Annotated in this window: 45 protein-coding genes (1 of these 45 running past the window's edge); 32 read left to right on the top strand and 13 right to left on the bottom strand. The window is 65.5% G+C overall.

Annotation, left to right across the window (positions count from 1 at the left end; translation table 11 throughout):
- From AB4Y98_RS12175 to tkt, 7 genes are all read left to right on the top strand, one after another.
- Positions 1-40 carry the 3' end of a DUF58 domain-containing protein gene (locus tag AB4Y98_RS12175; RefSeq protein WP_442244433.1) on the top strand. It extends 890 nt beyond the left edge of the window, so only the last 40 of its 930 coding nucleotides appear in the window; the start codon falls outside the window, past its left edge; the stop codon is at positions 38-40.
- A complete protein-coding gene (locus AB4Y98_RS12170; protein ID WP_132824319.1) occupies positions 37-486 on the top strand; it encodes a DUF4381 domain-containing protein in 450 nt (149 codons plus the stop codon). The genes AB4Y98_RS12175 and AB4Y98_RS12170 overlap by 4 nt, the downstream gene beginning before the upstream one ends.
- On the top strand, positions 483-1,487 hold the full coding sequence (locus tag AB4Y98_RS12165; protein WP_312787755.1) for a vWA domain-containing protein: 1,005 nt from the start codon (positions 483-485) through the stop codon (positions 1,485-1,487). Before AB4Y98_RS12170 ends, AB4Y98_RS12165 begins: the two co-directional genes overlap by 4 nt.
- On the top strand, positions 1,484-3,424 hold the full coding sequence (locus AB4Y98_RS12160) for a tetratricopeptide repeat protein (protein WP_442244432.1): 1,941 nt from the start codon (positions 1,484-1,486) through the stop codon (positions 3,422-3,424). The genes AB4Y98_RS12165 and AB4Y98_RS12160 overlap by 4 nt, the downstream gene beginning before the upstream one ends.
- Positions 3,421-5,121: a BatD family protein gene (locus tag AB4Y98_RS12155; RefSeq protein ID WP_442244431.1), complete on the top strand. Its 1,701-nt coding sequence runs from the start codon at positions 3,421-3,423 to the stop codon at positions 5,119-5,121. The genes AB4Y98_RS12160 and AB4Y98_RS12155 overlap by 4 nt, the downstream gene beginning before the upstream one ends.
- 57 nt (positions 5,122-5,178) lie before the next feature.
- Positions 5,179-6,513 carry a dicarboxylate/amino acid:cation symporter gene (locus AB4Y98_RS12150; RefSeq protein ID WP_033831880.1) on the top strand — a complete coding sequence of 445 codons (1,335 nt, stop codon included), beginning with the start codon at positions 5,179-5,181 and terminating at the stop codon, positions 6,511-6,513.
- A gap of 202 nt (positions 6,514-6,715) precedes the next feature.
- Positions 6,716-8,713, top strand: a complete 1,998-nt coding sequence (tkt, locus tag AB4Y98_RS12145; RefSeq protein WP_032977193.1) for a transketolase — start codon at positions 6,716-6,718, stop codon at positions 8,711-8,713.
- 109 nt (positions 8,714-8,822) lie between these two features.
- Here tkt and AB4Y98_RS12140 read toward each other — a convergent pair whose 3' ends face one another.
- Genes AB4Y98_RS12140 through AB4Y98_RS12130 form a run of 3 tightly spaced genes read right to left on the bottom strand, consistent with a single transcriptional unit; the run spans position 8,823 to position 12,013 of the window.
- A complete protein-coding gene (locus AB4Y98_RS12140; protein ID WP_442244430.1) occupies positions 8,823-9,446 on the bottom strand; it encodes an NADAR family protein in 624 nt (207 codons plus the stop codon).
- 24 nt (positions 9,447-9,470) lie between these two features.
- Positions 9,471-11,423: an acetyl-CoA hydrolase/transferase C-terminal domain-containing protein gene (locus AB4Y98_RS12135; RefSeq protein WP_312786987.1), complete on the bottom strand. Its 1,953-nt coding sequence runs from the start codon at positions 11,421-11,423 to the stop codon at positions 9,471-9,473.
- Between the two features lie 32 nt (positions 11,424-11,455).
- Complete coding sequence (locus AB4Y98_RS12130) at positions 11,456-12,013, bottom strand: flavin reductase family protein (RefSeq protein WP_442244429.1); 558 nt, start codon at positions 12,011-12,013, stop codon at positions 11,456-11,458.
- A gap of 117 nt (positions 12,014-12,130) precedes the next feature.
- Between AB4Y98_RS12130 and AB4Y98_RS12125 the strand changes: the two genes are divergently transcribed.
- The 6 genes from AB4Y98_RS12125 to AB4Y98_RS12100 all read left to right on the top strand — a co-directional run bounded on the left by AB4Y98_RS12125 (position 12,131) and on the right by AB4Y98_RS12100 (position 20,893).
- Positions 12,131-12,496 carry a BlaI/MecI/CopY family transcriptional regulator gene (locus AB4Y98_RS12125; protein ID WP_363731880.1) on the top strand — a complete coding sequence of 122 codons (366 nt, stop codon included), beginning with the start codon at positions 12,131-12,133 and terminating at the stop codon, positions 12,494-12,496.
- Positions 12,489-13,703: a M56 family metallopeptidase gene (locus tag AB4Y98_RS12120; RefSeq protein ID WP_442244428.1), complete on the top strand. Its 1,215-nt coding sequence runs from the start codon at positions 12,489-12,491 to the stop codon at positions 13,701-13,703. Before AB4Y98_RS12125 ends, AB4Y98_RS12120 begins: the two co-directional genes overlap by 8 nt.
- The gene (locus tag AB4Y98_RS12115; protein WP_312786501.1) at positions 13,703-14,263 is read left to right on the top strand and encodes a hypothetical protein; all 561 of its coding nucleotides are present in this window, start codon (positions 13,703-13,705) and stop codon (positions 14,261-14,263) included. Before AB4Y98_RS12120 ends, AB4Y98_RS12115 begins: the two co-directional genes overlap by 1 nt.
- A 269-nt stretch (positions 14,264-14,532) precedes the next feature.
- Positions 14,533-16,581 (top strand): DUF6531 domain-containing protein, encoded by a 2,049-nt coding sequence (locus AB4Y98_RS12110; RefSeq protein ID WP_222388454.1) that lies wholly within the window; start codon positions 14,533-14,535, stop codon positions 16,579-16,581.
- Positions 16,578-20,441: an RHS repeat domain-containing protein gene (locus AB4Y98_RS12105; protein ID WP_442244427.1), complete on the top strand. Its 3,864-nt coding sequence runs from the start codon at positions 16,578-16,580 to the stop codon at positions 20,439-20,441. The genes AB4Y98_RS12110 and AB4Y98_RS12105 overlap by 4 nt, the downstream gene beginning before the upstream one ends.
- Positions 20,438-20,893 carry a hypothetical protein gene (locus AB4Y98_RS12100; RefSeq protein ID WP_222388456.1) on the top strand — a complete coding sequence of 152 codons (456 nt, stop codon included), beginning with the start codon at positions 20,438-20,440 and terminating at the stop codon, positions 20,891-20,893. Before AB4Y98_RS12105 ends, AB4Y98_RS12100 begins: the two co-directional genes overlap by 4 nt.
- Before the next feature lie 61 nt (positions 20,894-20,954).
- Here AB4Y98_RS12100 and AB4Y98_RS12095 read toward each other — a convergent pair whose 3' ends face one another.
- The 4 genes from AB4Y98_RS12095 to AB4Y98_RS12080 form a co-directional block, all read right to left on the bottom strand.
- On the bottom strand, positions 20,955-21,755 hold the full coding sequence (locus tag AB4Y98_RS12095; protein ID WP_312107362.1) for an MBL fold metallo-hydrolase: 801 nt from the start codon (positions 21,753-21,755) through the stop codon (positions 20,955-20,957).
- A 10-nt stretch (positions 21,756-21,765) separates the two neighbouring features.
- Positions 21,766-22,584 carry a S1/P1 nuclease gene (locus tag AB4Y98_RS12090; protein WP_394197489.1) on the bottom strand — a complete coding sequence of 273 codons (819 nt, stop codon included), beginning with the start codon at positions 22,582-22,584 and terminating at the stop codon, positions 21,766-21,768.
- Positions 22,585-22,760: 176 nt separating this feature from the next.
- Positions 22,761-24,170 carry a hypothetical protein gene (locus AB4Y98_RS12085; RefSeq protein WP_394197491.1) on the bottom strand — a complete coding sequence of 470 codons (1,410 nt, stop codon included), beginning with the start codon at positions 24,168-24,170 and terminating at the stop codon, positions 22,761-22,763.
- Between the two features lie 198 nt (positions 24,171-24,368).
- A complete protein-coding gene (locus AB4Y98_RS12080) occupies positions 24,369-24,998 on the bottom strand; it encodes an OmpW/AlkL family protein (protein WP_279208871.1) in 630 nt (209 codons plus the stop codon).
- Between the two features lie 193 nt (positions 24,999-25,191).
- Here AB4Y98_RS12080 and gap point away from each other — a divergent pair, with 193 nt between their 5' ends.
- From gap to AB4Y98_RS12040, 8 genes are all read left to right on the top strand, one after another.
- On the top strand, positions 25,192-26,196 hold the full coding sequence (gene gap, locus AB4Y98_RS12075; RefSeq protein WP_025874252.1) for a type I glyceraldehyde-3-phosphate dehydrogenase: 1,005 nt from the start codon (positions 25,192-25,194) through the stop codon (positions 26,194-26,196).
- 127 nt (positions 26,197-26,323) lie between these two features.
- A complete protein-coding gene (locus AB4Y98_RS12070) occupies positions 26,324-29,008 on the top strand; it encodes a DUF2339 domain-containing protein (protein WP_442244426.1) in 2,685 nt (894 codons plus the stop codon).
- Positions 29,005-30,381: a DUF3999 domain-containing protein gene (locus tag AB4Y98_RS12065; RefSeq protein ID WP_442244425.1), complete on the top strand. Its 1,377-nt coding sequence runs from the start codon at positions 29,005-29,007 to the stop codon at positions 30,379-30,381. Before AB4Y98_RS12070 ends, AB4Y98_RS12065 begins: the two co-directional genes overlap by 4 nt.
- Positions 30,382-31,011: 630 nt before the next feature.
- Positions 31,012-32,187: a phosphoglycerate kinase gene (locus AB4Y98_RS12060; protein ID WP_025874255.1), complete on the top strand. Its 1,176-nt coding sequence runs from the start codon at positions 31,012-31,014 to the stop codon at positions 32,185-32,187.
- Positions 32,184-32,852 (top strand): HAD hydrolase-like protein, encoded by a 669-nt coding sequence (locus AB4Y98_RS12055; RefSeq protein WP_442244424.1) that lies wholly within the window; start codon positions 32,184-32,186, stop codon positions 32,850-32,852. The genes AB4Y98_RS12060 and AB4Y98_RS12055 overlap by 4 nt, the downstream gene beginning before the upstream one ends.
- Positions 32,853-33,033: 181 nt before the next feature.
- Positions 33,034-34,500: a pyruvate kinase gene (pyk, locus tag AB4Y98_RS12050; protein WP_025874257.1), complete on the top strand. Its 1,467-nt coding sequence runs from the start codon at positions 33,034-33,036 to the stop codon at positions 34,498-34,500.
- 195 nt (positions 34,501-34,695) lie between these two features.
- Positions 34,696-35,700: a class I fructose-bisphosphate aldolase gene (locus AB4Y98_RS12045; RefSeq protein ID WP_099785228.1), complete on the top strand. Its 1,005-nt coding sequence runs from the start codon at positions 34,696-34,698 to the stop codon at positions 35,698-35,700.
- Positions 35,701-35,835: 135 nt separating this feature from the next.
- Positions 35,836-36,948 (top strand): ABC transporter substrate-binding protein, encoded by a 1,113-nt coding sequence (locus AB4Y98_RS12040; protein ID WP_442244423.1) that lies wholly within the window; start codon positions 35,836-35,838, stop codon positions 36,946-36,948.
- Between the two features lie 71 nt (positions 36,949-37,019).
- Here the strand turns inward: AB4Y98_RS12040 and AB4Y98_RS12035 are convergent, their stop codons facing one another.
- Together AB4Y98_RS12035 and cysK are read right to left on the bottom strand one after the other, a co-directional pair.
- Positions 37,020-37,616: an O-acetyl-ADP-ribose deacetylase gene (locus AB4Y98_RS12035; protein WP_025874259.1), complete on the bottom strand. Its 597-nt coding sequence runs from the start codon at positions 37,614-37,616 to the stop codon at positions 37,020-37,022.
- A 394-nt stretch (positions 37,617-38,010) separates the two neighbouring features.
- A complete protein-coding gene (gene cysK, locus AB4Y98_RS12030; protein WP_032975199.1) occupies positions 38,011-38,970 on the bottom strand; it encodes a cysteine synthase A in 960 nt (319 codons plus the stop codon).
- Positions 38,971-39,178: 208 nt separating this feature from the next.
- Here cysK and AB4Y98_RS12025 point away from each other — a divergent pair, with 208 nt between their 5' ends.
- The 10 genes from AB4Y98_RS12025 (at position 39,179) to AB4Y98_RS11980 (ending at position 53,639) form a co-directional block, all read left to right on the top strand.
- Entirely contained in the window at positions 39,179-40,162 is a 984-nt protein-coding gene (locus AB4Y98_RS12025; protein WP_089236625.1) for a LysR family transcriptional regulator, read from the top strand.
- Positions 40,163-40,773: 611 nt separating this feature from the next.
- A complete protein-coding gene (locus tag AB4Y98_RS12020; RefSeq protein WP_430766934.1) occupies positions 40,774-41,226 on the top strand; it encodes a DUF2946 family protein in 453 nt (150 codons plus the stop codon).
- Between the two features lie 72 nt (positions 41,227-41,298).
- A complete protein-coding gene (locus AB4Y98_RS12015) occupies positions 41,299-43,362 on the top strand; it encodes a TonB-dependent copper receptor (protein WP_442244422.1) in 2,064 nt (687 codons plus the stop codon).
- Between the two features lie 317 nt (positions 43,363-43,679).
- Complete coding sequence (locus tag AB4Y98_RS12010) at positions 43,680-44,786, top strand: efflux RND transporter periplasmic adaptor subunit (protein ID WP_025874264.1); 1,107 nt, start codon at positions 43,680-43,682, stop codon at positions 44,784-44,786.
- Positions 44,783-47,908 (top strand): efflux RND transporter permease subunit, encoded by a 3,126-nt coding sequence (locus tag AB4Y98_RS12005; protein WP_025874265.1) that lies wholly within the window; start codon positions 44,783-44,785, stop codon positions 47,906-47,908. The genes AB4Y98_RS12010 and AB4Y98_RS12005 overlap by 4 nt, the downstream gene beginning before the upstream one ends.
- Positions 47,901-48,440, top strand: a complete 540-nt coding sequence (locus AB4Y98_RS12000) for a GNAT family N-acetyltransferase (RefSeq protein ID WP_442244421.1) — start codon at positions 47,901-47,903, stop codon at positions 48,438-48,440. The genes AB4Y98_RS12005 and AB4Y98_RS12000 overlap by 8 nt, the downstream gene beginning before the upstream one ends.
- Positions 48,441-48,628: 188 nt before the next feature.
- Positions 48,629-50,146 carry an alanine/glycine:cation symporter family protein gene (locus AB4Y98_RS11995; protein WP_223496347.1) on the top strand — a complete coding sequence of 506 codons (1,518 nt, stop codon included), beginning with the start codon at positions 48,629-48,631 and terminating at the stop codon, positions 50,144-50,146.
- The gene (locus AB4Y98_RS11990) at positions 50,139-50,972 is read left to right on the top strand and encodes a TrmH family RNA methyltransferase (RefSeq protein WP_025874268.1); all 834 of its coding nucleotides are present in this window, start codon (positions 50,139-50,141) and stop codon (positions 50,970-50,972) included. Before AB4Y98_RS11995 ends, AB4Y98_RS11990 begins: the two co-directional genes overlap by 8 nt.
- Before the next feature lie 209 nt (positions 50,973-51,181).
- A complete protein-coding gene (locus AB4Y98_RS11985) occupies positions 51,182-52,174 on the top strand; it encodes a hypothetical protein (RefSeq protein WP_253079497.1) in 993 nt (330 codons plus the stop codon).
- A 13-nt stretch (positions 52,175-52,187) separates the two neighbouring features.
- On the top strand, positions 52,188-53,639 hold the full coding sequence (locus AB4Y98_RS11980; protein WP_312111521.1) for an alanine/glycine:cation symporter family protein: 1,452 nt from the start codon (positions 52,188-52,190) through the stop codon (positions 53,637-53,639).
- A gap of 78 nt (positions 53,640-53,717) precedes the next feature.
- Here AB4Y98_RS11980 and AB4Y98_RS11975 read toward each other — a convergent pair whose 3' ends face one another.
- The 4 genes from AB4Y98_RS11975 to AB4Y98_RS11960 all read right to left on the bottom strand — a co-directional run bounded on the left by AB4Y98_RS11975 (position 53,718) and on the right by AB4Y98_RS11960 (position 56,893).
- Positions 53,718-55,139 carry a M28 family peptidase gene (locus tag AB4Y98_RS11975; RefSeq protein WP_442244420.1) on the bottom strand — a complete coding sequence of 474 codons (1,422 nt, stop codon included), beginning with the start codon at positions 55,137-55,139 and terminating at the stop codon, positions 53,718-53,720.
- A gap of 224 nt (positions 55,140-55,363) precedes the next feature.
- The gene (mscL, locus tag AB4Y98_RS11970; RefSeq protein ID WP_033831860.1) at positions 55,364-55,768 is read right to left on the bottom strand and encodes a large-conductance mechanosensitive channel protein MscL; all 405 of its coding nucleotides are present in this window, start codon (positions 55,766-55,768) and stop codon (positions 55,364-55,366) included.
- A 56-nt stretch (positions 55,769-55,824) separates the two neighbouring features.
- Positions 55,825-56,541 (bottom strand): fumarylacetoacetate hydrolase family protein, encoded by a 717-nt coding sequence (locus tag AB4Y98_RS11965; RefSeq protein ID WP_132824343.1) that lies wholly within the window; start codon positions 56,539-56,541, stop codon positions 55,825-55,827.
- A 70-nt stretch (positions 56,542-56,611) separates the two neighbouring features.
- Positions 56,612-56,893 (bottom strand): hypothetical protein, encoded by a 282-nt coding sequence (locus AB4Y98_RS11960; RefSeq protein ID WP_025874274.1) that lies wholly within the window; start codon positions 56,891-56,893, stop codon positions 56,612-56,614.
- A gap of 178 nt (positions 56,894-57,071) precedes the next feature.
- Between AB4Y98_RS11960 and AB4Y98_RS11955 the strand changes: the two genes are divergently transcribed.
- The gene (locus AB4Y98_RS11955; protein WP_049469607.1) at positions 57,072-57,407 is read left to right on the top strand and encodes a Rieske (2Fe-2S) protein; all 336 of its coding nucleotides are present in this window, start codon (positions 57,072-57,074) and stop codon (positions 57,405-57,407) included.
- Positions 57,408-57,671: the final 264 nt, after the last annotated feature.

The following is a 57,671-nucleotide window of genomic DNA, read 5'->3' as shown; positions in this document are numbered from 1 at the left end:
TGCCTGGCTGGCACCGGCACCGACGGAGGTGCCGGCATGAGTCCCTCCCTGCCGCTGCGTGATGTGCAGTTGCCGGCCTCGCCAACGTGGTGGCCGCCGGCACCTGGCTGGCTGATGCTGATCGCACTGGTTCTGTTGTTGCTGGCAATCGTTGCTGCGGTGGCATGGCGTCGGCGTCGACGCCGACGACAGTGGTTGCATGCGTTCGACCAGGAGATTGCAGCAGTGACCGGCGCGCCGTCGGAACTGGCGGTCATCGCCAGCCTGCTGCGGCGTGCGGCGCGTCAGGCACGCCCCGGCAGCGAAGCCCTGCGCGATGACGCGTGGTGGCAGTACGTCGATCCCAAGGACACCCTGTCGCTCGCGCAGCGCAACCTGCTGGCCGAGGGGGCGTATCGCCCAAGCGTGGATGCCGCTGCCGTGGCCGACGTGCGCGCGTGGGCGCGGGCACGCTACCTGGCGTTGCTGCAGGAGCGCCGCCGATGAGCGCGCTGGCAGCTTACTGGCCCTGGCCGGATCTGCAGCTGGCGTGGCCGCTCGCACTGCTGGCTCTGCCGTTGCCGATCCTGATGTTTGCGTGGAAACGGCGCGCCGACCCGGGCGCCGCGCTGCGCGTGCCCTACGCCGCTGCCGAACTGGAAGCACTGGCCGGTGGCGGTCGTGTCGGCGTTTCCTGGCTGCGCAGTGGACTGCTTTGGCTGGGCTGGCTGGCGCTGTGCCTGGCGATGGCGCGACCACAGCAACTGGGTGAGGCGATCACTCCGCCACAGGAAGGCCGGCAGATGATGCTGGCGATGGACGTGTCCGGCAGCATGAGCGAGCCGGACATGGTGCTTGGCGCACAGGCGGTGGAGCGACTGACCGCTGCCAAGGCGGTATTGGCCGATTTCCTGGACCGTCGTGCCGGCGATCGCGTCGGCCTGCTGGTGTTCGGTGACCGTGCCTACACTCTCACACCGCTGACCGCCGATCTGTCCAGCGTGCGCGATCAACTGCGCGACAGCGTGGTTGGCCTGGCCGGGCGCGAGACGGCCATTGGTGACGCCATCGCGCTGGCGGTCAAACGCCTGCGCAGCCAGCCCGAAGGGCAGCGTGTACTCATCCTGTTGACCGACGGTGTCAGCAACGCCGGCGTGCTGGAACCCCTGCGCGCGGCCGAGCTGGCACGTGCCGAAGGCGTGCGCGTGCACACCGTGGCCTTTGGCAGCGACGGTAGTGCGCGGTTCTTCGGCATTCCCGTAGCCGCTGATCGCGACCCGGTGGATGAGGCAACGTTACGCAGGATCGCCGAGATGACCGGCGGCCGATTCTTCCGTGCGCGTGATACCGACCAGTTGGTTGGCATCTATGCCGAACTGGACAGGCTGGAGCCGATCGCCGCGAAGGGACCGACACTGCGTCCGCGCAACGAGCGTTATGCGTGGCCGCTGGCTGTCGCGTTGCTGCTGGGTGCGTTGGCGTGGGTATGGCCGGAGCGTCGCCGATGAGCGCCACTTTTCTGAAGATGCCCGACTGGAGCGCGTTCGAGTGGAGCACGTTCGATTGGAGCGCGCTGCATTTCCTGCGCCCGGATTGGTTGTGGATGCTGGCGGCACTGCCGCTGATCGTGGCGGTGGCCATCTACCGGCAAAGGCGCAGCGATGCGTGGCGGCAGGCGGTCGATGCCCACCTGTTGTCGCACTTGCTGGCTGGCGAGGGAAAGCGGCGCGTGCGCCTGCCCTGGGCGTTGCTGCTGGGCTGGGCCCTGGCCGCACTGGCGATGGCGGGCCCCAGCTGGCGCCAGCAGGCGCAGCCGGTCTATCAGGCCAGCGCGCCGCTGGTGGTCGTGATGGATCTCTCCAGCCGCATCACCGCGACCGACCTGCCACCCTCGCGCCTGCTGCAGGCACGGGCAAAGATCGGTGCTTTGCTGCGCGCCCGCCAAGGCGGGCAGGTGGGTCTGGTGGTGTATGCCGAAGACGCGTATACCGTGGCGCCGTTGACTGACGACGCTGCCAACGTAGCGCTGTACCTGGACGCGCTGTCGCCGGAGGTGATGCCACGTGATGGCCAGCGCGCCGACCGTGCCATCGACTGGGCGGTGCGGTTGCTGCGGCAGACCGGTGCCCTTCGAGGCCGGATTCTCCTGATCAGCGACCAGGCCGACAGCGAAGCGGTGCTTGCGGCGACGCAGGCGCGCGGCCTCGGCCTGCAGGTGTCGGTGCTGGGCCTGGGCACGCCATCCGGCGCCGCTTATCGCGATGGTCAAGGCCAGATCGCACAGGCCGCGCTGGATGAAACCAGCCTGCGTGCCGTCGCCACCGCAGGCGGCGGGCGTTACCAGCGCATCGCCAGCGATGATCGCGATCTGGAGGCACTGGACGTGCTGGATGCCAGCGAAGGTGGCGCACTGGAGCGGCCCGGGCAGGCCCGGCAATGGCAGGACGAAGGCTATTGGTTGTTGCCGCCGGTGATGCTGTTGGCACTGCTGGCGTTCCGCCGTCGCGCGGTGCTTGCGGCGTTGCTGGCCGTGGGTCTGCTGCCCTTGAGCGGGCAGTTGCAGGCGCAGCCGCGCGCGCCCACAGCTGCGCCGGCCGCGGGCACGTTGTGGGAACGAGCCGACCAGCGTGAGCATGCACGCCTGGCTGAGGGCGTGCAGGCGTACCGTCAAGGTGATTTCGCCACGGCCCGCAAGCAGTTCGAAGGCATCGACAGCGATGCGGGCTGGTACAACCTCGGCAATGTGCTTGCCCGCCAGGGCGACTATGACGGTGCCATCGCCGCCTACGACAAGGCCTTGGCGCGCCACCCGCAGATGGCCGACGCCGTCGCCAACCGTGCGGTGGTCGACGCCGCGCGCAAGCGCAAGTCGTCGTCGAACAACAGCCAGGGGCAGGGCAAGGGGCAGCAGAAGCCGCAGCAGGGACAGCAGCAGAACCAGCAGGGCCAGCAAGGTCAGCAGAATCAGCAGCAGGGCCAGCAAGGTCAGCAGAATCAGCCGCAGCAGGGCCAGCAAGGCCAACAAGGCCAACAAGGCCAACAAGGCCAACAAGGCCAACAAGGCCAACAAGGCCAACAAGGCCAACAAGGCCAGCAAGGCCAGCAAGGCCAGCAGCAATCGCAGGACCGGAAGGGTCAGCAGAATCCCGCGTCTACAGGTTCCGGCCAGCAGGGGGCGAAGCAGGAGCCGCCGCAGGCAGCCGACGCGCAGGCCCAGGCGCAGGCCGATGCCCAGCAACGTCAGCGGATGCAGCAGGCCCTGCAGCAGGCGCGCGCCGCTGAAGCCGGCAAGACGGCAGTGCGCGGCGACGGCAGTACGCCGCAACAGCGCGAGGAACAGCAGGCCGTAGAGGCGTGGATGCGGCGCGTGCCGGATGATCCGGGGGCACTGCTGCGGGCCAAGTTCCAGTTGGAAAACGAACGTAGAATGAGGGAAGGGCGATGACAGGCATGGCGAGCAGGCAATTCCGGTGGCCTCTGCCTGTGCTGGCGATGCTGCTGCTGTGGCTGCCGATGGCGGCCATGGCGCAGACGCGCGCCTGGCTGGAACAGGACAGCATTGCCGCCGGTGATGCGGTCACCCTGCACATCGAGACCGATCAGGGCGCTCCGGACTATGCACCGTTGAATGCCGATTTCGTGCTCAGCGCGCAGAGCAGCAACCGCCAGGTGCAGTGGAGCAATGGCGGCGTCCAGCAGCGCAACCTCTACACGGTTGCGTTGACGCCGCGCCGCACCGGTACGCTGCAGGTGCCTTCATTACAGGTAGGCGCAGCACGCACGGTGCCCTTGGTGCTGCAGGTAAGTGATGCCGTGGTGGCCACCCCGCAGAGCAATGCCACCGCCTTCATCGAAACCGAGGTGGATGACCCGACGCCCTACGTGCAGCAGAGCGTGGGCGTGGTGGTCAGGCTGTACTTCGCCTCGCAGCTGGCGTCGGGCGAACTGGTGCTCGACACACCCAGTGGCGCTTCGCTGCAGCGGGTGGGGGAGGATCGCAGCGACGTGCGCCAGGTCAACGGCCGGCGCTACAACGTGGTCGAACGTCGCTTCCTGCTGATCCCCGAGCGCAGCGGGGCGTTGCGCCTGCCTGGCGCGCGCTTCACCGGCCGCAGTGCAGGTGGCTTCTTCGATGACTTCTTCGGGAGCGGTGGCGATGGCCGCATGAATGCCGTCGGTGCCGAACGCACGCTGCAGGTGCAGGCGCAACCGGCGCAGGCCGTGCAGCCGTGGCTGCCCCTGCACAGCCTGCAATTGCGCTACACCGCCGCACCCAGCAGTGCGCGCACGGGCGAAGCGGCCACCGTGATGGTAGAAGCAATCGCCAACGGCGCTACCCGGGCACAATTCACCGATCTGCCCGTGCCCGACCTCGGCGACGCCGCACAGGTGTTCGCCGAACCTGCCCAGTACGAGGAGACCTTCAACGGCAGCACGCCACGCCTGAAGATCACCCGTCGCTATTCGATCGTGCCGCGGCAGGTTGGATCGCTGCGTGTGCCGGGGCCGCGCGTGGCCTGGTGGAACGTGGACAGTGGCAGTGCCCAGCAGGCCAGCCTGCCGGATCTGGAACTGGCCGTGGCCGCAGGCCGGGCCGGCGCGCCGGTGGTCCAAGCGATCGATACCGATGCCGCGTTGCCGGAAGACGCCGCACCCGCCGCTGCATCCTCTCTTGCACCCACCGCAGCAGGTCCCCGGCCGTGGCCGTGGATGGCTGCCGCCGCAGGCCTGGCGCTGCTATGGCTGTTGACCCTGGCATGGGGATGGCGACGTGGCCGCCGTGCCGTCGTCCACACCCGTCCGGTTCCCCGGCCAGGAGCCAGTGCCCCTGCAACGTCCTCGCGTGCCAGCGTGGCCGAGCTGCGCCGGGCCATCGATGGCGAGGGCTTCGACCAGGTAGAGGCGCTGCTGTGTTCGATGGCCGGCGTGGAACGCCTGGAGCAGGTGATCGAGCGGCTCGCCGATCCGGCCCAGCGGCAGACCCTGCAGGCGTTGCAGCAGGGGCGCTGGGGCGGGATGGGTGATGTCAGCGCGCTGCGGGCCCGCCTGCGCGAAAGCTTCCGTGACGGACCGCACTGGTCGGCCGCCACCGGCGGCGTCGACACTGGGCTGCCGCCGCTGTATCCGCCGCGGCAACCCTGAACCGGCGCGGCTTGCGCGCTTTGTTAGAGTAGATTCATTTTTCGAGGAATCCCGCGCATGACAGCAGCTGCTGCCGACAAGAAGAAGTTGCCCCTGCATTGGAAGATGGGCATCGGCTTTGCGATCGGCCTGGTCCTGGGACTGATCGTGCATGCCCTGGGCGGCAGCGTCGACGGCCTGCAGACCGGTGCCAAGTGGGTAATGGACTACGTCACCACCCCGGCGTCGGGCCTGTTCCTCAACCTGATCTTCATGCTGATCGTGCCGCTGATCTTCTCGGCGCTGATCATGGGTGTGTCGGAGATGGGCGACATCCGCGCCCTTGGCCGCATCGGCTGGAAGACGCTGGCCTACACCGTGCTGCTGTCCGGCATCGCGGTGGGTATCGGCCTGGTGCTGGTCAACCTGCTCAAGCCCGGTGCCGGCGTCGACCCGCAGGTGGCCGCGCTGATGCTGTCGGAGAACGCTGAGCGCAGCAAGGAAATCGTTGCTGGCATCCATGGCACGCCGAAGGGCATGGACATGCTGCTGTCGATCGTGCCGAGCAACGTGCTGCAGGCCGCGTCCGACAATGGCGCGATCCTGTCGCTGATGTTCTTCGCGCTGATGTTCGGCATCGGCATGGTGCTGACCGACGAGGCCAAGGTCGCCCCGCTGCGTCGCGCCATCGAAGGCGTGTTTGAGATCTCGATGACCCTGATCAACCTGGTCATCCGCCTGGCGCCGTATGCAGTGGCCTGCTTCATGTTCAACCTGGCCGCGCTGTTCGGTTTCGATCTGATCATCCGCCTGGGTGCCTACGTGGGCGTGGTGGTGCTGGCGTTGGGGCTGCACATGGTGGTGACCTACGGCACCGCGGTGTGGCTGTCGGGCCGTTCACCGCTGGCGTTCTTCCGCCAGACCCAGGAGGCCACGGTGATGGCCTTCTCCACCGCCTCCAGCAACGCCACCCTGCCGACCGCGCTGCGCGTGGCTGACCAGATGGGCCTGCCGCAGCGCGTGTCGCGCTTCGTGCTGACCGTGGGCGCCACCGCCAACCAGAACGGCACGGCGCTGTTCGAGGGCGTGACGGTGATCTTCCTGGCCCAGTTCTTCGGTGTCGACCTGAGCATCGGCCAGCAGGTCATGGTGATGGCGGTCTGCATCCTTGGTGGTATCGGTACGGCCGGTGTGCCGTCCGGCTCGCTGCCGGTGGTGGCGATGATCTGTGCGATGGTTGGCGTCAATCCGCTGGGCATCGGCCTGATCCTGGGCGTGAACCACTTCCTGGACATGTGCCGCACCGCGCTGAACGTGACCGGTGACCTGGCCCTGACCACCCTGGTGGCCAAGGGCGAAGCGCCGGACACTCCGGCCGAGGCCGCGGCCGCCGCGGCCCGTCTGGACAACTGACCCAGGCAATACCTGATCGGGGTCGGATTCCTTTCCGCAGGAAGGGGCTCCGACCCCTCTTCATATGCGGAATCCAGCGCAGATCTCGACGTTGCCGGCCAACGGCCGGCACTACCGCCCTGGTCGACCTGACCCTGCCGGGCGTCTGTGGGACAATAGGCCGCCCGCAGTTCCGCGGCCGCCTCCCGATTCCGACAGAACCATGACGCAGCCTACCCGTCGCCAGTTGGCCAACGCCATCCGCTTCCTCGCCGCCGATGCGGTTGAAACCGCAAAGTCCGGCCATCCCGGCATGCCCATGGGCATGGCCGACATCGCCGAAGTCCTCTGGAACGACTACCACCGTCACAACCCGAACAACCCGCAGTGGTTCAACCGCGACCGCTTCGTGCTGTCCAACGGCCACGGCTCGATGCTGCAGTACGCGCTGCTGCACCTGAGCGGGTATGACCTGCCGATCGAGCAGCTGAAGGCGTTCCGCCAGCTGGGCAGCCACACCGCTGGCCATCCGGAGCGTCACGAGACCCCGGGCGTGGAGACCACCACCGGTCCGCTGGGCCAGGGTTTCGCCAACGCCGTCGGTTTTGCCTTGGCCGAGAAGCTGCTGGCACAGCGCTTCAACCGCCCGGAGCTGGAAATCGTCGATCACCGCACCTGGGTGTTCATGGGCGATGGCTGCCTGATGGAAGGCATTTCCCACGAAGCCGCCTCGCTGGCCGGCACCTGGGGCCTGCACAAGCTGGTCTGCTTCTGGGATGACAACCACATCTCCATCGACGGCAACACCGAAGGCTGGTTCACCGACAACACCCCGGAGCGTTTCGAGGCCTATGGCTGGAACGTGGTCCGTGGCGTCGATGGCCACGATCCGGAGAGCATCAAGGCCGGTATCGAAGCGGCCCTGTCGCAGGACGGCAAGCCGACCCTGATCTGCTGCCGCACCACCATTGGTTTCGGCTCGCCGAACAAGTCCGGCAAGGAATCCAGCCACGGCGCACCGCTGGGCAAGGACGAACTGGAAGCCACCCGCAAGGCGCTGGACTGGAACTACGGCCCGTTCGAGATTCCCGAAGAGATCTACGCCGGCTGGCGTGCAGGCGGTACCGGCACCCTGCGTCAGGCCGAGTGGGAGCAGCAGTTCGACAAGTACGCTGCGCAGTACCCGGCCGAAGCCGCTGAACTGACCCGTCGCTCGCATGGTGATCTGCCGGCCGACTTCATCGCCAAGGCCGACGCCTACATCGCCCAGGTTGCCGCCGAAGGCCAGACCATTGCCTCGCGCAAGGCGTCGCAGCTGGCCATCGAGGCGTTCGCGCCGCTGCTGCCGGAAATCGTTGGCGGTTCGGCTGACCTGGCGCACTCCAACCTGACCCTGTGGAAAGGCAGCAAGTCCGTCGCCACCGACGATGCCAATGCCAACTACGTGTACTACGGTGTGCGCGAGTTCGGCATGACCGCGATCGCCAATGGCCTGGCCCTGCACGGTGGTTTCATCCCGTTCGACGCCACCTTCCTGGTGTTCAGCGATTACGCCCGCAATGCCGTGCGCATGAGCGCGCTGATCCCGGCCCACGCCATCCACGTCTACACCCACGACTCGATCGGCCTGGGCGAAGACGGCCCGACCCACCAGCCGGTGGAGCATCTGGCCTCGCTGCGCTACATCCCGAACAATGACGTGTGGCGCCCGTGCGATGCCGTCGAGTCGGCCGTGAGCTGGAAGGCTGCGATCACCCGTCAGGACGGCCCGAGCTGCCTGGTGTTCAGCCGCCAGAACTTGCCGCACCAGCCGCGCGACGCTGAGCAGATCGCACAGATCGAGCGCGGTGGTTACGTGCTGGCCGATGCTGCCGGCACTCCGGACGTGATCCTGATCGCTACCGGTTCGGAAGTCTCGCTGGCGACCGAAGCGAAGGCGCAGCTGGATGCGGCCGGCCTGAAGACCCGCGTGGTCTCGATGCCGTCCACCGATGTGTTCCTGCGCCAGGATGCGGCCTACCGCGAATCGGTGCTGCCGAACGCCGTGCGCAAGCGCGTGGCCATCGAAGCTGGCGTCACCGGCTTCTGGCGCCAGTTCGTCGGCCTGGACGGTGCAGTGATCGGTATCGACACCTTCGGTGCCTCGGCCCCGGCCGACAAGCTGTACCAGCACTTCGGCATCACCACCGCGCACGTGGTGGAAGCAGCCAAGGCGCTGTAAGTCCCGCTGCAATGGATAGGGAAAAGGCCGGCGAAAGCCGGCCTTTTCTTTGTCGGTCGATCCGTTTCGCCCGCCGTGCCCGTAGATCCACGCCACGCGTGGATGCGCGTTACATCGTGTCCCGCACTTCCATCAGCGCAAACCCCAGCAGATTCAATCCGCGCCACCGCGCAGGGTTGTGCGCATCGGCGTGATCCTTGGCCAGGCCGATTCCCCAGATAAAATCCACCGGACTGGCTTCCACCAGAACCTGGTCTGCCGTGGCGCGCAGAAAATCACCCAGCGCCGCATTCTGCGAGAACTTGGCCCGATTGCCTTCGACCACCAGGGCGTAGCGCGCCTGCGCCCATTTGGCATCGTCGAAGCCTTCGATCCTGCGGCCTAGTGCCTTGGCGCTCTCCGGCGTCGCACTGGCCAGTATCTGGTCGAGAATCTTCGTGTCGCCGAACAGGCGCGCTTTGCCGGCCATCATGTAGTGTTCTGCGGTGCGGTAGTGCACGCCATCGATGTTGAAACCTGCGTCGTACCACTGGCTGAAACACGACGCCGCCACGCCCCTGCGCGGCGGCTGGTGGCCCCAGAAGCAGAGATAACGCAGGTGTTCGCCGTCGGCTTGGCGGCGTTGCAGGTCATGCAGGAAACGGGAATCGTCGTTCATCGGTACAGGATAGCGCGCTGCGCTACTGCGGTAGGTGCCAACCTTGGTTGGCACTGGTCGTTGTCCGCCGGGCATGGCCCGGCGCTACCCTCCGCGCGATCACGCGGTACGCGCCAGGGCCAGCCTCAACAACCGTGCATTGAGCCGTTCGCCGAAGTCCTTGGGCGACTGCAGTTCCATCCGCTGCAGATACACCGCGTCACCATCACCTGCAGGCTGCCACAGCGCGTCCCACACGGTACGCAGCTTGCTGCCGCGCGTCTGTGTATTGGCCTTCAACCAGCCCAGTGCCTTCACCAGCACCTGTTCGATCTCGGTGAAGTCGCTGCCCAACGGGTAATCGGGCAGGGTGCCATCGTTGCGGAACGGCGCCAGCGCCGCCGCCAGCGCCTGGGGTGTGTTGCGCTGCTGCCGCTGCGCATCAGGTTGCGCCGTGGCGGCCAGCTTGCGCGCGGCGAAGGCCTGCTGCAGCAGCGCGCCCTGGAACGGCGCTTCGGTGATGGCCGCCATGGCGTGCACACAGTCGTCGTCGGTCAGGCCACGCACGTCGGCGATGCCGTACTCGTTGAGATAGATGTCACGCAGGTGGCGCGGAATGGTCGTGTGCCCGTAGTTCCAGCGCACATTGGATTCGCGCTGGCCGCGATCATCACGGGCGGCGCGGAACATCAGCACACTGCGGGCTTCCGGCAGGGCGTGCGCCATCGCCACGAAGTTGTACTGGCCGCCCACGCCCGAGACCACACGGCCATCCTCCAGTGCATCGGATACCGCCGCGCCAAGCGCGGTGGCCATCATGCAGGAGTTGAAGAAGCGGGCGTGACGGCGTTGCAGGCGCTCCAGCGTTTCGTTGCCACCGTACAGCTGGTTGATCTCGCTGATGCGGCGCATGCCGATCGCCCGGCATTCGTCCTCGGGCAGGGTGCGCAGCCACTCATAGAATTCGGATGAGCCCAGGTAGAACGCGCCGTGCAGGTATTCGCCCTCGGCCTCCAGCGTGGCATGGTCGATGGACAGCGTGCTGCCGTTTTCGATGCGCTGCATCAGTGCCAGATCGTCATGCACCTTGCGCTTGATCACACCGGTCTGCACCAGCCGGCGGAAGCCCTCGTTGAGCATTTCGCTGCAGCCGTACAGGCCGATCTCGAACGGGTCCAGTCCGCCGATCTCCTGTACCAGCGGATGGCTGGCCAGTTGCGGATCCAGCGCGTTCAACACGCGGCGGTAGCGTGCGTTGTCGGTGTGGCGCAGTACCAATGCGTGGCTGAGTGCATCGGCCAGGGTGCCGATGCCGATCTGCAGGGTGCCCCCGTCGCGCACCAGGGTGCTGGCATACAGGCCGATGGCGTAGTCGGCGTCGGCCACCGGTTGCCGTGGCAGGCCGAACAACGCCGGATACGGCGCTGGCGGGGTGATGACCAGATCGAAGAAGGACACGTCGACCGTGGCGGTGCCGCCCAGATACGGCAGCTGCGGATCGATCTCGGCGACCAGCAGCGGGCGTGGCAGGCCGCGTGCGGTCATCGCGTCCAGTGTGTCCTGGGTGATGTCGTTGTTGCACGACAGCGAAAGGCGCCGGTCGTCCGGGCGCATCGCCACTTTCTGCACGATCACCTGCGGCGCGCGCTGCGCTACCGCGTCGGCAGCGTGGGTGTAGTTGAGGCTGGTGTAGCTGGATTGCGCCTGCCGCGAACCGAGCAGGGCACCGGACTGCATGTAGAACTCTTCCACCTGCACGTGTGCCGGCAGTGCGTCGCGGGCGATTGCATCGGCGTAGGCCAGGCGCGGGAAGTCTTCACCGAAGTGGCGGGCCGCGAACGGTGCCAGAAAGCGCGCTTCCAGGCCGTTGCCCTTTGCCTGCGGCGGGTTCAGTGACAGCGCGGTATACAGCTGCAGCGGCCGCGACGGGTCCTGTTCGACGCGCGCATACAGGGCGTTGAGCAGGCGGTGTGGTTTGCCCAGCGCCAGCGGCGCACCGATCCGCAGCGGCCCATCCACGCGCGCAAACAGCCAGTCAACGGCGGCGTCGAGGTCGGTGAGGTGTTCGGTCATCCGGGGCGGTCCTGCTTGGGGGAGTGCTGGCATTACAGCATGTCGGGCTTGAACCGCCGTCGACGCGAGACTTCGGCACCGGACACCATGAACTGCCCATCGCCCCGGTAATGCACCGTGCGTGGCAGCTTTGGGCGAGGCGCAACATGGGCGCGCACGATTTCCCAGATGAACAGGTTGCTCGATTCGACCTGGCTGTCGTCATGCAGGCGGCACTCGAAGCTGGAATGGCACTGGCCCACCAGCGGTGCCCCCACCTCCCGCGCTGGCATCGCATCCAGGCCGAACCGTTCGAACTTGTCCACGTCACGGCCGCTGCAGTTGCCGATATCGACCACCGTGTCCAGCAGCTCCACGCCCGGGATGTTGATCACGCATTCGCCGCTGCTGCGGGCCAGGCTGAAGCTATGGTTCTCGTTCCAGAGGTAGGTGGCCACCAGCGAGGGCGAGAAGCCCATCACCATGTGCCAGCCCATCGTCATCAGGTTGCGCTGGCCTTGCCAGGCGGTGCTGACCAGCACGATGGGGCCGGGCTCGAGGAAGCGCCGGGCCTGCTCGACCGGGAAATCACGTTTGCGCAAGGGCATCATGCCGGTACCTGCGGTGGATGCCCCCATGCTGGCGCAGGCGCGATGAATTACCGGTCGAGGGGTTGACAGTCGATTCGATTACGCGCGTAATCGAGTCGTCGATTACGGATGTAAACCATGACCCCGATCAGCGAAGCCGAAGCCGTTGTGATGGAGGTGCTGTGGCAGCAGGCACCGCGTAGCGCCGACGAGGTGGTGGCCGCATTGGCCCACCGCGACTGGGCTGAGCCGACCATCAAGACCCTGCTCAACCGCCTGCTGACCAAGGGCGCGATCGCCGCCGAGCGCGATGGCCGGCGCTATCTGTACCGGCCGCTGCTGCAGCGCCAGGCCTGGGTGGAAGCGCAGAGCCAGGACTTCCTCGGGCGTGTCTTCGAGGGCCGGGTGGCGCCGCTGGTGGCGCACTTCAGCGAACGCGGCCAGCTCAGCGCGCAGGACATCGCCGAACTGAAGAAGCTGATCCAGGAGCTGGATGATGAATGAGCTGCTCGACGGACTGTGGCGTGCCAGTCTGTGGCTGGCGCTGGGCGTAATCCTGCTGGCGGTGACGCGGCCGTTGCTGGTGCGATTGGGCGGCGCCGGGCTGGCTTACCGCAGCTGGTGGCTGCTGCCTCTGTTGTTGGTCACGCTGCTGATTCCCCTGCCACATGTCGCGTTGTTGCAGCATGTGCCGACCTTGCCGCTGAAGGTCGTGCCGGAAGCCGTGGACAGCCTGCCAACGGCGTCGCTGCAATGGCCTTTGGTGCTGTTGCTGGTGTGGACGCTGGGCACAGGCGCCTGCCTGCTGCGCGACCTGCGTGCACAGCGTCGCTTCGAGCGGAACCTGGGCGCGCTGCGGCCACGCTCCGATGGCAGCTGGCAGGCCAGTGGCGATCCCGGGCTGCCGGCGCTGGTGGGCCTGTGGCGGCCGCGCATCGTGGTCGGCCCCGATTTCGACCAGCAGTTCACTGCACAGGAGCAGGCACTGATCCTGCAGCACGAGCACAGCCATCGTCGCAATGGCGATCACTGGGCCAACGGCGTACTGCTGCTGATGCGCGCGGTGTTCTGGTTCCATCCGCTGCTGCCATGGGCCGCACGCCGTTTCCTGCGTGACCAGGAACTGGCCTGCGACGCCCGCACCATTGCCCCGCAGCCTGCGCTGCGCGGCCTCTACGCCAGCACGCTGCTGAAGGCGCAGCTGGTCCATCCGGTTGCGCCGGCGGTATGCCACTGGCGCAGCCAACCCGTGTTGAAGGAGCGTATCGCCATGTTGAAGCAGTCCAAGCGGAAGGCATTGCCGTGGGTGTCGGGGCAGGTGCTGGTGGTCGGGTTGTGCCTGGGCGTGGGGGCGGTGGCGTGGGCCAGCCAGGGTGGAGCAATGGCGGCCGGCCCAACCGTGGCCGTCATGGATCGGGAGATCCGGGTCGACAAGATGCCACCACCGAGCTACCCGAAGAGCGCGTTCGAGCAGAGCCAGACAGGCGTGGTGGTGCTCCGCGTCGACGTTGATGCGCAGGGTGCTGTCAGCGATGTGCGTGTAGTGAGCGCCACCAATCCGGGCGTGTTCGAAGCGGTATCGATTGCAGCAGCGCGAAGCTGGACCTATCGCCCGGCGCTGAAGAACGGCAAGCCGGTGGCGGGCGCAGTACGCATTCCGATCACCTTCGCCATGGATGAGAGCGACGAGGTGACGGAGACCGCCAGGTGATGCGCTTCGCACTGCTGTTGGCAGCGGGGATGCTGGCAGGCTGCGCCACCCAGGAACGGTTGACCACCGTCGATACCCGCAATGAGAGTGTCGGCCATCAGCGCCTGCATGCGGAAGGGAAAGGCGGCAGCGGCCAGGTGCAGGCGTACACGCTGGGAGCGACCGAAGGCTATCGGATGCCGCAGCTGTATGCGGCGCCGGATCCGCAGATTGGTGATCGTGACCCGCGCACCGAAATGGCGGCGACCACGATCTGCCTGCAGGTGGTGATCGATGCCGAAGGTGCTGTCGAGCGCAGCCTGGCGCTGGTCGACCGCAGCGAATGCGCTGCAGGCGCGGCGAGCGAGAATGCGCCGCTGTTGCAGGCTGCGCAGGAGGCGGTGGCGATGTGGAAGTATTCGCCCGCCGCGGTCTGCCACTTCGCCCCCGGCAAGGTGCCGAGCGACCGTGGCGACTGCCAAGGCGCCGAGCGAGTCGAACCGGTGCCGGTGAGCCTGCTGTACGCCTTCACCTTCGAGATCGTAAAGGGCCAGCATGTGGTGCGGAGGGAGGGGCGGTAGCGGCAGGCCATGCTGTCGGATACGGTGATGTAACGGTTGTTGACAATGGCCGGTTTCGGGCGTATCTAGGCGGCTGGGGCTTGGGGGCGCAACGCCCTACCCAGGGGAGCCGCCAGTGCTTGGCGGATCAATCGCAGTATCAACGTGTTGACGACGTCATGGATGGCGCGTGCGCGAATCCATGCGAGGGAATACGTATGGATTCGGCATTCCGCTTGATGTCCTGCCTCCTGCCCACTCGACGCACCCAGGGAGCCGCTACGTGGCGGATGTGTCGCGAACTCTATCCTTTTTCCGCTGCACTGTTGAGCGTCATTGTCTGCTTGGCATCTGCTGAGGCTGACGGGCGCATCATCCAGAATCAGCCGGGAGCGGGTGGTGCCGGCTCGGGCGCAGGACAGGGCATCACCAACCTTCCCCGTGTGGATGCTGTCCCCGACGGTGTAGTGCCTGGGCGACTGGATGGGTTCATGGCGCTCTGGGGCGTTCCTTCAAATCTTTTCCCTAGGCCAAATCAATGGGATGACTTCGTCGAACCCAGTAAGGGAGAGCCGGACCAGTCGGGGAAGGATGCCGCCGACGAGTGCCCCAAGAGTGGCAACCCGGTGGTTCTTCGCACCGGTACGAAGGTGGAAACCGAACTGGATTTCACCGGCGGTGGTGAGATGCCATTGACGCTCGAGCGCACCTTCAACTCGGCTGTGATGGATCGCTTCAACATCTTCGACACGTGGTACAGCAACCTTGATCGGCAGTTGGTCGTCTACACAGACTCGAACGAGGCGCGCATGCGCCGCCCCGACGGTCGCTATCTGGTATTCAAGCGAGGGGGAGACGGCATTTACCGGGAGGATGGTGCTCAGCAGAGTGGGCAATTGAAGTCAGTTGCGGGCGGAAAGTGGATCTACCTGAGCCCCGACCTGACTACGGAGACCTACGAAGGCACCAGAATGGTGGAGATCCGAAACGCCAATGGAGTGCGCTGGACCTTGAGTTACGGTGGTCCTGAAGGTGCCCAGCTGCAGCGTGTCACCCATAGCAATGGCCGCTATATGGAGTTCACGTGGATCCAGAAAAATGCGCAGACTGGCGTTGATCCGCGTGTGATCAAGGTGCGGGACCCGCAGGGAAACACCATTGATTACGGCTACACCCAGGACGTGTACGGGTTCCTGGAGTCGGTTACCTACAACGGCACTCCTGCCACCACGGTCAAGTATCACTACCTGTACAAGGAGTTGGGGCAGACCTACGGACTACCGCTGCTCACGGGGAAGTCGATCAATGGTCGCCGCTACTCAATGTTCACGTACGACGAGAAGAACCGAGCGACTTCGACGGCGCATACGGGGGGCGTCGAGCGGTTTGGTTTCGCGTATGAACCGGGAGCCAATGGAGAGAGCGTTACCGTGGAGACCAACCCGCTGGGAAAGGTCGCCCGCTATCGTTTCAAGGACAGGAGACTGGTCGCCATCGAAGGACTTCCGTCGGCCAATTGTGCCGCAGGGGTTGGCGAGACACATTACGACGACAATGGGAATAAATCGCTCACGTCCGATTTCGAAGGGAACCTGACCCGCTACCAATATGACGCCCATGGGCACCTTCTTCGTCGCGAGGAGGCGAGTGGAACTCCCGTGGCGCGTGTAGCGATCTACGAGTGGGACGAGCAGAGCAATCGGATCTCCTCCGAGACTCTGCAGGGCGTGCTGGAGACCAGTTACGCCTATGACGGCAATAATCGATTGACCTCCAGGTCTGAGAAGAACCTGGTACCCGGCAATGCACAGGGGGAGGTTCAGACAACTACCTTCAGCTATCAGCTGCATCCCAATGGCCTGGTAAGCAGGATGGTCGAGGATGGGCCGGGCCCAGGGGCAGGTGATGCGGTGATATCGACCTATTCGAGCATGGGCGATCTGGTGCGGATCGAGAACAGCCTTGGGCACGCCGTCGTCATGGGCGACTACACGGGCTACGGATATCCCGGCTATTCGATTGACGAGAATGGCGTGCGTACGAATTTCACCTATGACTCACGAGGACGACCTGCCGAGGTGCGGCTTGAACTGGCCGCTGGAACGCGGACTACCCGGTACGAGTACGATGCCTTTGGCAAGCTTGCCTCAGTAACTGGCCCGGATGGTGTCCGCATTTCCAATCTCTACGACGTGGCCGGGCGCCTGCTCTCTACGTCAATGCCGGAGCCAGGCGGGAGTTTTGCGGAGACCCGGTACACGTATAACGCACTGTCACTTCCTGTCAGCGAAACCATACAGCGGGTGTTCGCCGATCCGGGCCGAGGGACTCAGCCATGACCGCGCTTTTCCGCATTGTTCTCGGAGCCCTGCTGTTGATTGCAGCGGTTGGAAGTGCCTCCGCCGAGGGATGGATCAGGCTGGACGGCCCTCCAACCAACAGCTACCAGGCCCCCGCAGTTTTCGAGTTGAAGGTGAATTGGGGAGTCACCACCACAGGTCCCAAGGCGGAGTACATCGATGGGCTGAGGCTGTTGCGCAATGGCATTGTGGTGACCATCCAGGCGGGTGGTGTATATCGCGAGGCAGGTCTCAGTCCGGGGACCTATTACTACGAACTGCGTGCCGATGCGGTGCGCAATCTTCCCGATGGCGATCAGACTCGACGGTCGTTGGTATCGGCGGTCGGTCCAATTACGGTCAATGCACCTCCGGCACCTTTCGACGGCGCCGAGTTCGTCGGTTCGACAATCCCTGGTCCCCTGCAGCATCGCACGCCCTATACGTTCACCGCGACGGTGCGCAACAGCGGAAATACCACTTGGCCGGCAGGCAATGAATATCAGCTGGGAGGAGCGCATGACAGCTACGCCAGCACGTGGTCATTCTCCAATGTTCCTGTGCCGCAGCCGGTCGCTCCAGGGCAGACGGTCACTTTCAATATCAATGTGACCACTCCCCCACCTGGCGAATATGGATTCCAGTTGCAGATGATGCGGAACGGCGTCGGGCGCTTCGGTGCTTCGTCAGGTCTGGCGACACTGTGGGTGAATGGTCCGATCAACAAGGCGCATTTTATTGATCAGAACGTGCCTTCGCAGATGGAAGCAGGGAAGACATACAACGTCTCCCTGCGCATGAACAATGCCGGAAACACTACGTGGAGTCCGGCCGCGGGCTACGCGCTGGGCGCGCTGAACAATAGCACCGTATGGGGCAGTCATCGCCTTGCGTTACCTGGTGACATTGGTCCAGGCGCCACGGCGGTAATCAATGCCCAGCTGCGTGCCCCAACCACGCCAGGCGTGTACAACTTCCAGTGGCAGATGGTGCAAGACGGGGTGGAGTGGTTCGGTGTCTACACCACCAACGTGGCTGTCACAGTGACAGCGCCTCCTTCGGTCGTCACCGGCAACATTGATGGACTCTCAAGTGATGGAACGTCATTGCGTGGCTGGGCTTGCAGCACAAGCCGCAATGATCCCATCGACGTTCATCTGTATGTCCGTGGTGCGGCAGGGCAGGGAGGAGTATTTCTCGCCAGTGCCCGCGCCGATCAGGTCAGTGAACCCGCCGTAGCCACGGCATGCAAGGCGTCCGGCACAAATTACCGCTTCACCATTCCGCTGAACTATGCCCAGCGTCGTGAGCAGGTTGGGCAACCGCTGTATGTCCACGGTATCTCGCCTGTTGGAGGAGCGAACAGCCTGATCGGTTCGTCTGGCACGTATCGCGTCCAGCCGGCACCGGTAGGCAGCATCTCTGCGAGCCCGAGTCCGTGCACGATTCCATGGGGACAGTCGACCTGCTCCACGACGGTCCAGTGGCTCGTCTCCGAAGGCGATGCGCAGCTTTGGGGGGCTGTTGGCAATGGAGCGGGCACTCAGTTGGCGTCTGGGCCGAGCGGCAGTGTCGCTCTGACCAATGTAACTACCGCCGGCATGCGCCTGTGGCTGATGAGTCGGGGTGAGAATATCGCGGAGACGGCCGTGTCGACGGTGGCCGGTGTCCAGCCAGGGGAGGTGCTCTCGCGGATCACCTACAGTTACGACGAGCTCGGCCGGATGATTGCGCGTGTTGAAGGTGATGGAACAATTTACCGTCAACGATTTGATGGCAACGGTAACGTTGTTGAGCGGATCAACGGGAAGGGTGAAAGCGAGGTCTACACTTACGATGCACTCGGGCGGCGCGCGAGCTCGAGGAACGGTGCCGGAGCAATCATTCGCTACCAGTACAATGCGTTGGACAGCATCACCGCACTCACCGATGCCAAGGGCCTGATCACGCATTACGTCCGCGATGGATTCGATCGTCTCTGGCGGCAGGAGAGTCCAGATACTGGGGTAACCACCCTTTCATACACTCCGCCGTCGAGAGTCATGAGTACCACGCGGGCTGATGGAGTGATCGTCAGTGCAATCTATGATGCGCTCGGCCGTGTTCGTTCAATCTCGTCTGGTTCTGATGAACGAATACTGGACTACGATGCATGCCCGAATGGCGTGGGCAGGCTATGCACTGCCACCGTTGCCGACTCTACATTGAAAATTGGATACGCTCAGGATGGACAGATGGCCTATCGCGAAGAGCAGCCTGCGGTTCCTGGTTTGGCAGTTGCGCGAACGGCTTTCTCCTACGATGCTGCGGGAAGGTTGTCTGAGATGGTTTACCCGGACGGCATGGTTGTAACGTATGGATACAACGGCGCATGGCTCAGATCACTCTCAGCGCGTGGTGCTGGCTGGAACAAGGAGTTCATCACCGATGCGACTTATGCGGCGAACGGTGGTTTGACTGGATGGATCATGGGTAACGGGGTGGCACATCGACGACATTATGATTCGGCAGGAAGGTTGGATGGGCGTAGGGTGCTTTCCGCGAACCAAACGACTGTGCTTGATGACATCTCCTATACTTACGACGGCGCGGGAAGGATAAGTTCCATCATTGACAACATCGATGGCGCAATGAGCCAGTCAATCGCCTACGATGCAGCCGGACGAATTGGCACCCTTCAGCGCAACGGCGTTTCCCATTCCATGACCTATGATGGAAACGGAAATTGGTTGAGTCATTCCGACGCGGGATCATTGCGAACTTACCAGTTCGCAGAAACAAGCAATCAACTGGTGGGCTATGTAACCAGCCGTCTAGGGGATGTCGATCGCCACTATATCTACGACTCAGTGGGGAACCGGGTTGGAGAAAGCGCTGCCGGGGATCAGCGAGTCTTCTACTATGATGGATTCAATCGCCTGCAGCGCGTTGAAGTCAATGGCGTGGAGACGCGCTACACAATAAACGGAACAGGGCAGCGTATCGGAAAGTCGCGTTCCGGGGGGATGGCCACCTATGCTTACGGTGGGCAGAATCAGATTGTTGCGGAGAAGGACGGCACTGGAGCGTGGAAGAACTATATCTGGTTCGGCCAGGTGGTGGTCGGTGTCACGCAGGGAGACCAAGCCTATCAGGTCCATGCTGATCATCTTGGCCGTCCCGCATTGGCAACGGGTGCGTCTGGTCAAGTTGTGTGGCGCGCCTTCAACTATGCCTATGGAAGAACGGTCACCTTGGATCAGATGGGAGGACTCAACCTTGGATTCCCGGGACAGTACTATGATGCCGAAACGGGGTTCTGGTACAACGGCTTCCGTGACTACGACCCTGGCATAGGACGCTATCTCCAGAGTGATCCCATAGGGTTGGGGGGCGGTGTCAACCCCTATACCTATGTTCGCGGGGATCCCATCAATCTGGTTGATCCATTGGGTCTGGCTGATCGCTATGTATTCGACGGAGAGAGTTTGGTCGGTTACAACCGCTATGCGCCTCCGTCGCTCGATTCATCGCTGAAGGGTTCTGGATTGCCGGAGTGGAGGCAGGAGATACGCGTACCTGCCGTCTCCGGGCCTTGGGGCAAGGGAAAGCTGCCTGAAGGAAAGTACGGTGGTCGAAATTTGAGGAACCGTTCCGGTACAAAAGCAATGACCTGTCCAGATGGCAATGGTTGGAGTTTGGATCTGGATGACAAGGACGGGAGGAAGTTATTGCGAATTCATCCGGACGGAAATGTTCCGGGAACCGAAGGTTGTGTAGGTGTTGTATGCGGATACCATAATCAAGTTCATGACTCATTGATGAATGGTCTCCTTAGGAATGGGGGGCAAATCGAACTGGAAGTGGAGTACAAGCCATGATAATGGGTGAGAAATTGCTGCTGTTTGGGCTTGTTGCAACTCTCGCGTGTCCTGCTCTAGCGCAGCCACGTGATGCGGGTGCCGACCTGGTGGTCATCGGGACTAGATTGATTGCCGAATACAACAGGAAGGACCATCGTTCGGATGAATCGAGCGGTGAGTTCATTGAGGATGTGGTGATTCCTGCTGTCCACAGCGTTGTTGATCGGGGCGCGGGCAAGCTCTCCGGTGCTCAATTGGATGCGTTGGCTGAATTTTTCTGGGTGGCCGACGGTCTGGCGAGTGAGGAGGTGAGCGAGATCGCAGCGGAGGTCTATTCGGTGCAGAAGGCAGGCATATGCCTGTCGCTTGCGAAGCTTGCGAAGGCGAAGCGCGCGATTGTCATCGAGCGTATCGTCAGCGGAGTGAATGCCTCTGGCGCCAAAGCAACACCAGGAACTGTGTGTCGGTAGTCGCGTGTGATCGCTCAGGAGGCAAGCAGAGCTCGCCTCCTGAGCGTCTTGTTGGCATTCCTCACGCCCCGCCCTGGATGTTCGCCTTCACCGCCGGCTGCATCAGCGCCGGTTCGGCCAGCGTCGCGTCACGGGCCTGGCGCACGCTGACGAATTCGGCTTCGGCCACGCCGTCATGCACGTGGATGTTGTGCGCGCGCTGCTCACCAATGGTGGTTTCGTTGGCGAACGCGCGACCACCGGGACCATAGTCGTGGCAGACAAACACGCGAGTCGCATCGGGCAGGGACAACAGCTTCTGGATCGAGCGGTACAACTGCGCGGCATCGCCGCCGGGGAAATCGCAGCGTGCGGTGCCGCCATCGGGCATGAACAACGAATCGCCGGTGAACAGCGCATCGTCGATCAGGTAGGCGATGCTGTCGCTGGTGTGGCCGGGTACGGCGATGATGCGCCCCTGCAGTTCACCCAGTGCGAACGTCTCGCCATCAGCGAACAGGTGATCGAAGACGGCATGTTCCTCGGGCAGCTGCAGGCCATAGCGCGGTGCAAACGTGGCCTGCACCGCACGGATGCCTTCGCCGATGGCCAGCGTCGCCTGCGGGAACCGTTGCTTCAGTCGACGCCCCGCCGACACGTGGTCGGCATGGGCGTGGGTTTCCAGCAGCCAGCGCACGTGCAGCTGCTGTTGCGCGATGGCATCGAGCATCGCGCGCACCGGCGATTCGCTGCTGGCGTCGGTATCCGGGTCGTAATCCAGTACCGGGTCGATCAGCGCGGCCTCGCTGCTGGCCGGGTCGCTGACCAGGTAGCTGAAGGTGTTGCTGTCACGGTGGAAGAACGATTGCACCTGGACCGACATCGGGCACTCCTCAGCGTGTGGCGAGCACGCGGTTCAGCAACTGCGCCAGGTTTTCACCGGCCAGTCGCAGCTGCGCTTCGGCCACCGGCCGGTAGCGCGTGGTGTAGTCGTCGCCGATCTTACGCGAGGCAGGGTAAACGCCAGGTTGCACCGAAATGCGGCAGCTGGCTTCAGCCCAGCTGACCGGATCGCGCTGCGGGTTGGACTGGCGTGCCAGCTTCGGCGCCGGCAGTGCGCGCAGCACCGGCAGGTAACCGGCATCGTCGACCTTGCGGGTGTTGAGCATGCCGCTGTCCCACAGCGAGTGCAGGTTGGTACCGCGGTTGCCGAACTGCAGCTGGAAATCGTTGCCGCCCTTGTCGTGGCCGTAGCCGGCGTGCATCGGCTGGTGGATGTCACCGACCAGATGCACGACGAATTTCAGCGCCTGCAGGCGCTCGCCATCGGTCAGGCTGCGGTCGCCGAGGATCGCGCTTTGCGCCTTCAGCGCTTCGACGATGCAGTTGCCGCTCTTGCAGTGCTTCGGCGCCTCGTAGTGGCAGCCATCTTCGGCGATGTTGACGTAGTGCCAACCGGCCGAGCGACGGCCCAGGCCCGGGTCCTTGGCGCGCAGCTGGTCGGCCCAGGGCGCGATGCTGGCAAGGGTGGCGCCGGGTTCGGTGGCCAGCAGGCGGTCGACTTCGGCGCGCGTGGCCGGGTTGAGGCGGCTGTCGGCGACTTCGGCGACCAGGCGGTGGCCTTGCGCGCCCCAGGCATGGGCGGGTGCGGACAGGGTCAGCAGGGCCGGCGCGAGGGCGGCGGCGAGGAACAGGGAGTGCAGTGCTTTCATCCGCTCATTCTAGCGGGGTGCGGAGAAGACGGGGCTGGCATGACCACCCATGGATAGACAGTGGGGACCTCGTCGGCTTTTCTGGTTGAATGAGAGCCGGGCACTGCAATCACAAAAGCAGCCGGGAGAGTGCCCCGCGTGGTGGAGTTGACCAAGCGAAGAGCATCGTTGTGGTTTCAGGGATTTAGCCGATAGAGCTCGAGAGGTATCGTGGTTATTTCGACGTCGACTCTATTGGTTCCGCTGCCAACGCGCCGCCATTTGCCGGTTTCGAAGTCGAGCTTCTCCACTGCACGCCACCATTTGTTGAGGCCAATGGCCCCGGATGCCGCCTGTCGGGGTGCGCGAGCAGCAACGACGAGATAGACGGGGGAAAGATCATCGTCGCCATACTCGCCGACAAGGAACGATGAGTTCGACAGCCAGCCTGAGATCTGGGCGGATGGAACGCCGAGACTATTGTCGACGAAGCCCAGGTAGTTGACGTTCTTCAGAGCGGATTGAACCTGTCTGGTCACACCAAAAGTGCTTTGCTGATCCGAAGCAAGGTTGCGCGGGTTGTTGTGTTTGTCGAGCAGCCCAAACATGTCATTCCCATTCGAGACACTGGCGACATTGCTGACGTCGTGGGTGATGAAGTTCGAGAAGCCAGTGACGCCGAATGCGAAAGACCAGCCGGCGAACCAGCGCAGGTCATGAAAGTTGGCGTACTCGAAAGGGTCTTGGGCCAGTGACGGATGTGCGGACTGCACATTCTGAAGGTAAGCAATAGGCGTTTGCCCCCTGGACCTGGCGAGATTCGAGATGATCGACATGTTCTCGGACAAGAGGAGATCCCTCGCTGCCGGACACTTCCTGAATGAAGGAGTGAAGGGGTAGATGTCAAAGGAAAGGTAGTCTGGACGAACTTCGTCAGATATTCGGCGCGCGAACGTGGAGTAGTGAGCCACCATCTGCGCGGTCCTGTCTGGATGCTGGATGTTTCCTGCTGTGCAATCTAATCCATAGTCCGTGGGCTGCATGGCGCCGGCATGTTCAGAGCCTGCATAGCTGCCAGCGTTGGCGTGCAGTGGGAACAGATTGATGAACACCTTCATGCCGGTGAGACGAGGGTCGGCTTTGACGCACCGGTTCATGTCTGCGAGCGGGGAAATGTCTGCTTCTGGCGGCTCGTCTTTAAAATGAAGGCCCACGAAGCTCTTGCCAAACTCTGCTCTGAGCTTGACTAAAACCGGGTCAACCCGCTCTTGGATGAACTTCTGGCAGTTGAATTTTCCGGCCTGGGTTGCAGACTCGAACGTCCAACGCTCATACGTATAGAACTCAAGCCCTCGTGCACTGATCGGGGTAGCAATGGTGCGCAACTGGCTTAAGGTTGCCGACGGCACGAGAAAGCGCGTGACACCCATTTCGGCGAGCTGATCGACTACTTTTTCTGCCATCGCAGGATTGTCGAGGTAGCAGTCTGGGGCAAGGTCATCACAGGATCCTCCGGACATCATGGCGAACGTGCCATCTGCGACGGTGGTAGCGTGTGCCGCTGGTGTTCCTAGGAGAAATGCGATAGCGATCCAATTCACCTTCATTACTGAGATCCTTTTCTTTCCGGTGGGTGGGTCTGCAACTTCTCGACGCCTGGCGCATTCATGCGTTTCTAACAGGGCATTACCATCGCAGGGAACTTTAGATAAAAAAAGCCCCGGCACACACATACCGGGGCAACATGCTGCGAGGGTTTTGCCTGTAGCGGGGGAGCGGGGGCGAAGCCCCCGCCAAACAACCCCTTAGAACTTGAAGACGTAGGACGCGCCGTAGACCAGCGGATCGATGTTGACCGTGCCGATCTTCTCGCCGTCCAGCTTCACCTTGCTGTCGATGTCGATCCAGCGCATGTCCACGCGCAGTGCGCCCTTCTCGCCAATCGCGAAGTCGATGCCCGCATGCGCGGCCAGGCCCCAAGAATCCTGCAGCTTCAGCTTGCTGTTGGCCAGCGCACCGGTGGTGTCTTCGCTGAAGAACGTCGTGTAGTTCAGGCCGGCGCCCACGAACGGCGACACCTTGCCCTTGCTGTTGAAGTGGTACTGCAGGGTGACCACCGGCGGCAGCTGCTTGGTGCTGCCCACGCGGCCGAGGCCGTTGATGTTGATGTCGTGCTTGAACGGCAGCGCCGCCAGCACTTCGATGCCCAGGTTGTCGGCGATGAAGTACTCACCGGTGATGGTCGGCTTGACGTCGTTGTCGACGTCGACCTTCAGGGTGCCACCGGCCAGCCAGCCGTTGTTCGACTTCGGCGCGACCTGGTGCACGCCAGCGGAAAGGGTCCAGTCGCCCTTGGACTGGGCCATGGCCGGGGCAGCGGCCAACGACAGGGCGGCGGCCAGGCTGGCCACGATCAGGGGGGAGGTCTTGCGCATGGGGGTGATCTCGTTGCTGGGTGGATGTGGCCAGTCTCGGCCTCACGCCGCGCTAACGCTTTGATCCGGATCAAATCCTGTCCGGCCCCCGTCCCGGCGGCGGGCTTGGCCGGCGGTGGTCAAGGCCGGCCTGCTAGACTTGTGGGCCCTATCCACCCCGCCGCACCTGTCGCGGCTGCAGGAGCTTGAGAACATGGCAATCAAGGTTGGTATCAACGGTTTCGGTCGCATCGGGCGTAACGTCCTGCGCTCGGCGGTGCTGAACTTCGGCGACGACATCGAAATCGTGGCCATCAACGATCTGCTGGAGCCGGATTACCTGGCCTACATGCTCAAGTACGACTCCGTGCACGGCCGTTTCAAGGCCGACGTAGCCGTCGATGGCAAGGATCTGCTGGTCAACGGCAAGAAGATCCGCCTGACCCAGGAACGCGATCCGTCCAACCTGAAGTGGGACGAAGTCGGCGTCGACGTCGTGCTCGAAGCCACCGGCCTGTTCCTGGACAAGGTCAGCGCGCAGAAGCACATCGATGCCGGCGCCAAGAAGGTCATCCTGTCGGCACCGTCGAAGGACGACACGCCGATGTTCGTGTTCGGCGTGAACGACAAGACCTACGCTGGCCAGGCGATCATCTCCAACGCCTCGTGCACCACCAACTGCCTGGCGCCGCTGGCCAAGGTCATCAATGACAAGTGGGGCATCAAGCGCGGCCTGATGACCACCGTGCATGCGGCCACCGCCACGCAGAAGACCGTCGATGGCCCGTCCAACAAGGACTGGCGCGGCGGCCGCGGCATCCTGGAGAACATCATTCCGTCCTCCACCGGTGCCGCCAAGGCCGTCGGCGTGGTCATCCCGGAACTGAACAAGAAGCTGACCGGCATGAGCTTCCGCGTGCCGACCTCGGACGTGTCGGTGGTCGACCTGACCGTCGAGCTGGAAAAGGAAGCCACCTACGCCGAGATCTGCGCCGAAGTGAAGGCACAGAGCGAAGGCGCGCTGAAGGGCATCCTCGGTTACACCGAAGACAAGGTCGTGGCCACCGATTTCCGCGGTGAAACCCACACCTCGGTGTTCGACGCCGACGCCGGCATCGCCCTGGACGGCACCTTCGTCAAGCTCGTGTCGTGGTACGACAACGAGTGGGGCTATTCCAACAAGTGCCTGGAAATGGCCAAGGTCGTCGCAGCCAAGTAAGGCCTGCGAAGATCGTCGCGCGAACCCCGGCCTGGCCGGGGTTCGTCGTTTAAGGGGCCCGGCCTGACGTAGCATGGGCCCGTCGACCGCCGCCATCGTGGCGCGGGATCGCATTGGAAGGCGAGGAATGGAAGCACTCTTGGTCCTGGCAGTACTGGTCCTGCTGGCGATACCGCTGCTGCTGGTGGTGGCGCTGGTGATGATTGCCGGCCTGCGCCGGCGGGTCGCCGCGCTGGAGGCCGCACAGAGCGTGCAGGCCGCGCCCACTTCGGCAGAGACGCTTGKCCGTGCGCCCACGGCAGTGGCCGCGCCGCCGCGCGCGCCTGCGGCATCGCGCGAACCCGGCAGCGAGCCCTCGTTCCTGCGGCCCACGGCGGCCACGGCCCCGCCTCCGGTTGCCGCCCGCGAGGAGCTGCCGCCACCGGTCCAACCCGCGCGTCCGTCGCCGCCACCGCCGTTGCCACCTGAGCCCACATTGCCGCCCTTGCCAGCGGAACCGGCCCTGCCGAACCTGGTCGAGCGCGCGATCGGTGCGGTCAAACACTGGTTCACCCAGGGCAATGTGCCGGTGAAGATCGGCATGCTGGTGCTGTTGGCCGGCGTTGCTGCGCTGCTCAAGTACGTCAGCGACCAAGGCTGGCTGGTGGTGCCGGTCGAGCTGCGGCTGGCGGGCATCACCGTCGGTGCGCTGGGCCTGCTGGCCTTCGGCTGGCACCAGCGCGAGCGCCGGCGGATGTTCGCGCTGGCCCTGCAGGGGGGCGCCATCGGCGTACTGCTGCTGACCATCTTCGCTGCCTTCAAGCGTTTCGATCTGCTCGCGCCCGGCTTCGCTTTTGCCAGCTCGATCGCGCTGGTGGCGGGGCTGTGCGTGCTGGCGGTCGTGCAGAACTCGCGCACGTTGGCAGTGCTGGGCATCCTGGCCGGCTTCATGGCGCCGCTGTGGCTGTCCACCGGCAGTGGCAACCACGTCGGGCTGTTCAGCTACTACGCCGTGCTCAACGCGGGCATTTTCGCCATTGCCTGGTATCGCCCGTGGCGTGTGCTGAACCTGATGGGTTTCGCGTTCACCTTCGGCATCGGCACCTTCTGGGGCGTGCTGCAGTACGACGCGGCCAAGTTCGCCAGTACCGAACCGTTCCTGCTGCTGTTCTTCGTCTTCTATCTGCTGATTCCGTTGTTGTATGCGCGCCGGCAGCCGGCCGGGCGTCGCGATCTGGTCGACGGCAGCCTGGTGTTCGGCACGCCGCTGATTGCCTTCTCGCTGCAGGCCGGCATGCTGCACGAACAGCCGATGACGCTGGCCCTGTGTGCGCTGGGCCTGGCAGCGATCTATGCGCTGCTGGCACGGGCCCTGATCGCGCGCGCGTCGTACACGGTGCTGGCGCAGTCGCATGCGGTACTGGCGGTGGGCTTTGCGACGCTGGCGGTGCCGTTGGCATTCTCGGCGCGGGCCACCGGTGCGGTATTCGCGCTGGAAGGCGCCGGCCTGGCGTGGCTGGGGTTGCGCCAGAAGCGCTGGTTGCCGCAGGTGACCGGTGCGCTGCTGCAGCTCGCCGCCGCATTCGCATTCGTGGTGGGCGCCGACCATTGGCACCAGGACCAGCGTTTCCTGCTCAACCCGACCGCGATCGGCGCACTGCTGCTGGCCGTGGCGGGTTTCGCGGCGGCGTGGAGCTATCAGCGAAGGCAGCGCCATGACATCGCCCTGGCGTACTACCTGTGGGGCCTGCTGTGGTGGTTGGGTGGTGTCGCCCATGAGATCGGCCGCTTCTTCCAGCATTCGGCGCAGGCCGATGCTGTGTTGGTGCTGGCCGCCGTCACCGCCTGGCTGGCCTCGGAGGTGCAGCGCCGCATGCCGGCGCGTGCGCTGGGCGTGACCGCGCTGGTGATGCTGGCAGCGGGCTTCCCGTTGGCGCTGCTGCAGAGCGATGCACACCAGCAGCCGTTTGCCGGCTATGGCGCATTGGCATGGGCAGTGTTCGCCGTGCTCGGCGTGCGCAGCCTGCTGTGCCTGCGCCAGGGCAATGGTGGCGTGGCCCGTATCGCGCAGTTCCTGTGGTGGCTGCTGTGGCCGTCGCTGCTTTCGCTGCTGGCCCTGTGGGGCGGCGGCGACGCGCGCCTGGCGCAGGGCTGGACCGCGTTGCTGGTCACCCTGCCGTGGTTGCTGCTGGCAGCGCTGTCGCTGTGGCGCTGGAACGTGCTGCGCTGGCCGCTGGGTGCTGCGTTTGATCCGGTGCGCCTGCCGCTGCAGTGCGTGATTTTCGCGGTGCTGGCGCTGGCCTGGTTGTTCGGCCTGACCCTCGCGGGCGACGCCACGCCGTTGCCGTGGTTGCCGCTGCTCAATCCTGCCGAACTGGCACAGTGGGTCAGCCTGCTGCTGATCGCGCGCTGGCTGTATGACGTGCAGGGACCGGCGCCGCTGCAGCGGTTGCGTGTGCCGGTGCTGGCCGTGGCCGGTTTCATCGCGTTGACCAGCACGGTGCTGCATGGCGTGCATCATTGGGGTGGGGTCGCCTGGGATCCGACGATGGCCCGCTTCAGCCTGGCCCAGACCAGCCTGACCGTGTTGTGGAGCGTACTCGGCGTGATCGCCTGGGTGTGGGGCTCGCGTCGCGGCCAGCGTGTGCTGTGGATGGTCGGTGCCGTGTTGATGGCCGTGGTGCTGGCCAAGCTGGTGCTGATCGACCGCCAGCATCTGGGCAACCTGCTGGGGATCGCATCGTTCATTGCCTACGGCCTGCTGTGCACCGTCGTGGGCTACCTGGCGCCCGCGCCGCCGAGCGCGCCGCCAACCGTGGAGGAAAACCAATGAGTAAGTGGAGCCGAGCGTTGCTGCCGGTCTTGTTCGGCGTGGCCGGTGCGGTTGCCGCGCAGGCCACGGACTACCGCGCGCAGTACGCCGAACAGTGGCCACTGAGCCTGTCCAGCGCGCAGTCCGGTGCCTATCGGGTGGTGCTGGAGCCGGCGATCTACCGCCGCGCAGGCGCCGCTGATCTGGGCGATCTGCAGGTGTTCAACGCTGCCGGCCAGGCATTGCCATCGGCGCTGCTGGCGCCGGACCAGCCGTTGGCGCAGCCGCCGGTGCAGCGCGAGCTGCCGTGGTTCGCGCTGCCACCGCTGGCCGAGGCCCAGCGCAACGACCTGCAGCTGCTGACCGAGCGCGATACCGACGGCCGTGTGCGCCGGGTCGAGGCCAGGCTTGGTGGTGGCGCGGTGGCGAACGGGCAGGGCGGCTGGTTGATCGATGCTAGCGTGCTCGGCCAGCAGCCGCTGGCAGCGCTGGTGCTGGACTGGGCGGAAAGTGGCCAGCCGCTGCAGGCGCAGGTACAGCTTGATGCCAGCGATGATCTGCAGCGCTGGCAGTCGATCGCCCGTGATGTGCCCCTGGTGGACCTGCAGCGTGCGGGCAAGCGCTTGCTGCAGCGACGTCTGCAGGTCGACAGCAATGTGCGCTACCTGCGGATCCTGCCGCAGGGCGAGGCGCGCCTGCCGGAGCTGCGCGGTGTATTGGCCGAGCTGCCGCCGGCACCGGCAACGGTGCCTTGGGAGTGGCTGTCGCTGACACCGACCGCGCAGGGCAAGGGTGAATTCACCTTTGAACTGGACGGGCGATTCCCGGTGACCCGGGCCGATGTGGCCAGCACCGACAACAGCTTGGTGCAGTGGACCCTGTTCAGCCGCGACGACGAAAGCGCCGAATGGCAGCGCCGCAGCGCGCCCTGGATCGCCTATCAGCTGCAGCAGGGTGCCCCGGGCCAGCGCCAGCAATCGGCGGCACAGCCGTTGGGCGGCATGTACCGCGACCGCTACTGGAAGCTGGTCGCGAGCCCGGTGGAGACCACCAGCGCCCCGACCCTGCGCCTGGGCTATCAACCGGAAGTGATGGTGTTCCTCAGCCAGGGCGCAGCGCCCTACGCGCTGGCCGTGGGCAGTACGACCGCGCGCCGCGCGGAGGCGCCGATCACGGTGCTGATCGAGGAACTGCGGCAGCGCAATGATCCGTCGTGGCAGCCGACGCTGGCACGCTTGGAGGGCAGTCCGGAGGCGCTCGCCGGTGACGCAGCGCTGAAGCCGCAGCACGACTGGAAGGCGTGGTTGCTGTGGGCGTTGCTGGGGCTGGGCGTGCTGGTTGTTGGTGGACTGGCGTTGAGTCTGCTGAAGCAGAAACCGTCGCCTTCGGCGTAGTTTGCAGCGAACGGCGCAGCCCCTCGTGGGTGGGCAGTCGTTGAGAGCAGAAGCCGTGGTCTGGCCGGGCGGGTGGACTGTGCAGGGGACGCCGCAAGTACGTCCTTGTAGGCTTGGCAGCCGCATCCATGCGGCTGACACCCCTGCCCAGCCCACCCGCCCGGCCTCCGACAATTTCCGTGTGCGTCCACCCACGGAAGAGAAAAAAAGAAGAGCAGGAGCCAAAGCGGGTCGCTTCGCTACACGGCCATCGAGGTCGGAGCCTTTTTCCGCAGGAAAAACGGATCCGACCCCTTCTTTTCTTTCTTAATCCGACACCAGAAACTGCTTTTGCTTCCGCCGTCCGCTCCGCCTCATGAACCTGTCGGGGCCGGGGCGGTATGGGTTGGCAGGGGTGTCCGCGGCATGGATGCCGCGGCCAAGCCCCCAGGGATGGGTTTACGGCGTCCCCTGCCAACCCATACCACCCCGGCCCACCCACAGCACCACGAAGCGCCAGCGCTCTGGCCGTTGCCGTTGCCGTTGCTGTTGCACCTGCTGCTGGCCTCTGCCTGCCGCAGGCATCGCCACCCGATACAATGACCGTCTGCCGCACGCCGGCATCCCATCTCCAGAGCCAAAGAGTTGCCCATGTCCATCGTCCGCATGACCGACCTCGACCTCTCCGGCAAGCGCGTGCTGATCCGCCAGGATCTGAACGTGCCGATCGAGAATGGCCGCATCACCTCCGAACAGCGCATCACCGCTTCCCTGCCGACGCTCAAGCGCGCGCTGGAGCAGGGCGCGGCGGTGATGGTCACCTCGCACCTGGGCCGCCCGAAGGAAGGCGTCTGGAGCGAAGCCGATTCGCTGGCGCCGGTGGCCGAGCGCCTGTCGGTGCTGCTGGGTCGCGAGGTGCCGCTGGTGCGTGACTGGGTCGACGGCGTCGACGTGCAGCCGGGCCAGCTGGTGCTGCTGGAAAACTGCCGCATGAACGTTGGCGAGGGCAAGGACGATGAAGCCCTGTCGAAGAAGTACGCCGCGCTGTGCGATGTGTTCGTGATGGATGCGTTCGGTACCGCGCACCGTGCGCAGGCGTCCACCCATGGCGTGATCCGTTTCGCCCCGGTCGCTGCCGGTGGCCCGCTGCTGATGGCCGAGCTGGATGCGCTGGCCAAGGCCCTGGATGCGCCGGCCAAGCCGCTGCTGGCCATCGTCGCCGGCAGCAAGGTCAGCACCAAGCTGGAACTGCTGGCCAACCTGGTCGGCAAGGTCGACCAGCTGATCGTCGGTGGCGGCATCGCCAACACCTTCATCGCGGCGGCCGGCTACAAGGTCGGCAAGTCGCTGTACGAACCGGACCTGCTGGATACCGCCCGGAAGATCGTGGCCGACGCCAAGGCGCGGGGTGCGGATATCCCGCTGCCGGTGGACGTGGTCACCGCCAAGCAGTTCCTGCCCGACGCGGCTGCCGAAGTGAAGGCCGTCGATGCGGTGGCCGAGGATGACCTGATCCTGGACATCGGCCCGCAGACGGCCGCGCAGTACGCACAGCTGATCGCCAAGGCCGGCACCGTGGTCTGGAACGGCCCGGTCGGCGTGTTCGAGTTCGAAGCATTCAGCAAGGGCACCGAAGCGCTGGCCCGCGCCATCGCCAGCTCGCCGGCGTTCTCCATCGCCGGTGGTGGCGATACCCTGGCCGCGGTCGACAAGTTCGATATCGCCCAGCAGGTCAGCTACATCTCCACCGGCGGCGGCGCGTTCCTGGAATTCCTGGAAGGCAAGACCCTGCCGGCGGTGGCTGCCCTGGCCGCGCGCGGCGCATGAGCGTCGATCCGCGGATGGATGGAGAAGAGCGTGCAACGCTCTTCTTCGACATGGACGGCACGCTGATCGATTCGGAAGTGGGCATCACCACCTGCATCGCCTATGCGCTGCAGAAGATGGATTACCCGGTGCCTTCGCAGGAAACGCTGCTGGGCTGGATCGGTCCGTCGCTGCGCACCACGTTCGCGCCGCTGTTCGGTGATGCCGAACGGGTGGAGCAGGCCGTGGCCTTCTATCGCGAGCGCTTCGACGTGGAAGGCTGGCGCGAGCACACGATCTATCCGGACATCGAAGTGGTGGTACGCGCGCTGCACGCACGCGGCCATCGCCTTGCGGTGGTCACCGCCAAGAACGAGCCGCATGCCCGCCGCATCGTCGAGCATCTGCCGTTCGGTGACCTGTTCGAGGACGTGATCGGTTCAACCCCGGATGGCTCGCGCAGCAGCAAGCCGCAGCTGGTGGGCGAGGCGCTGCATCGCCTGCGGCTGGCGCCGGAGTACTGCTGGATGATCGGCGACCGCCGCATGGACATCGAGGGTGCCCGTCACCACGGGCTGCGCAGTGTGGGCGTGCTGTGGGGCTTTGGTGGCGAGCAGGAGCTGACCGAGGCCGGTGCCGGGCAGCTGGCCCGTGATCCGGCGCAGCTGCTGGCCTTGCTTGCCTGAGTTGGACGATGCCGCGCGCCGGGCCTTGCCCGGCGGCGTTTCCGCTGCCATCGACCAGCGTATGTCCGGAACATGTCCGTGCGATGTCCCGCAGAGTCAGACAGCACAAGGCTGTAACCGTATACATGGGACGTGAAGGATGTGCTAATTTCCGTCCTTTAACGGGAGAGGCCCATCCATCATGTTCGAGCGTCAGCGTCGCACCAAGATCCTTGCCACCCTCGGTCCGGCTACCGATCCGCCGGGCGTGCTGGAGGATCTGTTCCGCGCCGGCGTCAACGTGGTGCGCCTCAACTTCAGCCACGGTGACCCGTCCGGCCAGGCCAAGCGTGCCGCCGATGTGCGCGCCGCCGCGCAGCGTGTGGGTGTGGAAGTGGGCATCCTGGCAGACTTGCCGGGCCCGAAGATCCGCATCGAGCGCTTCGCCGAGGGCAAGGTGCATCTCAAGGCCGGTGACCGCTTCGACCTGATCGCCAGCACCGATGCCGGCCCCGGCGATGCCACCCAGGTGGGCGTGAGCTACCTCGGCCTGCCGCAGGACGTGACCGCCGGTGACGTGCTGCTGCTCGACGACGGCCTGATGCAGCTGCAGGTGGTGGAAGTGCAGGGCGAGCGCATCATCAACACCGTGCTCAACGATGGTCCGTTGTCCGATCGCAAGGGCCTGAACAAGCAGGGCGGTGGCCTGTCGCTGGGCGCGCTGACCGAGCGCGACAAGGAACTGATCGGCATCGTCGCCAAGATCGGCGTGGATTTCATCGCCGTATCGTTCTGCCGCAATGCGCAGGACATGAACGATGCGCGCGAGATCGCCGAATCGCACGGCTGCTACGCCGCGCTGGTGTCCAAGATCGAGCGCACCGAGGCCATCGAGAACCTGGAAGAGATCGTCGACGCCAGTGACGTGGTGATGGTGGCGCGTGGCGACCTCGGCGTGGAAATCGGCGATGCCGAACTGCCGGGCCTGCAGAAGAAGATCATCAAGGCCTCGCTGGCACAGAACAAGGTGGTGATCACCGCAACCCAGATGCTGCAGTCGATGGTCGAAAGCCCGATCCCGACCCGTGCCGAAGTGCTGGACGTGGCCAACTCGGTCATCGACGGTACCGATGCGGTGATGCTGTCCGCCGAAACCGCCGCCGGTGCGTATCCGGTCAAGGCGGTCGAAGCGATGGCGCGCATCTGCCTGGGCGCCGAGCGCCAGTTCCAGACCGAGACCGACTTCGGCGCTTCGCCGCGCAACCTGGAACGTGCCGACCAGGCCATTGCCATGGCCACCATGTTCCTGTCCCAGCACGTGGGCGTGCGCGCGATCGTGGCGATGACCGAATCCGGTGGTACCGCGCGCTACCTGTCGCGTTTCCGTGCCTCGGCACCGGTGTTCGCGGTCACCCGCCACGACGGCGCCCGCCGGCAGATGGCGCTGATGCGCGATGTGTTCCCGATCAACTTCGACAGCCGCGGCTTCACCCCGCGCGAAGCCGCACGCGGCAGCATCCGCCTGCTGGTGGAGGGCGGCATGCTGCAGGCCGGCGACCGCGTCGTGTTCACCAGCGGTGAGCACATGGAAACCCACGGCGCGACCAATACCCTGCGCCTGCTGGAAGTGGGCGACGACGGCCGCGCCAGCGGTCTCGGCGACCTGTAAGACGTATCGCGTCGGGTCGGAGCCGCTACGCGGGTCCGACCCGGGGTCAGATCCCCGGAGGGGCTCTGACCCGATCCGGCAGGACATTTCCTGTCCCGCACAGACAGTGGAACCGGTTCCATCCGAGCCTCCACGTCGGGGCAACGGATAGCGGGGCTATACTTACGTTTTTCCCGCACCCGCCACAGGAAGTACATGAGCATCGAACAGCTGGCTGAAACCGCCCAGGCCATGGTTGCCCCGGGCAAGGGCATCATCGCGATCGACGAATCCACCGGTACCATCGCCAAGCGCTTTGCCAGCGTCGGCATCGAGAACACCGAAGAGAACCGTCGCGCCTACCGCGAACTGCTGCTGACCACGCCGAAGCTCAACGAGCACATTTCCGGCGCCATCCTGTACGACGAGACCATCCGCCAGTCGACCAAGGACGGCGTGCCGTTCGCCAAGTACATGTCCGACCACGGCATGATCCCGGGCATCAAGGTGGACAAGGGTGCGCACCCGCTGGCGGGCTGCCCGGGCGAGCTGGTCACCGAGGGCCTGGACGGCCTGCGTGAGCGCCTGCAGGAGTACTACAAGCTGGGCGCACGCTTCGCCAAGTGGCGTGCGGTCATCAACATCGGCGAGAGCATTCCGTCGGGCACCTGCATCGAGTCCAACGCGCATGCGCTGGCCCGCTACGCCGCGCTGTGCCAGGAATGCGGCCTGGTGCCGATGGTCGAGCCGGAAGTGATCATGGACGGCGAGCACGACATCGAGACCTGCTACGAAGTCACCGAAGCCACCCTGCGTTCGCTGTTCGACGCGCTGTACCAGCAGAACGTGCTGCTGGAAGGCACCATCCTGAAGGCTTCGATGGTCATCTCCGGCAAGGGCTGCGACGAGCAGGCCGATGTCGAGGAAGTGGCCGAGTCGACCGTGATGTGCCTGAAGAGCACCGTGCCGGCGATCCTGCCGGGCGTGGTGTTCCTGTCCGGTGGCCAGAGCGATGAGCAGTCCACCGCCCACCTCAACGCCATGAACCAGATGGGCAACCTGCCGTGGCCGCTGAGCTTCTCTTATGGCCGTGCCATGCAGCAGGCGGCACTGAAGCTGTGGGGCAAGGACATGAAGGGCAACTACGCCGCAGCACAGAAGACCGTCTACGAGCGCGCCAAGGAAAACGGCCAGGCCGCGCTGGGCAAGTGGAACGGCTGATCCGTCGTTGCGCAGCATGAACTGAACAAGGCAGCGCCGGCATCACGCCGGCGTTTGCTTTTGCCGGTATCGTTGCCGCCTCCCGCACGCCAGGCCAGTGCGTGGGGCATACATGGAAGGCCAAGGAGAAAAAACATGCGTATCACAGCAATCACGCTGGCCGTTGCCACGGTGCTGGCTGTCGGCGGCTGCAACCGGCTGGGCGGCAGCACGGACGTGGGCAAGGCCCCCTCGCTGGAGTTCGACAAGCCGGTGTCCGGCGAAATCACCTCGCGCAGCGGCGTCAATTTCAACGATGGCAGCCACCATCAGCTGTACCAGCTGAAGCTGGAAGACAAGCAGCTGGTCGGCATCAAGCTGACCGGTGCGCTGCGCGGCTCGATCGCCGTGTTCAACAATGGCGTGCTGGTGGCCAGCAGCAACTCGGTTTACGAGCGCGGCAACGACGTCTCGCTGGCGTTCCGCGCCAACGGCACTGGCAGCTACCAGGTGGCCATCAATGCCGACGGCCCCTCCGCCTTCGGTCCGTACCGCCTACGCGCCGAGAAACTGGTGCCGTATGACGGCAAGCCGATGGTGGCCGAAGGTGAGATCGCCGACCTGCTGGTCTCCAAGTCGCAGGATTACACCCTGCAGGTGGACAAGGCGGGCATGTACGAAATCCGCCTGGAATCGAAGGCGTTCGATACAGTGCTGAAGCTGGATGGCAACGGCGTCCAGTCGGAGAACGACGATGGCGGTGATGACACCAATTCGCGCATCGGCATGCCGCTGGAACCGGGCAAGTACACCCTGCGCGTGCGCAGCCTGGATGAAGACAGTACCGGCGCTTTCAAACTGACGGCCAAGCGCACCGAGCTGCCGGCCAACATGGTCATGCGTGATGGCACCTCCCTGCCGAACACCGGCAGTGTGTTTGCCATGCTCGATGGCGAAGGCCGCCGCCGCTTCCTGCTGAGCCTGCCGCGTGCGGCCGATGTGCGCCTGGACGCGATTTCCAGCCAGGTGGATACGGTACTGCGCGTGGTCGGCGGCGACGTGGAGCTGGTCAATGACGATGGTGGTAACGGCACCAACGCACGCGTGGAAGAATCGCTGCCGGCCGGCCACTACACCGTGGACGTGTCCAGCCTGAGCGATGAAGCGGGCATGGTGGAAGTACGCGTGCAGATCGACGGCGCCGCTTCGGCCGCTGCATCAGCTGCTGCTGCGGCGACCGCCGATGCCGCCGTTGAAGCGACGGACTGACGCCACTGCAACGGATGCAAACGAAAAGGCCGGGCAATGCCCGGCCTTTTTTTTCCACATCCGTCGTTGTTTCAATGCGCCGGCACGAAGCCGGTATCGCCCAAGGGCGACAGCAGCGAACCGCGCCCGCTGTCGGCGACCTGGCCTGCGGCCGACAGTGCCTGCTGGTAGGCCTTGGCGGTCGCCGTGTTGAACGCCACCAGCACGATCCGCATCGGCTGGGCGTGGCTGCGCTGCCAGGCGAGTGTTTCGGTGACCGCGATCTGTGCGGCCTGGTACAGCGGATAGCCATACACACCGCAGCTGATGGCGGGGAACGCGATCGACTGCAGGTTCAGTGATTCGGCCAGCTGCAGCGACTTCCAGTAGCAGTTCGCCAGCAATGCCGGTTCGTCGCGCTGGCCATCGTGCCAGACCGGACCGACCGTATGCAGTACGTGTCGTGCCGGAAGCGCATAGGCATCGGTTGCGCGCACCTCACCGGTCGGGCAGCGCACACCGGGGCGCAGCTCCGGCAGACGCTCGCACTCGGCCAGCAGGCCAGGGCCGGCCGCACGATGGATGGCGCCGTCGACACCGCCGCCACCGAGCAGTGATTCATTGGCCGCGTTGACGATCGCATCCACCGCCAGGGCCGTGATGTCGCCCTGCCACACTTCGATCTTCATGCGTCCGTCTCCTGCCTGTAGTTGTTGCGCGCCGTGCCCACGCTGGCTGCACCCGCATCTTGCGGGACAGGGCATCGATGCTGCGTCATGACCGTCTCATGCACTGCGATCCGCGCTGTTCATGCACGATGGCTGGCGGCGCCTTATCGATGCTGCGTCATGACCGTCTCATGCACTGCGATCCGCGCTGTTCATGCACGATGGCCGGCGGCGCCTTCACGCAGGCTGAAGCGAGCGCCGCACTCGGGTAAAACGAAAGTTTTCGGGGTGAATCTCTTATGATTTCTGGGGAAAGCTGTCCGCTTCCGTCGGCAATACCCAGACAGGATCGCCCAAATAGCAAACGCCCACCGCGAGGGTGGGCGTCATCCTGCTGTCATCGACAACGCGGCGATCAGGGCAGACCGGCCAACCAGTCGTCGTCCGAACCTTCATTGACGTCGGCGAACAGCGGCGTGGAGAAGTAGCGTTCACCGGTGTCCGGCAACATCGCCAGGATCACCGCGCCCGGTTCGGCGCGATCTGCCACGTCCAGTGCGCTCGCAACCGTGGCACCGGCGGAGATGCCGACGAAGATGCCTTCCTCCGCCGCCAGCCGGCGGGCGGTGGCGATCGCGCGGTCATCTTCCACCGTCACCAGTTCGTCGACCACATTGCGATTGAGCACATCGGGCACGAAGTCCGGGGTCCAGCCTTGGATCTTGTGCGGCTTCCAGTCATCGCCCTTCAGCAAGGCGGCGCCGGCCGGCTCGGTGGCGATGATGCGGGTGTCCGGGCGGGCGACCTTCAGTACTTCGCCGACGCCGGTCAAGGTGCCGCCGGTTCCCCAGCCACTCACGAAGTAGTCCAGCCGCTTGCCGGCGAAATCACGCAGGATCTCCGCGGCGGTGGTGTTGCGGTGGTAGGCCGGGTTGGCCGGGTTGGCGAACTGGCTGGCCAGGAACCAACCGTGTTCCTCGGCCAGCTCGCGCGCCCTGCGCACCATGCCGCTGCCGCGCTCGGCGGCCGGGGTCAGGATGACCTTAGCGCCGTAGGCCCGCATCAGCTTGCGGCGTTCCACCGAGAAGGTCTCGACCATGGTCGCCACGAACTTGTAGCCGCGTGCGGCCGCCACCATCGCCAGGGCGACGCCGGTGTTGCCCGAGGTGGCTTCGACGATGGTGTCGCCCGGCTTGAGCAGGCCACGCTGTTCGGCATCGAGGATGATCGCCAGCGCCAGGCGATCCTTCACCGAGCCGCCCGGATTGAAGGACTCGACCTTGGCGTACAGGGTCACACCCTGCGGCGCCAGTCGCTGCAGCTTGACGATGGGGGTGTTGCCGATGGTGTCGAGGATGGAGTCGTACAGGGCCATGGGAGCGCTCCAGGAACAGGCCGCGCCGGGCTCGGCGGGCGGAAAGGAAGTGGGCTGGCTGTTCAGGCCAGCGGCTGCCGGCTGACCGTAGCGCCGGCATATGACGCCCGGAAATGACCAGATACCTTTCTTAAACAACCTTTGGTTATAAGCTGGTGACGGCAATTGACCCTAGAGTGGACCTCCGCCCCCACATCGCCCGCCTGCCATGACGCTGACCCAGCTGCGCTACCTGGTTGCCATCGCCGACGCCGAGCTGAACATCACGCTCGCCGCCTCGCGCGTGCATGCCACCCAGCCTGGGCTGTCCAAGCAGCTCAAGCAGCTGGAGGACGAACTGGGCTTCCTGCTGTTCGTACGCAAGGGGCGCAGCCTGGAGTCGGTCACCCCGGCCGGCACCGAAGTGATCAGCCGCGCCCGCGCGGTGCTGTCCGAGGCCAACAACATCCGCACCTACGCGGCCAACCAGCGTCGCGAGAGCCAGGGCCAGCTGATCCTGACCACCACCCACACCCAGGCGCGTTTCGTGCTGCCGCCGGCGGTGGCGCGCATCAAGCAGGCCTATCCGCAGGTCAGCGTGCACCTGCAGCAGGCCGGTGAGGCCGATGCGCTGGACCGGCTGAACCAGGGCGATGCCGATATCGCGATCATCAGTACCGCCGGCAGCGAACCCAGCGACGGCATCGCCGTGCCGCTGTTCCGCTGGCGGCGGCTGGTGGTGGTGCCCAAGGGCCATCCGCTGGACCGCGCCGGCCGCGTACCGGACCTGGCAGCATTGGCCCGCCAGCCGCTGATCAGCTATGAATCCTCGACCCGACCCAACTCCTCCCTGCAGCGCGCTTTTGCCGCGCAGAGCCTGGTACCCGATCTGGCGCTGACCGCACTGGATGCGGACCTGATAAAGACCTATGTGCGTACGGGTCTGGGGGTCGGGCTGCTGGCCGAGATGGCGATCAGCGCCAACGACGAGGATCTGCGGGTATGGCCGGCGCCGGCGCCGATCACCGAGTGCGTCGCCTGGGCGGTGCTGCCGCGCGACCGGGTGCTGCGCGACTACGCGCTGGAGCTGGTGCATGTGCTGGCCCCGCAGATTGATCCGCGCGACCTGCGGCGGGTGCTGGATGGCAACCAGGCCGCGTCCTGGCCGGTGCCGCCGACCTGGGAATCGCTGACCCAGACCATCACGGTGTGAGGTTGGTCGAGCAGGGCTGCGCCCTGCACCTGCGGTAGTGCCGGCCGCTGGCCGGCAACCTCAGCAGCAACAGCAACAGCAACAGCAACAGCGTGCATTCCGTGGGATGGCGGGGCGGTGTGGGTAGGCAGGACACGCCGTAAACCCATCCATGGGGGCTCGATGGCGCCATCCATGGCGCCAACGGTCCTGCCTACCCACACCGCCCCGCCTCTGACAGATTCCGGCGGCCTTTGGTAGGTGTCGACCTTGGTCGACACGGTAGATCCACGCGATGCGTGGATGCTTTTCGATCAATTGTCTGAATATTCGATTTCGTTGGAGATTCATCCACGCATGGAGTGAATCCATCAGGCACCGGGAAATTGTCAGAGGTGGGTCGGTGTCGGATTGCGGGGTGTCCGCGGCATGGATGCCGCGGCCAAGCCCCCAGGGATGGGTTCACGGCGTCCCCGCAATCCGACACCGACCCGCCATCCCACGGAATGCCAGCTTCTGCTGTTGCTGTTGCTTGAAGCCTCTGCGGGTGCAGGGCGCAGCCCTGCCGATAAACCCCCTCCTGCGACGGTTCGTCGCACGGTGCCTTCTGGAGGCACCTCTACACTAGCGCGGTGATCCGTACCGGCTGCCTGCGTCGAACCCTGCTCCAGCTCGCCTTCATCGCGACGCTGTTGATGGTGCTTGCGCCGCTGGTCAGCCGTGCGCTGCAGGCGCCTCAGGGTCAGATCCCTTCACCACAGGGAAGGGCTCTGACCCCATCCACAATGCATGGCGGCATGGACCATGCCCACATGCATCACGGCGATATGGCTGAGGGTCAGAGCCCTTTGCCGGGGCAAAGGGATCCCACCCCGCCCGCCGATCCGCACGCCATGCATGGCGAGGCCTGCGAGTACTGCGTGCTGGCCATGCGCCTGCTGCCGTGGCTGGCCGTGCTGGTGCTGCTGCTGCCCTTGCTGTGGCGGCCGAAGCCGGTGTTCCCATGGTCGCAGCCGCGACTGCCGCTGCTGCATTGGCCGGCACATGCCGCGCGTGGCCCGCCGCTGGTCTCCACCGTCCGCTGATTTCCCTATCGAATCCGTCGCACGAGGCCTGCAAGGGCGTCGTGCGCGCGTGCGTACCTTGGAGCTGTTTCCATGAAAATGACTTTCCCCGCTGCGGGCGCCCGTGCGCGCCTGCCGTTTGCGCTTGGCGCTGCCCTGGCCGCCCCCTTCGCCCATGCCGCGCCCGCTGAAGAAGCGCGGACGCTGGATACGCTGGTGGTCACCGCCGCCGCGCCGTCCTCGCCGTTGCACTGGGTGACCGATCCGCGCCTGCCGCGGCAGCCGGTACCGGCCAGCGATGGCGCCGATTACCTGAAGACCGTTCCCGGCTTCTCCGCCATCCGCAACGGCGGCACCAACGGCGATCCGGTGCTGCGCGGCATGTTCGGTTCTCGCCTGAACATCCTCAGCAACGACGGCAATCTGATTGGCGCGTGTCCCTCGCGCATGGACAACCCGCTGTCCTACATCTCGCCGGAGAGCTTTGACCGGCTGACCATCATCAAGGGCCCGCAGAGCGTGCGCTGGGGCGCCGGTGCTTCTGCGGGCACCGTGCGTTTCGAGCGCGATACCCCGCGTTTCGATGCGCCCGGGCTGCGTGCCGATGCCAGTGCGCTGGTCGGCTCACGCAACCGCAACGACCAGGTGCTGGACCTGACCCTGGGCAATCCAACGGGCTATGTGCGTGCCAGCGGCAATCGCTCCGAAGCCGATGACTACAAGGACGGCAACGGTGATGTGGTTCCGTCGAAATGGCGCAAGTGGAATGGCGACGTAGCGGTGGGCTGGACGCCTGACGCCGATACCCTGCTGGAGGTCTCCGCCGGTGCCGGCGATGCGATCGCGCGCTACGCGGGGCGGGGCATGGATGGTGCCGCGTTCGAACGCACCAGTTACGCCGCACGCTTCGAGAAGCGCAATCTGCCCGGGGCGTGGGACACGCTGCAGGCGAACGTGTACTACAACGAAGCCGACCACGTGATGGACAACTACACGCTGCGTACGCCGAACCCACACAGCATGATGCCGATGCCGATGGCGTCGAACGTGGATCGCCGCACGCAGGGCGGGCGCATCAGCGCCGAATGGCGCTGGCAGGACGTGCAGCTGGTGGCCGGCATCGACGGCGAAGACAGCCGGCATCGCGGCCGCATGGGCATGGGGCGCGATACCTATAAACAGGCGGACTGGAACACCGACGCCGATTTCCGCCGCTACGGTGCGTTCACTGAACTGACCCTCGGTGCGGACACCGATCAGCGTTGGATCGGCGGGCTGCGCATCGATCGCGCCAGCGTGCGCGATGAGCGTGCCGACATCGGCGGCATGATGATGGCCATGCCCAATCCCACCGCCGGCCAGCGCCGCAGGGAATGGCTGGGCAGTGGTTTCCTGCGCTACGAACAGGACCTCGCCGACGGCCTGACCTGGTATGCGGGGCTGGGCCACAGCCAGCGCATGCCCGACTACTGGGAACTGTTCTCGCCCGATCATGGGCCGGCAGGTGCGGTGAACGCGTTCACCGGCATCCAGCCCGAGCGCACCACCCAGCTCGACGTCGGCCTGCAATACAAGGGCCCGCGCGTGCAGGCCTGGGTCTCGGCCTATGCGGGTCAGATCCAGGACTACATCCTGTTCACCTATCGCGGCAGCGGCATGATGGGCATGAGCCAGGCTGACAATGTGCAGGCACGCATCGCCGGTGCCGAGGCCGGCCTGCAGCTGCGGCTGGACGAGCAATGGAAGCTGGGGGGCACCCTGGCCTATGCCTGGGGCGAGAACCGCGATCAGCATCGACCGTTGCCGCAGATGCCGCCGCTGGAAGCACGCTTGAGCGCTGACTGGGAAGGCCAGCGCTGGAGTGCCGGTGCGCTGGTGCGCGCGGTCACCCATCAGCATCGGGTCGCGGACGGGCAGGGCAACGTGGTCGCGCAGGACCTCGGGCCGAGCAGCGGCTTTGCCACGCTGGCGCTCAACGCGGCCTATCGTTTCAGTTCGCAGCTGCAGCTCAGCGCCGGTGTCGACAACCTGTTCGACCGTGCCTACAGCGAGCATCTGAACCTGGCCGGCAGCGCCGACTTCGGCTTCCCCGCTGACCCTGTGCGCATCAACGAGCCCGGCCGCAGCCTGTGGATGAAGGTGAACTACCGGTATTGATCCGCCGGGCATGGCCCGGCGCTACCGGTGCGCCGCGCACAGAAGGCCTGCGTCCAAAGAAAACGGGGTCGGATCCCCGCCAGGTTCCGACCCCGCCCGGCGCCCTCGGCCAGGCCCCTCGACTGTACGACGGCATCGCCCCTGGCGGGATGGCCTGATACATCCCGACATACGCCGACACTGCGTCGGTGCCCCCTGCATGGAATGGGCACACGGCGCTATCGCAGCCCCCGTTCCACGCCGGTAAACGCTTGGCACATACCGCTTTTGCGGGGCCTTGCCTACACTCGGCGGCCGTGGATCGCTCAGGATTGTTCATGTTGGCTCGTATCGCTTCGACCCTGGCCCTTGGCCTCAGCCTGGCCGTGCTGGCCGGGTGCGCAGGCAAACAGGAGGCCGCCGCACGTCGGCAGGGCGAAGCCGTGCCGGTCACCGCGCAGGTCGTGCAGGCGGTGCAGTGGAACGACACGCTGCAGGCGCTGGGCACGGCCAAGGCGCGCGAGTCGATCAGCGTGACCGCCAAGGTGAGCGAGATCGTCGAGCGCGTGCACTTTGAAAGTGGCCAGCAGGTCGCCGCCGGTGCGCCCCTCGTGACACTGCGCGGGCAGGCCCAGGAGGCCGCATTGGTGCAGGCGCAGGCGACCTTCCGCGAAGCCGACCAGCTGTACAAGCGCCAGCGCGAACTGGCGGCGCAGCGGTTGGTATCCAGTGCCACCCTGGACACGCAGAAGTCGATCCGCGACGCAGCCGAAGCGCGGGTGGCACAGATGCAGTCGGACATCGGCGACCGTCGCGTGCGCGCGCCGTTCGCCGGCGTGCTCGGCATCCGCCAGATCAGCCCGGGCACGCTGCTGACGCCGACCACGGTGATCGCCACCCTCGACGACGTCGAGCGCATGCACGTCGATTTCCAGGTGCCGGAAGTGGAACTGGCGTCGCTGACCACCGGCGACAAGGTGCAGGCCACCAGCGTGGCCTGGCCGGGCCGCACCTTCGAGGGCGAGGTCAGCACCATCGATGCACGCATCGACCCGGCCACCCGTGCGGTGACCGTGCGTGCCGACTTCGCCAATGGCGACCATGCGCTGCGGCCGGGCATGCTGCTCGACGTGCGCCTGTTCCATCCCGATCGACCGGCCCTGGTGGTGCCGGAAATCGCGGTGGTGCAGGTCGGTCGCGACAGCTTCATGTACCGCATCAAGGCCGATGACACCGTCGAACGTGTGGACGTGGTCACCGGCGCACGTCGCGCCGGCGTGGTCGAGATCAAGCAGGGCCTGCAGGCCGGCCAGCGCATCGTGGTGGACGGCACCGGCAAGCTGCGGGCGGGCCTGAAGGTGGCAGCCTCCGACGCCGCGCCCGCCAGCGGCGCGCAGCCGGCGACGGTTGAAGCACCTGCAGCCGCCGAGGGTCACGGCGGATGAAGCTGTCCGACATCTCCATCCAGCGGCCGGTGTTTGCCGTGGTGATGAGCCTGTTGCTGCTGGTGCTGGGCGTGATGTCCTTCACCCGGTTGACGCTGCGCGAACTGCCGGCCATCGACCCGCCGATCGTTTCGGTCTCGGTGGACTACACCGGTGCCTCGGCAGCGGTCATCGAGAGCCGGATCACACAGGTGCTGGAAGACGCGCTGGCCGGCATCGAAGGCATCGATACGATCAACGCACGCAGCACCAATGGCCGTTCGCAGGTCAGCATCGAATTCACCTCCAACCGTGACATCGAAGCGGCGGCCAACGACGTGCGCGACGCGGTCAGCCGCGTGGCCGACCGCATGCCCGAAGAGGCGCGGCCACCGGAGATCGCCAAGGTCGAGAGCGATGCCGACCCGATCATCTGGTTCAACATGGTGTCCTCGACCATGGATACGCTGGAACTGAGCGACTACGCCGACCGCTACGTGGTCGACCGCTTCTCCAGCCTCGATGGCGTGGCCCAGGTCCGCATCGGTGGCCGCCAGCGCTATGCGATGCGCATCTGGCTGGACCGCGACCAGCTGGCCGCACGTGGGCTGACCACCGGCGATGTGGAAACCGCGCTGCGCAACGAGAACGTGGAACTGCCGGCCGGCCGCATCGAATCCACCGACCGCGATTTCACCCTGCGCGTGGAGCGCAACTACATCAAGCCGGAAGACTTCGCGACCATCCCGCTGGGCAAGGGCAGTGATGGCTACGTGGTGCGCATGGGCGATGTGGCGAAGATCGAGCTGGCCTCGGCCGAGCGTCGCGCTTACTACCGCAGCAACGGCGAGCCCGGCATCGGCCTGGGCATCGTCAAGACCTCCACTGCCAATTCGCTGGATGTAGCGCGCACCGCGCGCGCCGAGGCCGAACGTGTCGCGCTGACCCTGCCCAAGGGCACGCAGATCTTCGTTGCTTTCGACAACACCACCTTCATCGAGGCTGCCGTCGACCGCGTGTACGCCACCCTGGTGGAGGCGATGATCCTGGTGCTGGCGGTCATCTGGCTGTTCCTCGGCAGCTTCCGCGCGGCGTTGATTCCTGCGGTCACCGTGCCGGTATGCCTGGTGGCGGCGTTCATCGCGCTGTACGCGTTCGACTTCTCGATCAACCTGCTGACCCTGCTCGCGCTGGTGCTGTGCATCGGCCTGGTGGTGGATGACGCGATCGTGGTGGTGGAAAACGTGCAGCGCCGCATCGACCTGGGCGAACCGCCGCTGGTGGCGTCCAAGCGGGGTACCGCGCAGGTGGCGTTCGCGGTGATCGCCACCACCGCCGTGCTGGTGGCGGTATTCCTGCCGGTCGGCTTCCTGGAAGGCAATACCGGGCGCCTGTTCCGTGAACTGGCGGTAGCCCTGGCCGCCGCTGTCGCGCTGTCGGCGTTCGTCGCGCTGACGCTGACGCCGATGATGGCCTCCAAGCTGCTCAAGCCGCATACCGGGCAGGCACCGCGCGGGCTGCACGGCTTCATCAACCGCAATCTGGAACGCCTGGCCGGCGCCTACGGCCGCGTGCTCGATCATCATGTCGATCGCACGTGGATCTACCTGCTGGTGATGGCCGCTGCGTTGGCGGCCAGCTGGCTGCTGATCAAAGTGCTGCCTTCGGAACTGGCCCCGGCCGAAGACCGTGGTTCGTTCCAGATCATGATCGACGGCCCGGAAGGCGCCGGCTACGACTACACCGTGCAGCAGGTGCAGCAGGTCGAAGCGCTGCTGGCACCGCATGTGGGCGCGGACAAGCCGATCGTGCGCGCCAACCCGCGCGTGCCCGGCGGCTTCGGGGCAAGCGAGGAAATGCACACCGGTCGCGTCAGCGTGTTCCTGCAGCCGTGGCGCCAGCGCAGCGAAGGCACGCCGGAAGTCGCCAACGAACTGCAGAAGGAACTGGACACCATCCGTGGCGTGCGCGTACGTACCCAGGTCGGTGGCGGCCTGGTACGCAGTGGCGGGCAGCCGTTCCAGATCGTGCTGGGCGGCCCGGAATACGCCGAGATCGCGCAGTGGCGCGACCGCATCCTGCTGCGCATGGCCGACAACCCCGGCCTGGTCGGCCCGGACTCGGACTACAAGGAAACCCGTCCGCAGATGCGGGTGAACATCGACCGCCAGCGTGCGGCCGACCTCGGCGTGCCGGTCACCGCGATCGGTTCGGCGCTGGAAACGATGATGGGCTCGCGCCGCGTCACCACCTTCGTCGACAACGGCGAGGAGTACGACGTGCTGGTGCAGGCCGGCCGTGATGGCCGCGCCAGCCCCGCCGATCTGGCCGCGATCCGCGTGCGTGCGACCTCTGGCGAGTTGGTGCCGTTGTCCAACCTGGTCACGCTGAGCGAAGTGGCCGAGGCCGGAACCCTGAACCGCTTCAACCGCCTGCGCTCGATCACCATCAGTGCCGGCCTGGCACCGGGTTATCCGCTGGGCGAGGCCATCGCCTGGGCCCAGCAGGTGACCGGCGAAGAGCTGCCGCAGTACGCGCAGGTGAACTGGAAGGGCGAATCGCGCGAGTACCAGAGTGCGGGCGGCGCGGTGCTGCTGACCTTCGCCATGGCCCTGCTGGTGGTGTACCTGGTGCTGGCCGCGCAGTTCGAGAGCTTCATCCACCCGCTGACGATCATGCTGACCGTGCCGCTGGGCGTGCTTGGTGCGCTGGTTGGCCTGTGGCTGAGTGGCGGCACGGTGAACCTGTTCAGCCAGATCGGCATCGTCATGCTGGTCGGCCTGGCGGCCAAGAACGGCATCCTGATCGTCGAATTCGCCAACCAGCTGCGCGACGATGGCCGCAGCGTGCGCGAAGCGATCATCGAATCGGCGATGGTGCGCCTGCGTCCGATCCTGATGACTTCGATCGCCACCGTGGTCGGCGCCATCCCGCTGGTGGTGGCCGGTGGCCCGGGCTCGGCCAGCCGTGGCACCATCGGCATCGTGATCATCTTCGGCGTCACCCTGTCCACCTTCCTGTCGCTGTTCGTGGTGCCGGCGTTCTACGCGCGGCTGGCCCCGTACACCCGCTCGCCGGAGGCGGTGAAGCGCGAGCTGGAGAAGCAGGAGGCCGACTCGCCGTCGGTGGGTGGTCATGCCTGAGCAGGCGCGGATCCTGCACGGCGCAGGCTTCCTGCTGCGCTCCTGGCGCAGTGATGACCTGCAGTCGCTGCTGCATCACGCCAACGACGCGGACGTCTCGCGTGGGCTGCGTGACCGCTTCCCGTATCCCTACACCCGCGAGGATGGCGAAGCTTTCCTGGGCGGACGCGTACTGGCCCCAGGCACGTTGAACCTGGCCATAGAGATAGAGGGCCAGGCCTGTGGCAGCGTTGGCGCCCAGCAGGGCGTGGCCGAGCGCGGGCATACCGCGGAACTAGGCTACTGGCTCGGCCAGGCCCACTGGGGGCAGGGCCTGATGACCGCTGTGGTCGGCCTGTTCGCGCCCTGGGTGATGGATGAACTTGGCCTGTTCAGGCTGCAGGCCACGGTGGTCGACTTCAACCTGGGCTCGGCCCGGGTACTGGAAAAGAACGGTTTCCAGGAGGAGGGCGTGGAGCGCTGCGCCGTCTACAAGCGCGGCGTCCTGCATGACCTGCGCCGCTTCGCCCGGGTACGCAGGCAGCTTCCGTAACAGGCCGCCGGGCACGGCCCGGCGCTACCGCAGGGGGCACGGTCATTGCCGGTAGCGCCGGGCCATGCCCGGCGGAGAACATGCCCCTACATCCGGCGCTATCGCAGCGACCTTCGATCAGGGAGAATCGACCGGTCCCTTCCAGCCGACGGGACGTCCTCACAACCCGCCGACTGGAGAGAGCGCGCGTGGAAGCTACCGTACATTTCATCAACAGCATCATCTGGAGCAAGGCGCTGATCTTCATGTGCCTGGCCGCCGGCCTGTTCTTCAGCCTGCGCACCCGCTTCATGCAGATCCGTGGTTTCGTCGAGATGTGCCGCCTCACCGTGTCCGGTGAGAAATCCGACGCCGGCGTGTCCTCGTTCCAGGCCCTGGCCATGTCGATGGCCGGCCGCATGGGCATCGGCAACATCGCCGGCGTGGCCACCGCCATCGCCTTCGGCGGCCCCGGCGCGATCTTCTGGATGTGGGTGATGGGCTTCCTCGGCGCCTCCACTTCGTATGTGGAATGCACCCTGGCGCAGATCTACAAGACCAAGGATGCCGAAGGCCGCTACCGCGGTGGCCCGGCCTACTACATCGAAAAAGCGATGGGCCTGAAGTGGTATGCCATGGCCTTCGCCATCGCCACGATCATCGCCGCCGGCTTCCTGATGCCGGGCGTGCAGGCCAATGCGATCGCCGACAGCGTCATCAATGCCTGCCGTGGCACCGCGCTGTGCGGTCCGCTCGATGGCCAGGCCTTCGGCATGGAATCGGCGCAGGCGCTGAAGCTGGGCATCGGCATCGTCGTCGCCCTGCTGCTGGGCGTGGTGATCTTCGGTGGCGTCAAGCGCATCGCCAACTTCGCCGAAGTGGTGGTGCCGTTCATGGCCGCCGGCTTCATCCTGATGGCCATCGTCATCATGATCATCAACTACGACCGCGTGCCGGAAATGTTCGGCATCATCTTCAAGAGCGCCTTCGGAACCCACGCCGCGTTCGGCGCGATGATGGGCCTGGCGGTGGAATGGGGCATCAAGCGCGGCATCTACGCCAACGAGGCCGGGCAGGGCTCGGGACCGCACGCTGCGGCGGCCTCCGAGGTCTCTCACCCGGCCAAGCAGGGTTACGTGCAGGCCTTCGCCATCTACTTCGATACCATGATGGTGTGCACCGCCACCGCCTTCCTGATCCTGGCCAGCGGCACCTACAACGTGTACTCGCCGGTCGCCGGCGCTGAGCCGATCTTCCAGGGCCTGGCCGGCATTCCCGAAGGTGCGGGCTACGCGCAGGCGGGTGTGGAAGCAGTGCTGCCGGGCTGGGGCTCGGCCTTCGTGTCGGTGGCGATCTTCTTCTTCGCCTTCACCACGATCATGGCCTATTACTACATGGCCGAAACCAACCTGACCTACGTCAACCACAACAAGCGCCGGCCGCTCACCGTGCTGCTGCTGCGCCTGGGCATCATCGGCATGGTGGTGTTCGGTGCCTTCCACAACGCCACCCTGGCCTGGGCGCTGGGTGATATCGGCGTGGGCCTGATGGCCTGGCTGAACATCATCGCCATCCTCATCGTGCAGAAGCCGGCCATGCTGGCCCTGCGCGATTACGAACGACAGAAGAAGCTCGGTCTCGACCCGATCTTCGACCCCGATGCCCTGGGCATCAAGAACGCCGATTTCTGGCGTCAACGCAAGCTGGAGTTGTCCCGTAGTGAATGATCCCTGGAAGAATGCCCGCCGCCCGTCGTCGCGACCGCCGCGGGCCACCCCGCTGCCACCGCGTGAGGGCGGCACCCCGCCACCGCCGGGGCGTGGCAACGACGAACTGCGCCTGTACGGCTGGAACGCGGTGCAGGCCCTGTTCGCCAAGCGTCCGCAGGCGCTGCGCAAGCTGTACCTGGTGGAATCGCTGATTCCGCGCATGCAGCCGGTGCTGAAGTGGTGCGTGGCCAACCGCGTGGGCTATCGCGTGGTGGAGGAGGGCGACCTCAACAAGCTGGCCGCCACCACCCATCACGAAGGCCTGGTGGCCGACGTGCTGCGTGCGCCGGTGTTGCCGCTGGCGCAGTGGCTGGCCGAACTGGGCGAAGGCCCGGCGCTGGCACTGTGGCTGGATGGCGTCGGTAATCCGCACAACTTCGGTGCGATCCTGCGCTCTGCCGCGCATTTCGGGGCCAAGGCGCTGCTGCTGCCGGCCAGCAGTACGCTGGCGCTGTCCGGCGCGGCCGCACGCGTGGCCGAGGGCGGCGCAGAGTCGGTGCCGCTGGTGCAGTTGCCTGAGGATGCAGAAGCGATGGCGCAGCTGCGCGCGGCCGGTTTCGGCCTCGCCGCGACCCTGGTCGAGGGTGGCGATGACGTGTTCCGCGCGTCGTTGCCGGCCCGCCTGGTCTACGTGATGGGCGCGGAAAGTGAAGGCATGGATCGCGGCCTGGCCAGCCAGTGTGACCAGCAGCTGTCGATTCCCGGCAGTGGCGCGGTTGAAAGCCTGAATGTCGCTTCCGCCACGGCCGTGTTGCTGGCGCAGTGGGTCAGCCAGCGCGGCTGATGGGCGTGTCTGCGGGCACCGCAAACCGGTGCCCGCACAGCGCAGTTCCAGGTCGAACGGGACTTCCCGGCAGCCGGGCAACGTCTGGCGGTTTTCCTGGCAGTGCCATGCGCAAAGCAGGCATGACGAATTGAAAGTTTCCTTATTGGTGTGCCGTTCCCGGCGACGCAGGGTGGAAGTCCATCCAACGTCGTACAGGAGCGGTTCCCATGCGTCATCCTCCTCGCAGTGCGGTGCGTGTCTGCCTGGTACTGGCACTCAGTGCGCTTGCCGCCGTTTCCGCGCAGGCCAACGAGCGCACGCTCGACGGCGTCAACTTCACCGGCCCGCTGATCACGCCCAATCCTGCCGGCATGCCAGCGGGTCACTGGTACGTCGAACCCTATCTGGTGCGGGTCGACAGTTCCTCGTCCTTCGACCACAACGGCGACCGCCACCGCATCAGCGAACGCAGCGGCGCGTGGGCGATGGTGGTGCCCATCGCATACGGCTTCAGCGAACGGGTGACCGGCCAGGTCAACCTGAGTGCATCACGCGCCGAATCCGGCAACGCACGCAGCCGAGGCTTCCGCGCCGGTGATACCACCGCACGCCTGCAATACCTGTTGCAGGCCCCCAGCGCCGATGGCACCACGCCGGCGGTGTCGATTGCCCTGGTACAGCGCTTCAGCACCGGCAGCCACGACCGCATCACCGGCAATCCGCTGGATGCGCAGGGTGATGGCGTGCAGCGCACCGTCGCCGCGTTGGCCGTGCAGCAGGTGCTGTGGCTGGGCAACGATCGGCCGCTGCGCTGGCGGGCGCAGTTCAGCGCGGGGCCGGCGCCATCGCGAACGGCCATCTCCGGCACCAGCGTGTACGGCACCGAGGACGGCTTCCAGGGCCATATCGCGCGGGGCTCGGTACTGGGTCTTTCCGTGGGCGCCGAATACAGCTTCAACGAACGCTGGGTCGGCGTGATGGAAGTTGCCGCCAGCCGCGAGACCGGCCAGCGCCTGACCGGTTTCGCGCCCGACGCTGCAGGTGGCGTCCGGCCCATCAACGAACACCGCCCGGCCAGTCGCAACCTGACCTTCGCGCCCGCTGTCGAGTACCACTTCAGCCCGTCGCTGGGGCTGATCGCCGGCGTCGAATTCACCGTTGCCGGCCGCAATACCGGCCGCATCATCAGTCCCCAGGTCGCCCTGGGCATGTTCTTCTGATGGGGGCCCTGCGATGAATGTCGAATCGATCGTCAATGCCGTGCTTGCCGTTGTCTGGAGCCCGTACCTGGTGGTGCTGTGCCTGGCAACGGGCCTGTACTTCAGCGTGCGTACCCGCTTCGTGCAGTTGCGCGCGCTGCCGGACATGCTGCGCCTGATGTTCCGTCACGAGCGCTCCGATGCCGGTGTCTCGCCGTTCCAGGCGTTGTCACTGTCGCTGTCCAGCCGGGTGGGCGTGGGCAATATCGCCGGTGTCGCCATGGCCATTGCCTTCGGCGGTCCGGGCGCGATCTTCTGGATGTGGATCGTCGCCTTCCTCGGTGCCTCCAGCGCGTTCATCGAGTCCACCCTTGCGCAGATCTACAAGGATCGCGACGCCAAGGGGCAGTATCGCGGTGGCCCGGCGTACTACATCGAGAAGGGGCTGGGCCAGCGCTGGTACGCCGTGCTGTTCGCGCTGGTCACGGTGCTGGCGGGGGCGATGCTGGCGGGCACGCAGTCCAACGCCATCACCAGTGCGGTGAACGAAGCCTGGGATGTCCCGGTGATGGTCACCACCGGTGTGCTGCTGGTGGTATTGGCGGCAATCCTGCTTGGCGGCGTGCGTCGCATCGCGCGCGTCGCCGAATGGGTGGTGCCGGTGATGGCCGTGGCCTATCTGCTGGTCACTGCGGTGGTGATGGTACTCAACGTCGAGCGCGTGCCTGAGGTCATCGCCCTGGTGCTGCGCAGCGCATTCGGTGTTGACGCCGCATTCGGCGCGATGATCGGGACCGCGATCCAATGGGGGGTACGTCGTGGCGTGTTGTCCAATGAAGCTGGCATGGGCAGTGGCGCGCATCCTGCCGCTGCAGCGGAAGTGTCGCACCCGGTGAAGCAGGGGCTGGTGCAGTCGTTCTCGGTGTACATCGACACCATGGTCGTGTGCAGCGCGACGGCCTTCCTGATTCTCTCCACCGGGCTCTACAACGTCTACGACCCGGCGGTGAACGGTGTACCGGACGAGGCGCGCCTGCTGCTGGGCAACCTTCCCGGCGTGGAAGCAGGGCCACGCTTCGTACAGCACGCGGTGGAGTCGGCCTTGCCCGGCTTCGGCAAGTCGTTCGTCGCGCTGGCGATCCTGCCATTCGCGTTCACCACCATCCTGGCCCTGTACTACATGGCCGAAACCAACGTCAGTTACCTCTGCCGCGATCGTCCCCGAGGGGGGGTGATGGGCACCTTCCAGCTGCTGTTCCTGGCCGCTACGGGCTACTCGGCGATGAACAGTGCGACAGTGGCGTGGGCGCTGGGCGACATCGGCGTAGGCATGATGAGCTGGCTGAACATCATCGCCATCCTGCTGCTGCAGAGGCCCGCGCTGGCCGCGTTGCGCGACTACGAAGATCACCGGCGTCACGGGCGTGACCCGTTGTTCAACCCGAAGCTGCTGGGGGTTCGCAATACCAGCGTGTGGGTGCAGTAAGCACCCAGGCCGGTAGCGCCGGGCATGGCCCGGCGCTACCCAGTCATGAGTCACTCCACGCACAGCGTGGAAGTGGACTCACTCGTTGGGCGGCGTGGTTGCCTTGGCTTCGCTACCGAAGTTGCCATCGGCCTCGGCCGCCAGGTAGGCAAACACGGTATAGGCCGCCACGTTCTGCGCCAGCGCCTTCGGATCGATCTTGTCGAGGGTGTCGTCGGCGGTGTGGTGCAGGTGGAAGTAGTCCGAGCCATCCTGCGCCAGCCACGCCCATGCGCCACCCTTGGCGGCCAGCGGACCGACATCCGGCCCCGGGCCGCCCTTGTCGGCGGCGTACTCGATGCCCAGCGGCTTCATCACCTCGGCAATCTGCCTGGTTGCCTCGCGCGAGCCTTCCGGGTTCGGCGAACCTGTGTTGAAGGCGTAGATGCGGCCAGCACCGAAATCGCTCTCGGCGGCCAGCTGGTGCAGGGCTACGTCCTTGGCATGCGCCTCGGCGTAGGCCTTGCCGCCATACAGGCCCTGTTCTTCGTTGGCGAAGGCGACCACGCGGATGGTGCGCTTCGGCGCCTGCTTCAGCTGGCCGATCAGATGACCGGCGGCCATGGTGATGCCCACGCCTGCGCCGTCATCGACCGCGCCGGTGCCCAGGTCCCACGAGTCCAGGTGTCCACCGATCACCACCACTTCCTTCGGCAGCGTGCGGCCGGTGATCTCACCGATCACGTTGTACGAGGTCGCCGTGCCATCCCAACCGCAGTCCAGTGCGACCTTCACCGTGGTTGCGCCACGGGCAAGCAGGCGCGCCAGCTGGTCGGCATCGGGCACCGACAGCGCCGCCGACGGCACTTGGGTCAGACCGTCATCGAAGCGGGTGATGCCGGTGTGCGGCACGCGGTGCGAATCGGTACCGGCCGAGCGCATCAGGAAACCGATCGCGCCCTTGCGGATGGCCTCGGACGGGCCCTTGCTGCGGATCGCGCCGCCACGGCCATAGTCGCGGCCATCGCGGAACGGCAGCATCTGGTAATCGACGAAGGCGATCTTGCCCTTCAGCGAACCCGCCGGTGCGGCCTGCAGCGCGGCCAGATCGGCAAAGCGCACTACCTCGGCTTCAACCGTACCGCCCGGGCTGCCACCCAGCGCGGTGATCTGCAGCGGTTGCGGGTTCCTGCCGGTCACGGCGGCGTGTTCATTGCGGCGCTCCCATTTCGGGAAGGTCACCGGTTCCTTCCACACCTTGTCAAAACCCAGTGCCTTGAACTTGGCTTCGGCCCAGGCCACGGCACGGGCGTCGGCCTCGCTGCCGGCGATGCGCGGGCCGATCTCGGTGGTCAACGATTCGACCACCTTCCAGCCGGTGTCATCGGCCAGCGCCTGGTCGCGCAGCTGCGCCGCGGTGGCCAGCGAAGCCGGCGGCAGGGTGGTGGCATGCGGCGCCGCGAAGGCCGGCGCAGCCAGCAGGGCGAGGGAGGATGCGATGGCAAGGACGCGGCGACGCATGGACAGCTCCGGGAAGGGTGTAAGCCTTGGAGCTTAACAGTCGTTCAGCGCCGCGCATGGGCGGGAGGTCATGGCCGGCGCGGATGCTGTTTTCCGCCAGATGCAGCAAAGCGAAAGCCCCGCCGGAGCGGGGCTTTCGCATGCCTCTGCGGTCGCGCCGGGCATGCCCGGCGAGCGCAGCGGCAAGATGGCGTTCCGCCAGGCATGGCCCGGCGCCACCAACCTTATTTCTTCAGGCTGTCACGGATCTCGCGCAGCAGCACCACTTCCTCGGCCGGCGCTGCCGGTGCCGCTTCCTTCTTGCGCGACAGGCGGTTGATCACCTTGATCACCAGGAAGATGGCGAAGGCCACGATCACGAACTGGATCAGCGTGTTGATGAAATCACCGTAGCCGATCACCACGGCCGGGATTTCCTTGCCATCAGGCCCGATGCTGGCCGGCGACAGCGTCCACGCCAGGTGCGAGAAATCCACCCGGCCGATCAGGTAGCCCAGCGGCGGCATGATGATCTTCTCCACCAACGCGGTGACGATCTTGCCGAAGGCAGCGCCAATCACCACGCCGACGGCGAGGTCGATGACGTTGCCGCGCATCGCGAATTCCTTGAACTCGGTGAGCATTCCCATTGTTGTTTTTCTCCTGAGGGCGAGGGGGGACAGCGCGAAGGGTAGCGCAGGTGATGTCAGCCGGCGATCACGCCGTGGCGTTCGGCCACGTTCTCAAGGCGTGCACTGAAACGGTCGCCGGGCTTCAGTGCGGCCACGCCGGACGGCGTGCCCATGAACACCAGGTCGCCGGCGCGCAGCTGCCACAGCTTGGACAGCTCGTGCAGGATCTCCGGCACGTTCCAGATCATCTGGTCGAGCAGGGACTGCTGGCGGACTTCGCCATTGATCTCCAGCGACAGATTGAGCGCGGCCAGATCGCCGACTTCACCGGCGTGCACGATCTCGCTGATCGGTGCAGAGGCATCGAAACCCTTGGCCGAATCCCACGGGTGGCCCTTCTCCTTGGCGGCGGCCTGCAGGTCGCGGCGGGTCAGGTCCAGGCCCACGGCGTAGCCATAGACCAGGGCCTCGGCGTCGGCCACGGCCAGCTCGCCGGTGGGCGCGTCACGGCCGATCGCCACCACCAGTTCCACCTCGTGATGCAGGTTGCTGGTGGCAGGCGGATAGGGGATCACATCGTCGTGGCCGACCACGATGGCGTCGGCCGGCTTGGTGAAGAACATCGGGCGGCCGCGATCATCTGCTGCGGGCACGGCAGCACCCATCTCACGCGCATGGTCGGCGAAGTTGCGGCCGACGCAGTAGATGCGGTGCACGGGAAAGCTGCCGCCTCCAACCACCGGTACACGCGGCGTGGCTGCAGCAGGGATCACATCGGAGACATCGGACATGCGGGCATCCAGGAAGGGAGTGCCCGCAGTCTAGAACGCAGCAAGGCCCGCCGTCAGCGGGCAGCGTCGATCAGCGAGAGGACGGCAGCGCCGACTTGCGCACCACGTGGTACTCGCCCTCGACCACGTTCGGGTCGACCGGGCGGCTCGGGCCGGGCTTGCGCGAAGCCAGCAGCTTCCACGCCAGGCCCACCAGGATCATGGCTGCACCGACGAATACGCCGATGAACACCATCGCGGCCAGAATCGCCAAGCCGAGCAGGCCCACGGCAACGCGCACCAGCGGATGGCGCGGCTTGCGCGGGGCAAACAGGGTGCGGAACTGGTTGAAGGCGAAATCGCGATTGAACATGGTGGCTCGATAGGCTGGAAATCAGCGAGCCATGAGTATCGGCAGCTGCCACTGTCATTGAGTGAAAAACTCGTTAAATATAGCCTTGGCTTATTACGGATCAATGACTTGTGTTCATGTCGCAGCTAGCCACATGACCAGGCATGCGACAATGCGCGATTCCGTCCGAGCCTTCGCCATGACTGCCGCTGTTGCCCTGATCACCCTGGATGCCATTGCCGATGGTGCGTTTGCCGAGGTTGAAGCGGTGGTCGATGGCGATGCCGAGTCGCTGCTGCTGTACCGCGACGGTGAGCAGGTGCGCGCGTTCCTGAACATCTGCCCGCACGCGGGCCGGCGCCTGGATTGGGCACCCGGCCAGTTCCTGAAGAGCCGAGAAGGCCATCTGGTCTGCGCCGCCCACGGCGCCTCGTTCGCGCTGGACAGTGGCGACTGCATCGCCGGCCCCTGCAAGGGCGACCGCCTGCGAGCAGTGCCGGTGGACGTACGCGACGGGCAGGTCTACCTGGCCTGATGCATCGGTGTGCGGACCAACGGTCCGCACCCACCAAGCCAACAGTCCGCACCCAACAGATCAACAGGTATCCAGAGATCCATCCACGCATGGCGTGGATCTACCGTGTCGACCAAGGTCGACACCTACCAAAGCGGTGCACGACGCCGTTCAGGCAGATTGCGGCGATCTGTCGAAGGCGGGGTGGGTCCGGTTGCGGGGGCGTGAGCGCCATGGATGGCGCGACCGAGCTTACAGGGACGTACTTGCAGCGTCCCCCGCAAC

Source organism: Stenotrophomonas sp. 2YAF26 (genome assembly GCF_052114625.1).
Taxonomy (GTDB): domain Bacteria; phylum Pseudomonadota; class Gammaproteobacteria; order Xanthomonadales; family Xanthomonadaceae; genus Stenotrophomonas; species Stenotrophomonas indicatrix.
The sequence above is the reverse complement of the archived record's forward strand: the minus strand, read 5'-3'. Positions and strand labels throughout refer to the sequence as shown.

Bases quoted from the DNA above. Each gene is read 5' to 3' on its own strand.
- AB4Y98_RS12000 (WP_442244421.1), top strand. From the start codon at position 47,901: ATGCCTGAGCAGGCGCGGATCCTGCACGGCGCAGGCTTCCTGCTGCGC.
- gap (WP_025874252.1), top strand. From the start codon at position 25,192: ATGGCAATCAAGGTTGGTATCAACGGTTTCGGTCGCATCGGGCGTAAC.
- AB4Y98_RS12165 (WP_312787755.1), top strand. From the start codon at position 483: ATGAGCGCGCTGGCAGCTTACTGGCCCTGGCCGGATCTGCAGCTGGCG.
- AB4Y98_RS12130 (WP_442244429.1), bottom strand. From the start codon at position 12,013: ATGATGCCCTTGCGCAAACGTGATTTCCCGGTCGAGCAGGCCCGGCGC.
- AB4Y98_RS11960 (WP_025874274.1), bottom strand. From the start codon at position 56,893: ATGTTCAATCGCGATTTCGCCTTCAACCAGTTCCGCACCCTGTTTGCC.
- AB4Y98_RS12120 (WP_442244428.1), top strand. From the start codon at position 12,489: ATGAATGAGCTGCTCGACGGACTGTGGCGTGCCAGTCTGTGGCTGGCG.
- AB4Y98_RS12025 (WP_089236625.1), top strand. From the start codon at position 39,179: ATGACGCTGACCCAGCTGCGCTACCTGGTTGCCATCGCCGACGCCGAG.
- AB4Y98_RS12095 (WP_312107362.1), bottom strand. From the start codon at position 21,755: ATGTCGGTCCAGGTGCAATCGTTCTTCCACCGTGACAGCAACACCTTC.
- AB4Y98_RS11955 (WP_049469607.1), top strand. From the start codon at position 57,072: ATGACTGCCGCTGTTGCCCTGATCACCCTGGATGCCATTGCCGATGGT.
- AB4Y98_RS12035 (WP_025874259.1), bottom strand. From the start codon at position 37,616: ATGAAGATCGAAGTGTGGCAGGGCGACATCACGGCCCTGGCGGTGGAT.
- cysK (WP_032975199.1), bottom strand. From the start codon at position 38,970: ATGGCCCTGTACGACTCCATCCTCGACACCATCGGCAACACCCCCATC.
- tkt (WP_032977193.1), top strand. From the start codon at position 6,716: ATGACGCAGCCTACCCGTCGCCAGTTGGCCAACGCCATCCGCTTCCTC.
- AB4Y98_RS12115 (WP_312786501.1), top strand. From the start codon at position 13,703: ATGCGCTTCGCACTGCTGTTGGCAGCGGGGATGCTGGCAGGCTGCGCC.
- AB4Y98_RS12085 (WP_394197491.1), bottom strand. From the start codon at position 24,170: ATGAAGGTGAATTGGATCGCTATCGCATTTCTCCTAGGAACACCAGCG.
- AB4Y98_RS11975 (WP_442244420.1), bottom strand. From the start codon at position 55,139: ATGCGTCGCCGCGTCCTTGCCATCGCATCCTCCCTCGCCCTGCTGGCT.
- AB4Y98_RS12040 (WP_442244423.1), top strand. From the start codon at position 35,836: ATGCGTATCACAGCAATCACGCTGGCCGTTGCCACGGTGCTGGCTGTC.
- AB4Y98_RS12065 (WP_442244425.1), top strand. From the start codon at position 29,005: ATGAGTAAGTGGAGCCGAGCGTTGCTGCCGGTCTTGTTCGGCGTGGCC.
- AB4Y98_RS12160 (WP_442244432.1), top strand. From the start codon at position 1,484: ATGAGCGCCACTTTTCTGAAGATGCCCGACTGGAGCGCGTTCGAGTGG.
- AB4Y98_RS12060 (WP_025874255.1), top strand. From the start codon at position 31,012: ATGTCCATCGTCCGCATGACCGACCTCGACCTCTCCGGCAAGCGCGTG.
- AB4Y98_RS12105 (WP_442244427.1), top strand. From the start codon at position 16,578: ATGACCGCGCTTTTCCGCATTGTTCTCGGAGCCCTGCTGTTGATTGCA.
- AB4Y98_RS12010 (WP_025874264.1), top strand. From the start codon at position 43,680: ATGTTGGCTCGTATCGCTTCGACCCTGGCCCTTGGCCTCAGCCTGGCC.
- AB4Y98_RS12090 (WP_394197489.1), bottom strand. From the start codon at position 22,584: ATGAAAGCACTGCACTCCCTGTTCCTCGCCGCCGCCCTCGCGCCGGCC.
- AB4Y98_RS12005 (WP_025874265.1), top strand. From the start codon at position 44,783: ATGAAGCTGTCCGACATCTCCATCCAGCGGCCGGTGTTTGCCGTGGTG.
- AB4Y98_RS12155 (WP_442244431.1), top strand. From the start codon at position 3,421: ATGACAGGCATGGCGAGCAGGCAATTCCGGTGGCCTCTGCCTGTGCTG.
- pyk (WP_025874257.1), top strand. From the start codon at position 33,034: ATGTTCGAGCGTCAGCGTCGCACCAAGATCCTTGCCACCCTCGGTCCG.
- AB4Y98_RS12100 (WP_222388456.1), top strand. From the start codon at position 20,438: ATGATAATGGGTGAGAAATTGCTGCTGTTTGGGCTTGTTGCAACTCTC.
- AB4Y98_RS11980 (WP_312111521.1), top strand. From the start codon at position 52,188: ATGAATGTCGAATCGATCGTCAATGCCGTGCTTGCCGTTGTCTGGAGC.
- AB4Y98_RS12055 (WP_442244424.1), top strand. From the start codon at position 32,184: ATGAGCGTCGATCCGCGGATGGATGGAGAAGAGCGTGCAACGCTCTTC.
- AB4Y98_RS12150 (WP_033831880.1), top strand. From the start codon at position 5,179: ATGACAGCAGCTGCTGCCGACAAGAAGAAGTTGCCCCTGCATTGGAAG.
- AB4Y98_RS11985 (WP_253079497.1), top strand. From the start codon at position 51,182: ATGCGTCATCCTCCTCGCAGTGCGGTGCGTGTCTGCCTGGTACTGGCA.
- AB4Y98_RS12045 (WP_099785228.1), top strand. From the start codon at position 34,696: ATGAGCATCGAACAGCTGGCTGAAACCGCCCAGGCCATGGTTGCCCCG.
- AB4Y98_RS12140 (WP_442244430.1), bottom strand. From the start codon at position 9,446: ATGCCCGGCGGACAACGACCAGTGCCAACCAAGGTTGGCACCTACCGC.
- AB4Y98_RS12125 (WP_363731880.1), top strand. From the start codon at position 12,131: ATGACCCCGATCAGCGAAGCCGAAGCCGTTGTGATGGAGGTGCTGTGG.
- AB4Y98_RS12170 (WP_132824319.1), top strand. From the start codon at position 37: ATGAGTCCCTCCCTGCCGCTGCGTGATGTGCAGTTGCCGGCCTCGCCA.
- AB4Y98_RS12080 (WP_279208871.1), bottom strand. From the start codon at position 24,998: ATGCGCAAGACCTCCCCCCTGATCGTGGCCAGCCTGGCCGCCGCCCTG.
- AB4Y98_RS12015 (WP_442244422.1), top strand. From the start codon at position 41,299: ATGAAAATGACTTTCCCCGCTGCGGGCGCCCGTGCGCGCCTGCCGTTT.
- mscL (WP_033831860.1), bottom strand. From the start codon at position 55,768: ATGGGAATGCTCACCGAGTTCAAGGAATTCGCGATGCGCGGCAACGTC.
- AB4Y98_RS11965 (WP_132824343.1), bottom strand. From the start codon at position 56,541: ATGTCCGATGTCTCCGATGTGATCCCTGCTGCAGCCACGCCGCGTGTA.
- AB4Y98_RS12135 (WP_312786987.1), bottom strand. From the start codon at position 11,423: ATGACCGAACACCTCACCGACCTCGACGCCGCCGTTGACTGGCTGTTT.
- AB4Y98_RS12110 (WP_222388454.1), top strand. From the start codon at position 14,533: ATGTGTCGCGAACTCTATCCTTTTTCCGCTGCACTGTTGAGCGTCATT.